The following is a 55,973-nucleotide window of genomic DNA, read 5'->3' as shown; positions in this document are numbered from 1 at the left end:
TTCTCCTCGACCGCGGCCGTCTACGGCGAGCCCGAGGCCTCGCCGGTTCCCGAGGACCTGCCGCTGAAGCCGATCAATCCCTACGGCCGCTCGAAGCTGATGAGCGAGTGGATGATCGCCGACGCCGCCGCGGCGCACGGCTTCTCCTACGTGGTCCTGCGCTACTTCAACGTCGCCGGCGCGGATCCGGAGGGGCGGTCCGGCCAGTCGACGCCCAACGCCACGCACCTGATCAAGGTGGCCACGCAGGCGGCGCTCGGCCAGCGCGCCCGGCTCGACGTCTTCGGGACCGACTACCCGACCCCGGACGGGTCGTGCCTGCGCGACTACATCCAGGTCTCGGACCTCGCGGAAGCGCATCGCCTCGCCCTCGACCATCTGCGCTCCGGCGGCGAGAGCCTGACGCTGAACTGCGGCTACGGGCGCGGCTACTCGGTCCTCGAGGTCGTCGAGGTCGTGAAGCGGATCTCGGGGCGCGACTTCGAGGTGCGGCTGTGCCCGCGCCGGGCCGGCGATCCGGCCCAGATCGTCGCCGAAGCGGCGCGCATCCGCGATCGCCTGGGCTGGCAGCCCCGGCACGACGACCTCGACGCCATCGTCGGCCAGGCCTTCGCCTGGGAAGAGCGCCTGGAGAAGCGCAATCGGATCTGACCGGATGCATTCCCGTCGATGGATCCTGGCCGCGGCGGCGTGCCTCGCTGCCGGGCCGGCCCGCGCCGAGGACGCCTTCCGGGCGTTCGTCGAGGCCCTGCGTCCGGACGCGGCGGCGCGGGGCGTCTCCGCCGCGACCTTCGACGCGGCGTTCCGCGGGATCACGGGTCCCGATCCCGGCATCCTGGCGCGGACCCGCCGCCAGAGCGAGTTCAGCCGGCCTGTCTGGCAGTACCTCGTCGGAGCGGTCTCGGCCGGCCGCATCGCGCGGGGCCGCGCCCGCGCCGCCGCCCTCGCATCGACCCTGACGGCGATCGAGGGCCGCTACGGCGTTCCGGGTCCGGTGGTGACGGCGTTCTGGGGCGTCGAATCGGATTTCGGAGCGAGCGCGGGCAGCGTCCCGACCGTCCGGGCGCTGGCGACGCTCGCCGAGGCGCGGCACCGCGGCAGCCTGTTCCGCGACGAGCTCCTCGCCGCCCTCACGATCCTGCAGCGCGGCGACATCGCGCCCGACCGGATGAGCGGCAGCTGGGCCGGGGCGATGGGTCAGGTGCAGTTCCTGCCCTCCACCTTCCTGGCCCACGCGGTCGACTTCGACGGCGACGGCCGCCGCGACATCTGGACCAGCGCGGCGGACTCGCTGGCCTCGATCGCCGCCTATCTCAAGGATCTCGGCTGGAATCCGACCCTCTCATGGGGCTACGAGGTGCGCCTGCCGAAGGAGTTCGACCTGAGTCGCTACGCGGGCGATCTCGCGAGCTTCGCCGAGCGCGGCGTTCGCCGCACCGACGGGCGGCCGCTGCCGGGGGCCGGGCGCGCCAGCCTGTTCCTGCCCGGGGGCCTCGGCGCCCCGGTCTTCCTGATCACCGACAATTTCGAGGTGATCCGCGGCTACAACACCGCGGATTCCTACGCGCTGGCGGTGGGGCACCTCGCCGACCGGCTCGCCGGCGGTCCGCCGCTGGCCGCGCCGTGGCCCGCCGCCGGGGCCCGCCTCGACGGGCCGGGCCTCCGCGCCCTCCAGACCGGCCTCGCGGCGGCAGGCTTCTACGACGGGCCGACGGATGGGCGCGCCGGCCCGAAGCTGCGTGAGGCGGTGCGGCGCTATCAGATCAGCGTCGGATTGCCCGCCGACGGCTACGCGACGCCGGCCCTGCTCGACCGTGTGACCGGGAAAGAGGCGCCGCGACGCTGAGCCCGGTGAGAGGTTTAGACCCGCGCCCGGCTTCGACCTATAATGGCCGCGGTCCGAACGGGCCCGGTTCGGCGTGAAGCGTACGGGATGCGCATGGTCCTCGCTCGTCGGCGTCCTCCGGGACGCCCCCTCCTCCTCGGGCTCGCGGCCCTGCTGGGGCTCGCGGGACTGTCGACCGTCGGGAGCGGTCCGGCCCGCGCGCAATGGGGCGACAGCTACCAGCAGCAGCAGGGCGGCACCTATTACGAGGCGCCGCCGCGCCGGCGGCCGCGGGACGCCTATTACCGCGATGACGGGACGTCCGGGCGCCAGCCCCGCTACGCGCCGCAGCAGGAGGCGCCGCGCCAGTTCTACTGGCCCTGGGAGGACAGGCCGCAGCCGGTGGCGCCGCAACCGGAGCGCACCTACCGGGCACCGCGCCAGCGCACCAATCCCTACGCGACCGGAGAGGCGCAGCGCCCGCCCCCCGCGGTGAAGCGGCGGGTCCGTCCGGCCCGGGCGCCGACACCGCCGAAGCCCGCGGTCGCCAAGACCGAGCCGAACGTCCAGATCGCCGTCTTCGGCGATTCTCTCGCCGACCATCTCGCCAAGGGCCTCGACGACGTGTTCGAGGACAATGCCGACGTCGCCGTGATCGATCGCGCGAAGGGTGACAGCGGTCTGGTGCGCAAGGACGTGGTCGACTGGCCGAAGGTCGCGCAGGACTACCTCCAGAGCAACGCGAAGGTGCGCTACGCCCTGGTGATGTTGGGCGCCAACGACCGGCAACCGATCCGCGAGGGCGACGAGACGGCCGATCCCCTCACGGACCGCTGGCGCGCCCTCTACCGCGCCCGGGTGGAGGCGCTGGCGAAAGTCTTCACCGACCGCAAGATCCCGCTGATCTGGGTCGGGCTGCCGCCGGTCCAGAGCGAGTCCCTGAGCCGGGACCTCGCTTCCCTGAACGACATTGTCCGGGACACCGTCACCAAGGCCGGCGGGACCTACGTCGATATCTGGCCGGGCTTCGTCGACGACCGGGACCGGTACGCTGCGTCGGGCCCGGATCCGGAAGGCCAGATCGCCAAGCTCCGCACCGCGGACGGTGTCCATTTCACCAAGGCGGGCGACCGGAAGCTCGCCCACTTCGCCGATGTCGAGCTGAAGCGGCTGATGGGCGCGGTGCCGGGCACGGCCGAGCCGTCGCCGACCGCGACCGTGGCGCCGACCGCATCGCCCGCGACACCCGGGCCGAGCCTCGACGGGACCGCGGCGGCCACCGATACCGCGGCGATCGATCGTCAGATCACCGCGATGTTGCCGAGCCTGCCGGAGCCGCCCGGCGTGCCGGCGCTCCCGGTGAAGCCCGCGGCCGGCCCCGTGGTACCGTTGAGCCGGAGCGAGGTGTCGCCCGGCGGCGCGCTGCTCAACGGCCGTCCGCGCGATCCGGACAATTCCGGGACCGTGGAGCGGACGCTGCTGCGCGGCAACGCGCCGATGCCGCAGCCCGGCCGAGCCGACGATTTCCGCTGGCCGCCCGGCTGAGCCGGGCGGACCCTTCGCACGCTCTCAGCGCGCCGTCAGCGCGGCAGGACGCTGGCGCCCATCAGCATCTCGTCGATGGCGCGCGCCGCCTGACGTCCCTCGCGGATCGCCCAGACCACCAGGGACTGGCCGCGCCGCATGTCGCCGGCGGCCCAGATCTTCGCGTCCGACGTGCGGTAGTCGTCCTCGTTCGCCTCGACATTGCCGCGCTTGTCGACGCCGACCCCGGACTGCTCCAGCAGACCCTTCTGGACCGAGCCCGCGAAGCCGATCGCCATGAAGACGAGGTCGGCCGGCAGCACGAACTCGGTGCCGGGGATCGGCTGGCGCTTGGCATCGACGCGGGCGCAGACGACGCCGGTGAGCTGGCCCTTCTTGTTCCCCTCGAGCCGCAGGGTCGCGGCCTGGAACTCGCGCTCCGCGCCCTCCGCCTGGCTGGACGAGGTCCGCATCTTGGTCGGCCAGTAGGGCCACACGGTGAGCTTGTCCTCCCGCTCCGGCGGGCGCGGGCGGATGTCGAGCTGCGTCACCGACAGGGCTCCCTGGCGGAACGCGGTGCCGACGCAGTCGGAGGCGGTGTCGCCGCCGCCGATGACCACCACGTTCTTGCCCGCGGCCAGGATCGGCTGCTCGCCGTTGCCGCGCATCGGCTCGGCGCTCACGCGCCGGTTCGACTGGACGAGGTAGGGCATCGCGTAGTGGACGCCCTCGAGGTCCTGGCCGGGGAGCTGCGGGTTACGCGGATCCTCGGCGCCGCCGCAGAACATCACGGCGTCGAACTCGGCCTTGAGCTCGTCGACCGACTTCGTCACACCGATGTTCTGGTTGTAGTGGAAGACGACGCCTTCGGCCTCCATCTGGCGCACGCGCCGGTCGATGTGGCGCTTCTCCATCTTGAAGTCCGGGATGCCGTAGCGGAGCAGGCCACCGGCCTTCGGCTCGCGCTCGAACACGTGGACGTCGTGCCCGACGCGGGCGAGCTGCTGGGCCGCCGCCATACCGGCCGGGCCGGAGCCCACGATCGCGACGCGCTTGCCGGTGCGGGTCTGCGCCGGCTCGGGCTTCACCCAGCCCATGTTCCAGGCGCGGTCGGCGATCGCCTGCTCGATCGTCTTGATGGCGACCGGCTGGTTCTCGAGGTTCAGCGTGCACGCCTCCTCGCAGGGCGCGGGGCAGACGCGGCCGGTAAACTCCGGGAAGTTGTTCGTGGAGTGGAGGTTGCGGGACGCCTCCTCCCAATCCGACTGGAAGACGAGGTCGTTCCAGTCCGGGATCTGGTTGTGGACCGGGCAGCCCGTCGGCCCGTGACAGAACGGGATGCCGCAATCCATGCAGCGCGCGGCCTGTTTCGTCAGGTCATGCTCGTCGAGCGGGAGCGTGAACTCGCGGAAGTGCCGGACCCGGTCGGCGGCGAGCTGGTACTTCTGCTCCTGCCGGTCGAACTCGAGGAAGCCTGTGATCTTGCCCATTGGTCAGCCCCTGGGCCGGCCAGTCTCTGACTGCGCTGCCCGCGTCGTCGTCTCGTGTGGGTGCGTGACCGGGCGGGAGCCCGCCCGGCCTCAGGAAGCCGCCTACTCGGCGGCCACCGGCATCCGCGCCATCTCCATCTCGCGCAGCGCCCGGCGGTACTCCACCGGCATCACCTTCACGAACTTGGTGCGGTAGCCGCTCCAGTCGTCGAGGATCGCCTTGGCGCGGGGGCTGCCCGTGTACTTGAGATGGTTGGTGATGAGCTGCGTCAGCCGCTCCTCGTCGTGCCCGGACATGTCGGCCAGGATGTCGACCCGCCCCTTGGTCTCTAGGTCGCCGTCCTGGTGGAAGCGACGCATCAGGTCGTCCTCCTCCTCGACCGGCTCCAGGTCGACCATCGACAGGTTGCAGCGCGCCGAGAACGAGCCGTCCTCGTCGAGCACGTAGGCGATGCCGCCCGACATGCCGGCCGCGAAGTTGCGCCCGGTCTCGCCGATCGACACGACCACGCCGCCGGTCATGTACTCGCAGCCGTGGTCGCCCATGCCCTCGACCACCGTGATCGCGCCGGAGTTCCTGACCGCGAAGCGCTCGCCCGCGGAGCCGCGGATGTAGCACTCGCCCGCGATCGCCCCGTACAGCACGGTGTTGCCGACCATGATCGTCCGGTCCTGCGGCGACTTCAGCGCGTCGCTCGGCCGGATGATCAGCTTGCCGCCCGACAGGCCCTTGCCGACGTAGTCGTTGCCGTGGCCGGTCAGCTCGACGGTCACGCCGGCCGCCACCCAGGCGCCGAAGCTCTGGCCCGCCGTGCCAGCGAGCTTCACCACGATCGTGTCGTCGGGCAGGCCCTCGTGGCCGTGCGCCTTGGCGACCATGCCGGAGAGCATCGCGCCCGCCGCCCGGTCCGAGTTCCGGATGGTGTCGGTGATGACCACCGGCTCCCCGGTCTCGATCGCGTGCTGCGCCTTCTCGATGAGGCGCCGGTCGAGCACCGTGTCGATCGGGTGGTGCTGCACCTCCACGTGGCGGATCGCCGTGCCCTCGGCCACCTTCGGCCGGTGGAACAGCTTGGTGAAGTCGAGCCCGCGCGCCTTCCAGTGGGCGATAGCCTCGACCTTGTCGAGCACGTCGGAGCGGCCGACCGCCTCCTCCAGCTTCGTGAAGCCGAGCGAGGCGAGGATCTCCCGCACCTCCTCGGCCACGAAGAAGAAGTAGTTCACCACGTGCTCGGGCGTGCCCTTGAAGCGCTTGCGCAGCACCGGATCCTGGGTGGCGACCCCCACCGGGCAGGTGTTCAGGTGGCACTTGCGCATCATGATGCAGCCGGCGGCGATCAGCGGGGCCGTCGAGAAGCCCATCTGGTCGGCGCCGAGCAGCGCCGCGATCATCACGTCGCGCCCGGTCCGGATGCCGCCGTCGGCCTGGAGGGCGACGCGGCCGCGCAGGCCGTTCAGCACCAGCGTCTGCTGGGTCTCGGCCAGCCCGGTCTCCCAGGGTCCGCCCGCGTGCTTGAGCGAGGTCAGCGGCGCCGCGCCGGTGCCGCCGTCGAAGCCCGAGATCGTGATGTGGTCGGCCCGCGCCTTGGCGACGCCGGCCGCGACCGTGCCGACACCGACCTCGGAGACGAGCTTCACCGACACATCCGCCGACGGGTTCACGTTCTTCAGGTCGAAGATCAGCTGGGCCAGATCCTCGATCGAGTAGATGTCGTGGTGGGGCGGCGGCGAGATCAGGCCCACGCCCGGGGTGGCGTAGCGGACCTTGGCGATCTTGGCGTCGACCTTGTGGCCGGGCAGCTGGCCGCCCTCGCCGGGCTTGGCGCCCTGCGCGACCTTGATCTGCATCATGTCGGAATTGACGAGGTACTCCGTCGTGACGCCGAAGCGGCCGGAGGCGACCTGCTTGATCGCGGACCGGCGCGAGCGGCCGTCCGGCAGCGGCTTGAACCGCTCGACCTCCTCGCCGCCCTCACCCGAGTTCGACCGCCCGCCGAACGAGTTCAGCGCGATGGCGAGCGTCTCGTGCGCCTCCTTGGAGATGGAGCCGTACGACATGGCGCCCGTGGCGAAGCGCTTGACGATCTCGGAGGCCGGCTCGACCGAGTCCAGCGGGACCGGCGCGCGGCCGAGCTCGGCGGCGGACTTGATGCGGAACAGGCCGCGGAGCGTCTTCAGCTGGTGCTCCTGGCGGTTCACCAGCTCGGCGTATTCGCGGTAGCGCTCCGGCACGTTGAGGCGCACCGCGTGCTGCAGCGTCGCCACCGTGTCGGGCGTCCAGGTGTGGGTCTCGCCGCGCAGGCGGTAGGCGTACTCGCCACCGACATCCAGGGCGTTCCGGTAGACCGGCGCGTCGCCGAAGGCGTCGCGGTGCCGGCGCGCGGTCTCCTCGGCGATCTCCGCCATGCCGACGCCCTCGATGGTCGTCGCCGTGCCGAAGAAGTCGCGGCCCACGAAGGTCGAGTTCAGGCCGACCGCGTCGAAGATCTGCGCGCCGCAATAGGACTGGTAGGTGGAGATGCCCATCTTGGACATCACCTTCAGCAGACCCTTATCGATCGCCTTGATGTAGCGGTAGATGATCTCGTCGTCGGTGAGGTCCGGCGGGAACTCGTCCTTCATGTCGAGCAGCGTCTCGAAGGCGAGGTACGGGTTCACCGCCTCGGCGCCGTAGCCGGCGAGGCACGCGAAGTGATGCACCTCGCGCGGCTCGCCCGACTCGACCACGAGGCCGACCGAGGTCCGCAGGCCCTTGCGGATCAGGTAATTGTGCACGGAGGCCGTGGCGAGCAGCGCCGGGATCGGGATCCGGTCCGGCCCGACCGCCCGGTCGGTGAGCACGATGATGTTGTAGCCGCCGCGCACCGCCGCCTCGGCGCGGTCGCAGAGGCGGTCGAGCGCCCCGTCCATGGCCGCCGCGCCGGTCTCGGCCGGGTAGGTCATGTCGAGAGTCTTGGTGTCGAACCGGTCCTCGAAATGGCCGATCGAGCGGATCTTCTCCAGATCGGCGTTGGTGAGGATCGGCTGGCGGACCTCCAGGCGCTTGCGCCGGGACGCACCCTCCATGTCGAGCAGGTTCGGCCGCGGCCCGATGAACGAGACGAGGCTCATCACGGCCTCCTCGCGGATCGGGTCGATCGGCGGGTTCGTGACCTGCGCGAAGTTCTGCTTGAAGTAGGTGTAGAGCAGCTTCGACTTCTCGGAGAGAGCCGAGAGCGGCGTGTCCGTGCCCATGGAGCCGACCGCCTCCTGGCCGGTGACGGCCATGGGCTGCATCAGCAGCTTGAGGTCCTCCTGCGTGTAGCCGAAGGCCTGCTGGCGATCGAGCAGGCTGACGTCGCCGCGGGCCTCGCGCGGCTGCACCGGGCGCAGGTCCTCCAGGACGATCTGGGTGTTCTTGACCCAGTCGGCGTAGGGGTGCGCGGCGGCGAGCTCGCCCTTGATCTCCTCGTCGGAGACGATGCGGCCCTTCTGCAGGTCGATCAGCAGCATGCGGCCCGGCTGCAGGCGCCAGGACTGCACGATCTTCTCGTCCGGGATCGGCAGGGTGCCCATCTCGGAAGCGAGCACCACGAGGCCGTCGTCGGTGACGATGTAGCGCGCCGGGCGCAGGCCGTTGCGGTCGAGGGTCGCGCCGATCTGGCGGCCGTCGGTGAAGGCCACGGCGGCGGGACCGTCCCACGGCTCCATCAGGGCGGCGTGGTACTCGTAGAAGGCGCGCCGCTCCTCGCTCATCAGCGGGTTGCCGGCCCAGGCCTCCGGGATGAGCATCATCATCGCGTGGGCGAGCGGGTAGCCGCCCTGCACGAGGAACTCGAGGGCGTTGTCGAAGCAGGCGGTGTCGGACTGGCCCTCGTAGGAGATCGGCCACAGCTTCGAGATGTCGTTGCCGAACAGGTCGGAATCGACGCTCGCCTGGCGGGCCGCCATCCAGTTGACGTTGCCGCGCAGCGTGTTGATCTCGCCGTTATGCGCGACCATCCGGTAGGGGTGCGAGAGCCGCCAGGTCGGGAAGGTGTTGGTGGCGAAGCGCTGGTGGACGAGGGCGATCGCCGAGACGAACCGGTCGTCCTTCAGGTCGAGGAAGTAGCCGCCGAGCTGCGTGACCAGCACCATGCCCTTGTAGACGATGGTCCGGGTCGACACGGAGACCGGGTAGAACTCCTTCACCCGCGGGTCGTCGAGGCCGTAGACCTTGTTGGAGATCACCTTGCGGGCGACGTAGACCCGGCGCTCGAACGCGTCCTGGTCGGTGACCGAGGCGGGCCGGCCGATGAAGACCTGACGGTGGTGCGGCTCGGTCGCCTTCACCGCGTCGCCGAGATCCTCCGGATCCACCGGCACGTCGCGCCAGCCGAGGAGCGGCAGGCCCTCGGCGGCCAGGGACGATTCGACGATCTCCTGGATGATCGCCCGCGGCTCCTCCGCCTTCGGCATGAAGAACTGTCCGATGGCGTACGAGCCCGCCGGCGGCAGCTCGAAGCCGAGGCGCGAGCACTCCTCGGCGAAGAAGCCGTGCGGGATCTGCGTGAGGATGCCGCAGCCGTCGCCCATCTTGGGATCGGCGCCCACCGCGCCGCGATGATCGAGGTTCTCCAGGATCTTCAGGCCCTGCTCGACGATCGCGTGGGTCCGGCGGTCGTGCATGTCGGCGATGAAGCCGACGCCGCAGGCGTCGCGCTCGCGGGCCGGATCGTAGGAACCCTGGGCTTTCGGAAGGGCGGGGTCGCGCACGATGAGCGGCATCGCGCCGCCGCGGGGGGCGGCAGCCTGGGCCGTGGACGCAGCAAACTCTTCGGCGGGTCTGCGTTGTGACATGCTTCGTCTCGTCCTTCCCTCGAACCCGTCCGCAGCCAAGAACCCGCGAGCATGTTTCATGCCCGCAAGCCGTCGGCGCCACGCGCCCGGCCTCTTGCCGCAGGCCATCCGGCCGGTCCGGGAGGACACGTCCGTCTGCCTGCGTTCATCGAGGACCCGGACCGCTCGGAGAGCGGTGCGCTGGCGCGCCCGTGTCCGTCTGCCGAAACTTCTCGCCCGCGCGCGAGACGGCGACGGCCGGGATGCACGGCCGATGGGACAGTTGTGCTGTCCTAAGTCGCGAAACTGCCAGATTGAAATGTTTTCAGCAAGAGACTGCGGGCCGCGACGGTGTCGCCGCTCTGGATGACGGGCCGGGACCCGCTCCGCGCCTCCGCAATCTCGCCCGAATCGCGGGTTCTACGGGTCTTGCCGAGCACAAGCGGCATGCGGGGCAACGACCTCGCCGGCATGGTCGAGGTCCGGGTCTACCGGCCCGGACCATGCCGGAACCGGGCACGAACCGGACACTCTGCCGGGTCTCCAAACCCAGAACGCACAAGAGTGACGATGACGAGCAGAGCCGCTGCGCGCTTCCCACGCCCCATGAGCCGGACGCTTCGCGCCGCGTGCCTGTCGGCGCTCGCTCTCCTGGGTGCTTCCGGGGCCGCCCGCGCGCAATTCGCCTTCGAGGAAGAGGTCCTTCCGCCTCGCGTCGTCGCCTGGCGCCTCGCAGATCGCGGGTTCAGCGGCCTGAGCCGCCCGCGCTTCGACGGGCGGGTCTACGTGGTCGACGCCGTCGGTCCCGCCGGCGCACCCGTCCGGCTGTTCGTCGATCCCATGACGGGCGCGATCGTGGGCCGCCGGCCGATCGGTGCGCCCGAGACCGTCGCTCGGCTGGAGCGACCCGCACCGGGCTTCGGCTGGACCGAGGACGAGGTCGTGCCCCGCCGCGCGATGCGGCCCGTCCCGTCCGAGGACGGTCCGGTGGCGCGGCCCCAGCGCCGGCCGGGCACCGAAGCCCTGCGGCCCGAGGCCAATCCCGAAGGCGTGAATCCCGACAGCGTCGGCCGGACCGCTCCGCCCAACGCTCCGCCCAAGCGGGTCGCGCGCGGGGCGCTCGCCCGGACACCGGAGCTGAAGCCGCCGCCCCGCACGTCCCCGGAGGCACCGGCCCCCAAGCTCCCGCCGGCCGATACGGCCAAGGCGGATCCGAACGCCGGTCCCGCGCCCGAGATCAAGGCGGCGGCGATCGAGAAGGCCCCCGCCCCGGTTCCTGCTGCGCGACCCGCCGCCCCGTCGAAGCCGGCCGACGCCGCCGTGGCCGAGACGGCCAAGCCGGCCGCAAAGGATTGGAAGGATCCGCCCACCGACAAGAAGCCGGTCCGGGTGATCGGCGGCGCGACCATTGTCCCGGGCCAGGCCGAGTAAATTCGGCGGACGGGACCGGCGCGTCACGCGCCGTCCGTCAGCCGCTCGGCTCCAGTGAACACCGTCACCGTGTCGGCCCGCGCGATGGCGCAGAGCGTCATGCCGTAGGACCGGGCCCTGTCGAGGGCCAGCGACGTCGGCGCCGAGATGGCGACGATCACGGCCGCGCCGAGCCGCGCGGCCTTCTCGACCATCTCGAACGAGCAGCGGCTGGTGATGACCAGGAAGCCCGAGTCCGCGGGCGTCCCGGTCCGCATCAGGGTGCCGATCAGCTTGTCCAGAGCGTTGTGGCGGCCGACATCCTCGCGCACCGCCGCGAGGCCGCCGTCGAGGCGCGCCCAGGCCGCGGCGTGGACCGCGCGCGTCTCCGCGCCGAGGCGCTGGGCGCTGTCGAGATTCGACAGGGCGCGGGCGATGGCGGGCAGCCCGAACCGGACTTCGGAGTCCGCACGCTCCCCGGCCCGTGGCAGTTGCGCCAGGTCCTCGATGCCGCAGACCCCGCAGCCGGTGCGGCCGCTGATCGCGCGCTTGCGCGCCAGGTGCTCGCGGAGCCGTCCCGGCGCGAGATCGACGTGGAGGCGCAGGCCGTCCGGCGCCGTCTCCACGCGGGTCGCGCGGATCTCCTCCGCGCTGTCGACGATGCCCTCCGTCAGGCTGAAGCCGTAGGCGAAATCCTCGAGGTCGGCAGGCGTCGCCATCATGACGGCGTGCGGCACGCTGCCGTAGACGAGGTTGACCGGCGCCTCGACGGCCAGCGCCCGCGTGTCCGGCCTCGGCGCCGAGCCCGTATAGGTCATCACCTGCATTGGCGCCGGCACCGCGCAGGGCAGAGGACCGGAGGTGGGGCTGCCGGTTTGGGTGGACATCTCGAACTCCGCAGGCGTGGCACGAACGCGTCGCGACGCTTCATCCCCGGCGCGATGCGACGGGGAACGATTTCGCCGACCCCTAGTGCGCCGACGCCACGAGGCGCCGTCAACTGGCGGGAAAGCGCGCGATGCGACGCTTGTGCGGTTGCACGTGGCCGGCCCTTGTGGTCTGAAGCGCCGGTCGGATAATGCCGGGTGACACAACCGGTACTCCGTCACGTCGGTACAATCCCGCACGCGTTCAAGACGGGGAGGTCCGGCGGCAGCCAGACAGTTTCAGGGGAGCCACGAGAGGCAGATGCGGACGGTGCGGACGATCAACCGGTCACTCTGGAGCCTCGCCGCTCTCGGCGCCCTGCTCTTCCCGATATCCGGCGCGCAGGCCGCGGGCTTTGGTCAGCCCGTGCCGTGGGAGATGGATCGGCAGATCCCGGTCACCGAGAACGCGCGCGACATCCTGAACTTCGAGATCGGCCTGCACTGGCTGTCCCTCGTCATCTCGGTGTTCGTCCTCGGGCTCATCCTGTGGTGCGTCTACCGCTTCGGCGAGAAGCGGAACCCGACCCCGTCGCGCACCACGCACAACACCGCCATCGAGGTCGCCTGGACGATCGTGCCGGTGCTGATCCTGGTAGCCGTGGCGATCCCGTCGTTCCGCCTGCTGCGCACGCAGCTCTCGGACCCGAAGGCCGACATGATCGTCAAGGTCGTCGGCCACGCCTGGTACTGGTCATACGAGTACCCGCAGACCGAGGCCGGCGGCGGCTTCACGTTCGATGCCAACATCGACGAGGACAAGCAGCCGCGCCTGCTCCAGACCGACAACGAGATGGTCGTTCCGGTCAACAAGATCGTGAAGATCCAGGTCACCGCCGCCGACGTGCTGCATTCCTGGGCGATGCCGGCCTTCGGCTTCAAGATCGACGCCGTCCCCGGCCGCCTGAACCAGATGTGGTTCAAGGCCGACAAGGAGGGCACCTTCCACGGCCAGTGCTCCGAGCTGTGCGGCCAGCGCCACGCCTACATGCCCATCGTGGTCCGCGTGGTCAGCGAGCAGGCCTACGCCGACTGGCTGAAGGAGGCGAAGACCAAGTACGCCCGCATCGACAACGGCACGAGCTTCGCCGAGGCCCGCTGAGCCCCGGCTGATCGAACAGACCCCATCAGATCCACAAGGCATTCGAATCCATGGCTACAGCCGCAGCCCATGCCGGGGCCCATGAGGTCCACGACCACAAGCCGTCGTTCTTCGCCCGCTGGTTCCTGTCGACGAACCACAAGGACATCGGCACCCTCTACCTGCTGTTCGCCTTCTGCGCCGGCATGATCGGCGCGTTCCTCTCCTTCGGCATCCGGATGGAGATGGAGGCGCCCGGCCTGCAGTATTTCTCGAACCCCGCGACCTACAACGTGTTCGTCACGGGCCACGGGCTCATCATGGTGTTCTTCATGGTGATGCCGGCGCTGATCGGCGGCTTCGGCAACTGGTTCGTGCCCCTCATGATCGGCGCGCCGGACATGGCGTTCCCGCGCATGAACAACATCTCGTTCTGGCTGACGGTGGCGGGCTTCTGCTCCCTGCTCTGCTCGCTGTTCGTCGAGGGCGCGCCCGGCGCGTCCGGCGCCGGCACCGGCTGGACCGTCTACCCGCCGCTCTCGACCGCCGGCCATCCCGGCCCGGCCGTCGACTTCGCGATCTTCGCCCTGCACCTCTCGGGCGCGGGCTCGATCCTCGGCGCCATCAACTTCATCACCACCATCCTGAACATGCGCGCCCCCGGCATGACGCTGCACAAGATGCCGCTCTTCGCCTGGGCCGAGCTGGTGACCGCGTTCCTGCTGCTGCTCTCGCTGCCGGTGCTCGCGGGCGCCATCACGATGCTGCTGACCGACCGCAACTTCGGCACGACCTTCTTCGACCCGGCCGGCGGCGGTGACCCGATCCTGTACCAGCACCTGTTCTGGTTCTTCGGTCACCCCGAAGTGTACATCATGATCCTGCCGGCCTTCGGCATCGTGTCGCACATCATCGCCACCTTCTCGCGCAAGCCGGTATTCGGCTACCTCGCGATGGCCTACGCCATGGTGGCGATCGGCGTCGTCGGCTTCGTCGTGTGGGCGCACCACATGTACACGGTCGGCCTGTCGCTGCAGACGCAATCCTACTTCGTGTTCGCCACGATGGTGATCGCGGTCCCGACCGGCGTGAAGATCTTCTCGTGGATCGCCACCATGTGGGGCGGCTCCATCCGCTTCACCGCCGCGATGCACTGGGCGGTGGGCTTCATCTTCCTCTTCACCGTCGGCGGCGTCACCGGCGTCGTGCTCGCCAACTCGGCGGTCGATAAGTACCTGCACGACACCTACTACGTGGTCGCGCACTTCCACTACGTGCTGTCCCTCGGCGCCGTGTTCATCATCTTCGCCGGTGTCTACTACTGGTTCCCGAAGATGACCGGCCACATCATCCCCGAATGGGCCGGCAAGCTGCACTTCTGGCTGGCCTTCATCGGCGCGAACGTCCTGTTCTTCCCGATGCACTTCCTCGGGCTGGCCGGCATGCCGCGCCGCTACGCCGACTACCCGGACGCGTTCGCCCAGTGGCACAAGGTGTCGACCTACGGCGGCCACATCTTCGGTCTCGGCATGTTCGTGTTCGTGATCGGCGTCGTCCTGGCCTTCCGCTCGAAGGAGCGGGCCGCGGACAACCCGTGGGGCGAAGGCGCCACCACCCTCGAGTGGACGCTCTCCTCCCCGCCCCCGTTCCACCAGTTCGAGACGCTGCCCCGCATCGTCGACGAGCCAGGCGCGCACTGATAGACACCCCGCGAGGGCCGCGTCCGCGGCCCTCGCCCTTCCCCGGAGGCCGGTCGGCCGACCTCCCGGCAAGGGCGAGCGATGAGGGCGATCCGCACGGGCCGAGGGAGACTTCCTGGGCCCCGCTCACGCCGATCCTTGGAGCACGTCGAATTCGAGACACGACTCGGCCGTGACGCGCGCGGCCGGGCGCCGGTACAGCAGCGGCAGACGCGATGACGAGCCTGACGAACACGATCGGCCCGGACGTTCCGGCCCCCGCCCTCACGACCGCCGGCGGCGACGTTCCGGACTACTTCGCCCTGCTGAAGCCGCGGGTGATGGTCCTCGTGATCTTCACGGCGCTGGTCGGGATGGTGGTCTCGCAGGGCCACGTGCAGCCGGCCATTGGGGCGATCTCGCTCCTCGCCATCGCGGTCGGCGCCGGAGCCTCCGGCTGCCTCAACATGTGGTGGGACGCGGACATCGACGCGGTCATGAGCCGGACCGCCACCCGGCCGATCCCGTCGGGCCGGATCACCTCCGAGGAGGCGCTGGGCTTCGGGCTGTTCCTCTCGGTCGCCTCGGTGGTCGTGCTCGGGCTCGCCGCCAATCTCCTGGCCGCCGCGCTCCTCGCCTTCACCATCGTGTTCTACGCGGTGGTCTACTCGATGTGGCTGAAGCGGGCGACCGCGCAGAACATCGTCATCGGCGGCGCCGCCGGCGCCCTGCCGCCGGTCATCGGCCAGGCGGTGGTGACCGGGTCGATCGGGATCGAGTCGCTGATCCTGTTCGCCATCATCTTCATCTGGACGCCGCCGCACTTCTGGGCGCTCGCCCTGATCAAGGCCGACGAGTACGCCCGCGCCGGCATCCCGATGATGCCGAACGTCGCCGGCCCGGCCTCCACCCGCCGCCAGATCGTGTGGTACTCGCTGCTCCTCGCCCCCCTCGGCCTCGTTCCGGTGGCCCTGGGCTTCGGTGGCCTCGTCTACGCGGTGGTCGGCCTCCTCGGCGGCCTGGGCATGGTGGCCTTCAGCATCCGCGTGCTGCGGAACCCCGAGGGCGATGCCGAGCGGCGCGCTGCCATGGGCATGTTCGGCTTCTCGATCCTCTACCTGTTCGCGCTGTTCTCGGCGCTGCTGGCCGAGCAGAGCTTCGGCCTGTTCCGCCCGGTCCTGGGTTGAGCGCCATGGCGGATCCCGAGATCCAGTACCCGCCGCTCACGCCCGAGCAGGAGGCGCGGCGCCGCAAGCGCTCGATCGCGATCGCGCTGGCGCTGGGGGCCTGGGTCCTGCTGTTCTTCGTGCTGACGATCGTCAAGCTCGGCCCTCAGATCCTGACCCGGCCGCTCTGAGGCGCCCCCAATGACCATTCCGCCATCAGGATCGAACCGGGCCGCGACGCGCACCGCCCTCGCCTGCGCGGGTCTCGCCGTGGGCATGATCGGCCTCGCCTTCGCGTCGGTGCCGCTCTACGACGCCTTCTGCAAGGCGACCGGCTACGACGGCACGCCCCGGCAGGGACCGGCGCTCTCGGCCTCCGCGGCGCGGACCGATGACAGCATGGTCGTCCATTTCGACACGAACGTCGCTCCGGGGCTGCCCTGGAAGTTCATCCCGGAAGTGCGCAGCGTCGAGGCGAAGCTCGGCGAGACCAAGACGGTCTTCTTCCGCGTGCAGAACACCGGCAGCGCGCCCTCCGCGGGCGTGGCGACCTTCAACGTCCAGCCGGGTCTGATGGGCGGCTACTTCGTCAAGATCGCGTGCTTCTGCTTCAACGAGCAGACGCTCCAGCCGGGCGAGACGCTGGACGTGCCGGTGGTGTTCTACGTCGATCCGGCCGTTCGGGACGACTCGAACACCGCGCATCTCTCGGAGATGACGCTGTCCTACACCTACTTCGCCTCCAAGAACGGTGAACCCGTGAAGGCGACGGTGGCGAAATCGTCTTCCTCGGGAACGAAGGGCGATTTCTGATCGCGGACCCGTGACAACACGGGGCCGCAGCGACTAAAGCTGCCAGCAAGCTTGGGCGTGGTGCGTGCCGCGCCCGGCCTGGGGCAAGCAACGAACAGCGTAAGGCCGGGAACGGCGCAGGGCGCGAGGGTGAGGAGCGACGGGACGATGGCCGAGGCGCACGCCAAGAATCACGACTACCACATCCTGAATCCGAGCCCGTGGCCGTTGATCGGGGCCTTCTCGGGCTTCCTCATGGCGTTCGGCGCCGTGTTCTGGATGAAGAGCCTCACGATCGGCACCCTGGCCCCCGGTCCCTACATCTTCGGGGCCGGCACGATCGGCGTTCTCTACACCATGTACTCGTGGTGGAAGGACGTCGCGCACGAGGCCAATTCCGGGGACCATACCCGCGTCGTCCAGCTTCACCACCGCTACGGCATGATGATGTTCATCGCCTCCGAGGTGATGTTCTTCGTCGCGTGGTTCTGGGCCTACTTCGAGGCCGCCCTCTACACCGCCGACCCGATCCAGGTCTCGCGCGTGGAGTTCACCGGCGGTGTCTGGCCGCCGAAGGGCATCGAGGCGTTCGACCCCTGGCATCTGCCGCTCCTGAACACGCTGATCCTGCTGACCTCGGGCACCACCGTCACCTGGGCGCACCACGCGCTGATCGAGGGCGACCGCAAGGGCCTGAAGTACGGCCTGTGGCTGACGATCATCCTCGGCGTGCTGTTCACCGCCTGCCAGGCCTACGAGTACAGCCACGCCGAGTTCGGCTTCTCGGGCAGCATCTACTCGTCGACCTTCTTCATGGCGACGGGCTTCCACGGCGCCCACGTCATCATCGGCACGATCTTCCTGGCGGTGTGCCTGTTCCGCGTCTACGCGGGCCAGTTCACCCCGCGTCAGCACCTCGGCTTCGAGTTCGCCGCTTGGTACTGGCACTTCGTCGATGTCGTGTGGCTGTTCCTGTTCGCCGCCATCTACGTGTGGGGTTCGGGGGTCTTCCACGGCGGCGGCGCTCACTGAGCGGAACCATCCCGTCGCCGCAGGGCGGATCTGCGAAGGGCGGCTCAGGCCGCCCTTCTGCGTTTCCGACGCCGCGCGAACGCCGTATCGACGAGGACGGCCCGCGCGCGGGTCGATGGGGCCCCGCACGGAACAGGTCTGGAGTGTGCCCGTGAACAACCGAACCTACTCGCCGCCGCCACCGATCCCGACCGGCCTGCGCGGCCGGTGCCCGCGCTGCGGCGAGGGTCACCTGTTCAAAGGGTTCCTGAGCCTGCGCCCCTCCTGCGAGGCGTGCGGGCTCGACTACGCGCATTTCGACTCCGCGGACGGGCCGGCCTTCTTCGTCATGTCGATCGTCGGCCTGATCGTGGTCGGTCTCGCCCTCTGGCTGGAGATCACCTACGAGCCGCCGATCTGGGTCCACGCCCTGGTGGCCCTGACCCTCTCGGTCGGTCTCAGCCTGATTCTGGTGCGGCCCCTCAAGGGCCTGCTCATCGCCCTGCAGTTCAGCAACCGGGCGGAGCAAGGGCGCTTCGAGCCGTGACCGCGAGCGGACCGCACCGGGCTGGCTGGCGCGACCTGGTCGCGCCGGGACTCGCCTCGCTGGTTGCCCTGGCCATCCTGCTGGGGCTGGGGACCTGGCAGCTCGAGCGAAGGGCCTGGAAGGAAGACCTGATCGCCCGGATCGTGCGTCAGAGCCGCGCGGAGCCGGTGGCACCTCCGGCCGCAGCGGCCTGGGATCCGGCGCGCGACGAATTCCGGCACGTCCGGGTCAGCGGTCAGTTCCTCAACGACCGGGAAACGCTCGTGCACGGATTGGCGCCCGGCGAGACGCCGGGCCGCGCCCTGCAGGGCTACTACGTGCTCACGCCATTCCGCCGGGACGACGGGAGCATGGTGATCATCAACCGGGGCTTCGTTCCCACGGAGCTGAAGGCGCAGAGCGATCGCCGGGACGGCCTGACCGACGGGTCGACGACGGTCACCGGCATTCTCCGCGCGAGCGAGGCGCGAGGAATGTTCGTGCCGGAACCGGATCCCGCCCGCGGGGAGTGGTTCAACCGGGACATCGCCGGCATCGCGGCGGCGCGCGGTCTCGGAACGGTCGAGCCCTACTTGATCGAGGCCGACGCCGTTCCCGGGCAGACGACGTGGCCGCGCGGCGGCCAGCTCCGGGTCGACCTGCCGAACAACCACCTGCAGTACGCATTCACGTGGTTCGGCCTCGCCGCCTGCCTGATCGGCGTGTTCTCGGTCTTCGCGTGGCGCCGCCTGCACGATTCGCCCGCGGCCCGCGCCGCCTAGGATAAAGCCGCGCGCGCAGGATCTCGGCGAAGAAAAGTCTCGCCGAGATCGGCTGAAAAACGGTAACCCGTTCCTTTGACCGACGGCCGTCGCCCCGGAATACTTTCAGTGTTCTTGAGCGATCGGCCGCGTTCTGCATAGTGTATTCAGTTCGCGGCGATCATCCGAAGACGACACGGCGCCGGACCGCCGTGCAACTGAGGTAACGCCGGATGACCAGCCATCTCGCCGACGCGGCGGCGCGCGAGCCGATCCGCTTCGCCTACTGGGTGCCCAATGTCTCCGGGGGGCTTGTCATCAGCAAGATCCCCCAGCGCACGAGCTGGGACGCCGAGTACAATCGGAAGCTGGCGCAGATCGCCGAGGAGGCGGGGTTCGATTATGGGCTGACGCAGATCCGGTTCACCGCGGGCTACGGCGCCGAGTACCAGCACGAATCTGTCGCCTTCAGCCACGCACTGCTGGCCGCGACTACCAAGCTCAAGGTGATCGCCGCGCTCCTGCCCGGCCCGTGGCATCCCACCCTCGCCGCCAAGCAGATCGCCACGATCTCGCAGCTCACCGAAGGCCGCATCGCGGTGAACATCGTCTCGGGCTGGTTCTCGGGCGAGTTCCGGGCGATCGGCGAGCCCTGGCTCGACCACGACGAGCGCTACCGCCGGTCGGAGGAGTTCATCCGAAGCCTGCGCGGGATCTGGACGCAGGACAATTTCACCTTCCGCGGCGACTTCTACCGCTACAGCGACTACACGCTGAAGCCGAAGCCGGCCCAGCCGCTGCCCGAGATCTTCCAGGGCGGCTCGTCGCGCGCCGCGCGCGACATGGCGACCCGCGTGTCGGACTGGTACTTCACCAATGGCGGTACGCCGGAGACGATCCGCGCCCAGGTGGACGATATCCGCGCCAAGTCGGCCGAGACCCGCAATCATCCCCGGATCGGCGTCAACGCCTTCGTCATTGCCCGCGACACCGAGGAGGAGGCCCGCGCCGTCCTTCAGGACATCATCGACAGCGCCGACCCGGACGCCGTGAAGGCCTTCGGTCACGAGGTGAAGAACGCCGGCAAGGCCTCGCCGGAAGGGGAAGGCAACTGGGCGAAGTCGAGCTTCGAGGATCTCGTTCAGTACAACGACGGCTTCAAGACCAACCTGATCGGCACGCCCGACCAGATCGCCGAGCGGATCCTGGCGCTGAAGGATGCCGGAGCGGACCTCGCCCTGCTGGCCTTCCTGCATTTCCAGGAGGACGTCGCGTATTTCGGCGCGCACGTGATCCCGCGGGTCCGCGCCCTCGAGGCCGCCCGCGACCGGCGCGCCGAGGCGGCCTGAGCGCCGCCCGCCGAACCGTATCCCGACAGATCGGAGTGAGCCATGAACATCGCCGTCGATGCGCGCACGCTCGAGCCGGAACACCACCCGGGCGCTCCCGGCCCCGCGCGGCCGCCCTCACCCGCCCACGTGATCCGTGACGACGCCGAGGCGCTGGCCGTGGCTCACGGGCTCGCGGCCGCGTTCCGGGCCGGCGCGTCGGAGCGGGACCGCCAGGCCGTGCGGCCGCTGAAGGAGCTCGACGCCTTCTCGCAGAGCGGCCTCTGGTCGATCAACGTGCCGCGCGCCTATGGCGGCCCGGAACTCTCCTACCGGACCCTCGCGCAGGTCATCGCCATCGTGGCGGCCGCCGATCCCGCCATCGCGCAGATCGCCCAGAACCATCTCGGCATCCTGGCGGCGATCCGGACGGTGTCGGACGAGGCGCAGAAGCAGCTGCTGTTCGGCGAGGTCCTGCGCGGAACGCGGTTCGGCAACGCCTTCTCGGAGCGCGGCACCAAGCGGGCGGCCGATTTCGACACGCGCTTCACCGATCACGGCGACCACGTCGTGGTGAGCGGCCGGAAGTTCTACGCCACCGGCGCCCTCCTCGCGCATCTGGTGCCGATCGTCGCCCTCGATGCCGAGGGACGCGCCTGGTACGCCATCGCCGAGCGGGACGCGCCCGGACTCACGGTGATCGACGACTGGTCGAGCTTCGGCCAGCGCGGCACGGCGAGCGGGACCGTGCTGATCGACGACGTGCGCGTGCCCAAGACCCATCTGGTGCCGGCCTGGAAGGGCTACGCGGCGCCGACCGCCGACGGTGCCGTGTTCCAGATCATCCAGGCCGCGGTCGATGCCGGGATCGGCCGCGAGGCCCTCGACGACACCATCGGCTTCGTCCGCGAGAAGGCCCGCCCCTGGATCGACAGTGGGCTGGAGCGGGCGTCCGACGATCCCTACACGATCCAGGCGGTCGGCGACCTGACCATCCGGCAGCACGCCGCCGAGGCGCTGCTCGACCGGGCCGGCCTCGCCCTCGACGCGGCCGTCGCGCGGCCGGACGCCGAGACGGTCGCGGCGGCGCAGATCGCGGTCGCCGAGGCGAAGGTGCTGACCACCGAGGTTGCCCTGGCGGCGTCGAACAAGCTGTTCGAGCTGTCTGGGACCCGCTCGACTCTGGCCGCCGAGAATCTCGACCGTCACTGGCGGAACGCGCGCACGCACACCCTGCATGACCCGGTCCGCTGGAAATACGCGATCGTCGGCAACCACGCCCTCAACGGCGTGAACCCGCCGCTCCACGCCTGGAGCTGATCGGCGGCCTACAGCACCGGCAATCCCCGCGCCTTGGCCTCCTCGCCGGGCTCGACGTGGATGGTCACCACCGCCCCGGGGATCGTCGTCTCCAGGGCAGATTCCAGCCGGTCGCAGATCGCGTGCGAGTCCTCGACGGTCATCGCCCCGGGGACGACGAGGTGGAAGTCGATGAAGGTCGCCTGACCGGCGGAGCGCGTGCGCACGTCGTGCGCCTCCAGCGCGCCCTCGCCGTGCTGGGAGATGAGCGACCGGATCTGGCTCACCATCTCGGCCGGGGCGGCCCTGTCCATGAGGCCGTCCACCGATTCCCGGACCATGCGGAAGCCGGACCACAGGATGTTCATGGCGACCAGCCCGGCCACCACGGGGTCGAGGACCGGGTAGCCCGTCACCACCACGGCGCCGACGCCGGCCAGGACGCCGCAGGACGTGACCACGTCGGCGAAGACGTGGCGCGCGTCGGCGATCAGGGCCGGCGACCGCCACCGCCGGCCCCAGCGCATCAGCGCCGCCGCCCAGAGCGCGTTGACGACACCGGCCGCGAAGTTGATCGCGAGGCCGACCGCGGGCGCGTCGAGGGGCTTCGGAGCGAGCAGCCCGAAATAGGACTCGCGCAGGATCAGCAGCGCCGCCACCACGATCAGCGCGCCCTCGATCACCGCCGAGAAGAACTCGGCCTTGTGGTGACCGTAGGGATGGTCCTCGTCCGCCGGGCGCGCGGCGACCCGCAGGGCCACGAAGGCGCCGACCGCGGCGACCACGTTGATGATGCTCTCCAGCGCGTCGGAGTACAGGGCGAGGCTGCCGGTGAGCCACGCCGCGTAGAACTTCATCGCCGTGACGGCGAGGCCGATGCCCGCGCTGAAGAGGGCGGCTTTCTGGGTGCGGTCCATGGTTCGCGCCGTTGGGGTGACGCCGCGCCCATACGGCACAGGCCGCGGCCAAGGCCACGGCAAAGGTTCGACGCCGCCGAAAACGTGTTAGCCGCGGCTAAGTCTCCGACGCGCCGCCGTTGTCGCGGGCGGCCTCGCGCCGCCGGCTCGGCTCCGCCTTGGCGCGCGCGGCCTCCGCCTTCCGCAGGTAGCGACGGCGCTGCCAGGCGAAGCGCGCTCCGGCGGCGAGGGTCTCCAGCCGGGCGGCCTCGCGCTCCCAGTACCCGAGGAGTTGCCCGTCGAGGGTGACCCGCCGGGGGCGACCGCGGGGCGTCACGCGTCGCTCCCCCGCGGCGCCGGCGGCTCGCCCGTCTCGGCCACGACCAGGGCGTCCGGATCGCCGCGGAAGCTGCCGGCGCCGGTATTCGGCACCGGGATCCCGGGGCTGCCGAAGGGCTGGCTCGGGTAGGCCGATTCGAACTTCGCGCGGGCGGTGTCGGGATCCTCGGCCTTCAGCACGATCTCGGACGTGCCGGGGAGCGGCCAGCGGGGATCGGCGGCGTCACGGGGGCGAACGGCGTACCAGGGCATGGATCGGGGGCCTCGCGTCTCGGTGACGCTGGAAACGGACGCGCTCCCCGGCGGTTCCGCGGTTGAAACCGCGTGCCGTTCGGTGCAGGCAGCCGGCGATGCGCGTGGACCTCTTCGATTTCGAGCTGCCGGAGACCAGCATCGCCCTGCGCCCGGCCGAGCCGCGCGACGCCGGGCGGATGCTCGTGGTCCGCCCCGGCGCGCCGCTGGCCGACCGGACCGTGCGCGACCTGCCCGATGCCCTCCGGGCCGGCGACGCGCTGGTCTTCAACGACACGCGGGTGATCCCGGCCCGGCTGAACGGCGTGCGCACACGGCCCGGCGCCCCCGGCCAGCGCACCGAGGTGATGCTCCACCTGCGCGAGGCTCCCGACCGCTGGCGCGCCTTCGCGCGTCCGGCGAAGCGCCTCGCGGCGGGCGACGCGCTGCGCTTCGGCGATCTGGCGGCGACCGTTCTCGAGAAGGCCGAGGCCGGGGAGATCGTCCTCGCCTTCGACCGGGCCGGGCCCGACCTCGACGCGGCCATCGCCGCGGAGGGTGCCCTGCCGCTGCCCCCCTACATCGCGGGCAAGCGCGCCACGGATGACCGCGACGCCACCGATTACCAGACGGTCTACGCCCGCAATCCGGGGGCGGTCGCGGCTCCCACGGCCGGCCTTCACTTCTCCGACGCGCTGCTGGCCGATCTCGACGCCGCCGGTCTGCGGCGCCACCACGTCACGCTGCATGTCGGCGCCGGGACCTTCCTGCCGGTCAAGGCCGAGGACACCGAGGCCCACCGCATGCACGCGGAGATCGGCATCCTCGACGCCGCCACGGCCGAGGCCCTGAACGCCGCGCGGGCCGCGGGCGGCCGGATCGTCGCGGTCGGGACCACGGCGCTGCGGCTGCTGGAGAGCGCGGCCCGCCCGGACGGGACGCTCGCGCCCTTCTCGGGGCCCACCGAGATCTTCATCACGCCGGGCTACCGGTTCCGCGCCGTCGACGCCCTCGTGACCAACTTCCACCTGCCGCGCTCGACGCTGTTCATGCTGGTCTCAGCGTTCTCCGGCCTCGCGACGATGCGGGCGGCCTACGCGCACGCGATTGCCGCCGGGTACCGGTTCTACTCCTACGGCGACGCCAGCCTGCTCTTCCCGGGCCCGGGCGCGGACACCCCATGACCGACAGCGCTCCCTTCCGCTTCGACCTGCTGGCCCGGGACGGCACCGCCCGCACCGGCGTGATCGCGACCCCGCGCGGCGAGATCCGGACCCCGGCCTTCATGCCGGTGGGCACGGCCGCGACCGTCAAGGCCATGTATCCCGGCCAGGTCCGCGATCTCGGCGCCGACGTGGTTCTGGGCAACACCTACCACCTGATGCTGCGGCCCGGCCCGGAGCGCATGGCCCGGCTCGGCGGCCTGCACCGCTTCATGAACTGGGACCGGCCGATCCTGACGGATTCCGGCGGCTTCCAGGTGATGTCGCTCTCCGCCCTGCGGAAGATCGACGAGCAGGGCGTGACCTTCCGCTCGCACATCGACGGCACCGCGCATCACATGAGCCCGGAGCGCTCCATCGAGATCCAGGGGCTGCTCGGCTCCGACATCCAGATGCAGCTCGACGAGTGCGTCCGCCTGCCGGCGGACCACGCGGCCATCGAGAAGGCCATGCACCTGTCGCTGCGCTGGGCCGAGCGCTGCCGCGTCGCGTTCGGCGAGCAGCCCGGACGGGCCCTGTTCGGCATCGTCCAGGGCGGCGACGTGCCGGCCCTGCGCGTCGAGAGCGCCCGCGCGCTGACGGATCTCGATCTCAAGGGCTACGCGGTGGGCGGCCTCGCCGTGGGCGAGCCCCAGGCGGTCATGTTCGCCATGATCGAGACGGTCGAGCCGCACCTGCCCGCCGCCAAGCCCCGCTACCTGATGGGCGTCGGCACGCCGGACGACATCCTCGGCGCGGTCGCCCGCGGCATCGACATGTTCGACTGCGTGATGCCGACCCGCGCCGGCCGGCACGGCCTCGCCTACACGCGCCACGGACGGGTCAACCTGCGCAACGCCCGCCACGCGGAGGACACCGCGCCGCTCGACGAGGCCTCGACCTGTCCGGCCGCGCGGGACTATTCCCGCGCCTACCTGCATCACCTCGTGCGCTCGAACGAGATCCTCGGGATGATGCTGCTGACCTGGAACAACCTCGCCTACTACCAGGATCTGATGGCCGGCGCGCGCGCGGCGATCCGGGACGGCCGCTACGCGGATTACTGCGCCGAGACCCGCGCGGGCTGGGCGAGCGCCGAGCGCGCCGCCGCCTGACCGGGCGTCACGGGTGCGCGAGCACCCGGTAGATTCCGTCCGGATCGTCGCGGCCGGTGGCGACGGCGCGCGCGAGATCCGAGACGACGCGCGCCGCCACGGGCAGGCGGTAATGCAGCGCGTCCCAGTAATTCGCGTCCCGGGTCGTCAGCGGCGAGATCCGGCGAAAATCCACCACGACCGCGCCCCGGCGCTTCCCGATGGCCGCGGCGCGCGCCTTGCAGGCTTCCTCGCGAAGGCCCGCCGCCGATCCCGGTGAGCCCTGCGCCCCCGCGTGGACCGGCATGAAGGCCACGATCTTCAGGGCCTCGGCGGGCACGCGACCGAGGAGATCGTCCAGGCGGTCGAGGGCCGGCATCGGCAGCTCGGGGGCGTCCGCCGCCGCCGAGTCCACGCGGCCGGCGCGGATATGGGCCTGGGCGCGCGCGAGGTCGTAGCGCGCCTCCGGGGGGGTGAAGACCGCGTAGCCGTCGCCGCGGATCCGCGCCCGGGCCAGCCCGAGATCGGCGAGCCCGGCCCGGACGGCCGTCGTGACCGAGCGCAGGCTGACCTGACGCAGGACATCGCCGGGCGCGCGGTCCGCGTAGAGCCAGTCGGGAAAGGCATGGGCGGTCCGGGCCGGCGGCGCGGCGGCGCACCACGGGGCGTCGAGGCCGAACAGGACCGCGCGGACCGGCCGGCGGGCCAGGAACAGCGCGGCGAGCCGGCCCTGCTCGTCGGGCGTCGCGGCATTCACCGCCAGATTGGCGAACCGGAGGCCGAAGGCCGCGTCGAGGGCCTGCGGGTCGAGCAGCCGCGCCGTCGAGGTGCCGAAGACCGCCGCGTCGAACGGCCCCCCGCGGGCGATCTGCGGATAGGAGAGCCGCTGATTGGCGTCCATGATCGGCCCCGGCGGATGCCCGGGCGCGGCCCGCAGCCCGTAGGGATCGACCGCGGCCACGAAGCCGATCAGCGCCAAGCCCATGAGGGTGGCGCAGACGAGGAAGCTGCGCGCGAAGCCGACCCATTCAGCGGGTCGCCGGCCGGCTCGGCGGTGAGAGGACGGATCCATCGGGCGGCTACATACGCCGTTCGGCAGGCTGCGTCGCGGCCACACCTGCGGGCGCGCGCCGAGCGCGTCTTGCAACCCGCGGACACAACGGGTGGGTGTATTACCTGCGACAAAACGACATGCGAGATATGTTGTTGCGGCGAGACAGCGCTCCTTCACTTCTGCTGCTATGTATATGAGTAAGGGTCGATCGATCGCGCGTGACGATTTGATTTTGATGAACCTGATCATTCCCACCGCGCGCGGCCAGCACAACTACCTCGGCAACAGGACTCGGTGACACGGTAGCGATGTCGAAGACGCCGTCGATTCTCCTGTGCGGGAAAAATAAGATATGCGCCGACGCGCTCGAGATCGTCCGACGTGAATTACCCGATCACACGATCGTGTACGTCTACGCCGAGAAGGACAAGACTTCCGCGCACGTCGCTCGCGAAGCGGCACACCGTCTCGGTATCGAGAGCCGCGGCGTCAGCAATGCCGAATCTTTCGCCCGCACGTATTTCGAGATTGAGCCCACTCTACTTCTGTCGGTTCAGTTCTCGCTCATCTTGAGAAAAGATGTCATCGAGCACGGAAAGGACCGGCTCATCAATCTCCACTTCTCGCCGCTTCCGCGCTACCGCGGGATGGCTCCGATCACGCTCGCCATCCTCAACGGCGACCCGACCTTCGGCGTGTCACTTCACATCATCGATGCCGGAATCGACACCGGCGCCCTCGTCGATCAGGAAACATTCCCGATCGAGGGCCGCTCCAATCGCGAGGTCTACAGCCTGTGTGAACAGGCGGGCGTACGGCTGATCGAGCGGAACGCGGCCAAGTTCGGGGCGGTCACGGCGGAACGCGGCCTGTCGGGGGTCGCCGTGGTTCAGGACGACACGGCGGCGACCTATTTCGGCAAGGCGGATATCGACTACGCGCAAACCGAGATCGACTTCCACCGCACGGCGGCTCAGATTGGCCAGCATGTGCGCGCCTACCTTTTTCCGCCTAGCCTTTACGCGCGAGTCACGATCGGCGACCGGCGCCTTCGGATCCTGCAGCCCCCGGAGATCGGCGCGCGCTGCACAGATCGAAAACCCGGCCTGGTGGTGCAGAACGATCCGCTCACCGTGACGAGCCGCGACCGGCTCCTGATTTTCAGACAGACGGAAGAAGACGCCTGAGCGAATGTCGACGGCTACACTGTTGTTGATGGATGTCTTCGGCATCCTCGATGCGAGCCGCAGCGGGCTCATCGACGCCTTCGCGGCGGCCGGATGCGACGTCATCGTCGCGAACTTCGCCTACACACACCTCAGTCAGTCGGAGGAACTCGCCGAGACCCTGCTGGCCGTCTTGGAAGCCGACGGCATCGCGATCGACGGCGCCCTCAGCATCAACGCTGTCGGCCTGTGCGCGCCGATCTATGACAGCCTCGCGCGGCGCGGCGTGCCGCACGCGGCGTGGTTCGTAGACAGTCCCTTCTACTTCTCCGGCCTCACCATCCCGGACAGCGTGTTGCTGAGCGTCGCGTGCAGCAACTTCGCCGAACATCCGCAGGCTGGCCGCGCCGACTGGCTGCCCTTCGCGGGCTTCGATCCCCGGCCGCCGCAGAACCGGGATGCCGCCTCGATCGGCTTCCTCGGATCACTGCATCACGTCGCGCTGTACGCGGCGCGCTCACAGGACGGTCTTGTCGGATCCCGCAGCGGCCCGATGCCGGTGGGGGTCGAACTCCGCGACCGGATGCGATCGCCGTTCTTCATGATCGACGAGGCGTGGACTCTTCCCGACGGCTCGCCGATCAACGCGATGGAGTATTTCAATTTCCAGTCATCGATGCACCGGCTGGAACTCCTCTCTTACTTCGCGGCGACCGATCTGGAGATCCAGGGGCCGCCGAGCTGGCACAAGGAACTCTGGACCGCAGCCCCCCACCTCCTCGACAAATTCACCGTCAATAGCGTCGTTGGCGAACGTCAGATGCGCGACTACATGGCGCGATACCGCATCTGCCTGAACATCTTTCACATTCAGAACATGAATGGCGGCCCGAATTTTCGAAGCTTCGACGCCGCTTCACACGGCGTCCCGTGCCTTTCCCAGTACAACCGCGATTGCGCCGCCCTCTTCCCGCACGGCGAGTCTGCCCTGTACTTCAACAACGCCGCCGAAGCGCTTCACCTTCACTGCGAGCTCGACGGCAACGGTCGGTTGAGACAGAAGCTCGCGACGGCGGCCGCGCGGGTTGTTCGCGACGGCAACACATTCGCCCATCGCGTGACCCGGTTCCTCGAGATTCTGGCGCTCCGGCAACGGACCGGAGCCACCAGGGGCACCGTCCGGCATCTGCGCTGGCAGGATGGATGGACTGCCGAACCGGAGGATGCGGCAGTGTCGGCAGCGGGGTATCCCGAACCTCAGCCGGTCCGACAGGACGTTCCCGCCGTCGGTCCGATCCGCCGCTTCTTCCAGCGCAGCCGCCGCTGAAGCGAACCGCGGCGCCTGCAAGCCGACCCTCTGGCCAGTTGTTCGATACGGGTGGATCGACAAAGCGCGTGAACCGATCGGCCGCCGCCCGTATAGACGGACCACGGCGTTGCCCGGCACGGGTGGGCGGCGTGGGGAGGCGGCATGACGTTCACGGCACACAACATCCGCCTCGCGGACGGGTCCGAGACCTTGCCGGAGGCGGGCTGGCTGATCGCCGACAGCCCCTGGACTCAGGCGGCCCTGCGCTCGCTCCGGCTGTTCTACGGGCACAGGCTGGCCGGCCGGTCGATCGTCGATCTGGGCTGCCTCGAGGGCGGCTACACGCTCGAATTCGCCCGCGCCGGGATGCGCGCCACCGGTGTCGAGGTGCGCCGCTCCAACTTCGAGAACTGCCTGCGGGTCAAGGATGGGACGGGCGTCCCCGACCTCGCCTTCGTCAACGACGACGTGTGGAACCTGGCGGCCCACGGCCCCTTCGACGCCGCCTTCTGCTGCGGACTGCTCTACCACCTCGACAGGCCGGCCGCCTTCATCCGCCTCATGGCCGAATGCGTCCGCGACGTGGTCATCCTGCACACGCATTTCGCGACCGAAACCAACGAGGCCCTGTTCCAGCTCTCGCCGCCCGCAGAGAACGAAGGTCTGCCGGGTCGCTGGATGCACGAGCACGATCTCGACGACACGAGCCAGCTCGAGGCGCACAAATGGACCTCGTGGAGCAACAAGCGCTCCTTCTGGCCCACCAAGCCGGCCCTGATCCAGCTTCTCAAGGAGTGCGGCTTCGACATGGTCTACGAGCAGTACGACATGCTGGGACGCGACATCCGCGGCTCGATGGAGAGCGGCTACTACCACCAGCAGGGCCGGAGCATGTTCGTGGCCATGCGGACCTGAGCGTCAGCTGGGCGGACATAAATTTAGAATTCACCATCTCCAAAGACTTGCACTGAGCAGTTCAGCACGCATGTAATCGGCAATGTCCGCTTAATTCCTGAGGCGGATAAATGGCGGCATCGGCCTTATTTCGCAAAGTCCCGCCGCCATGTTCGCGACGAGCCTCGCCCTGTGGGTGATAGCCATCCTGCTTCTGCTCGCTTGGCTGCATCTGCAGGAGCGGGTCACCGAGCGGTGTCGCCGCGCGATCCGACCGCAGATCGAGCGCCTGATCATCGAGAACCGGTGGATGGAGCACCACGCGCGCGACGCGGCCGCGTTCGAGGCGCTCTGGGACCGGGAACTCGGCAGGCTGCACCGCGCCCATATCGCGCGCCCGCTCCGGGCCGTCGTCCGGTTCCGCGCCTTCAGGCGTCTGGTCAGAGCGGAATTCGCGTCGATCCTACCGGCCGAGGTCGCGTCGTGGACCTTCGTCGACCGCGCGAGCACCTCGCAGGCGCATTACGAGGGGCTGATGCTACGGTGCCTGAAGGCAGCCGGCTGGCGCCTGGATTACCAGGATCAGGACCACTTCGTGCTCCTCCGGGCCCGGACGCGCGTCGTCGTTTGCCTGCATTGGGCGGAACGCGACGTCGCGTGTCTCCCGATCTCGGACGTCGCGGCGGCGGCGGAGCGCGCCGGGTCGACCACGGCGTGCGTGATGACCAACGGCCGGTTCAGCGGCGCGGCGCGTGCCATGGCGGAGGAGCAGAACGTCCTGGCGCTGCACTGCTCGCAGATCGACCTGCTGCTGCCCCGGGACAAGGCGATGGTCGCGCCCCGCGCAGTCCGCGGAACCGGCATCCGGCTCGCCGCCTGACTACACTCATAATTTGCGTCGGGCGACGAGGAGCCACGAGGACGACGACACCCCGATCGACCGCGCGCCAGGGTCCATTCCTCGACGCGCCTCCCTCTGTCCCGCCGAGGGACTGACCGGCGCGCACGCTTTCGTCGGGGAGAGGCGCGTGCTCCTCTACGCACCGAGCCCCCCGGGGCCTCGCCCGCCGGTCCGCCGTTGCGGGCCTCGTCTTCCGCGATCGGATCAACGCTCGCTTCACCATCCCGGGCGGACGCTGAGGCCGAATCGTGGTCCGAGCCGTTGAGGCGCATGGATCAGTCCGCAGCCCCCAGAACGGACCACCCCGCGACCGAACAGGACGCCCTCGCCGAGTTGCCGGCGGGCGATTTCGTCAGGCGATGGCGGCAGATCACCGGCGAGCCGCCGGCCATTCTCCTGAACTCCCGGTCCGAGATGATCGCGCTGCTCGTGGAGAGCGTGCCCATGGCGCCCCTCACCCCGCAGGGCGAGAGCCACGGCACGGCGGGGTCCGGGGAGACGTCATCCCAGGATCGCGGCTCGGACGGGCCCGACGGGGCGGTCTCGGGATACTCCGCGCGCAGTGCTCAGCAGTGATCGGCGGGGCGAGAGCCAGGGACCGGCCTGAAGCGCGGCCGGGAAGGCTCGACGCCTTCGGTCCGATCGAGGTGGCCACTCTCGCGAGAGCCTGGGAATCCGCGAACGCTGATCGCCGAAGCCACGCGTCATCCGTCCGCGAGGTCCCTCGCGAAGGGTGACCGTCTGTTCTCGCTGAATTTGAGATCGCGGGAATTTTGGTCGGAGTGGCAGGATTTGAACCTGCGACCCCCACGTCCCGAACGTGGTGCGCTACCAGACTGCGCTACACTCCGAAGGCCGTCCCGCGTGTCCGCCAGGGCCGGCGAGCGGGTGTATAGCCGCGCCTTTCCCCCACCGCAAGCGCGGTGTTGCGCCTTTTCAGCCGAGATGATCGGGCCAGTCGTCCGGGAGACGGTGGCAGGTGATCTCCGCCTCCGCGGATCGGCACGCCACCGTGGCGACGTGATCGCGCCCGCAGTCGACCTCGGCCAGGCTCCACGGACCGTCCAGGTTCCAGGACGCGTCGCCGGCGGCCCGGAGAAGGCGCGGCGCTTCGGGCGGAACGCTGACGCTGAACCGGTCGAGGGGCAGCGACAGGCCGCTGCCGAGCGCCTTCACCACCGCCTCCTTGCGGGTCCACAGACCGAAGAAGCGCCGCTCGACCGCGCTCCGCGGGGCCCCGGCCAGGGCCGACACCTCGTCGGCGGCGAAATGGGCCGCCGCGATCCGCAGCGCGTCCGCGATCGGCCGCACGGCCTCGACATCGACGCCGATCGCCGCGCCGCGGGTGAGCCCGATCAGCGCGCGCGCCCCGGAATGGGAGAGGTTGAAGTCGGCGGCGCCCCGTGCCGTGCCCGCGAGCTCCGGCTTGCCGCCGGCTCCGGCGGCGAGCTCGACGTCGGCCGGCGCGAGACCGAGCGCGTCGCCGAGGACCAGCCGCAGCGCGGCGTGGCTGGCGCGGAACCGGGCCCGATCCTCCGGGCGCAGGAAACGGTCAGCCCGCGCGCGCTCCGCGGCGTCGAGGACGGCATCGCACCGGTCGACCTGGCTCGGAGACAGGGCCAGGTCGACGATCCAGACCTGCACCGCGCTCACGCGACACCTCGCGAGGCGGGAGCTGGGGCGCTAGCGTCGGGAGAGCGAGACGGCACGGGCGACGATCCTATGGGGCGGGCATGAGCAGCATCGGATCGCGGGCCGTCTCCTGCAAGAAGCGCCGCGCGCGGTGACGCGGTCCAGCGCGGATCTCCGCGTCGGCCTCCTGGGCAGACCGAGCCTCGGCCGGCGGTCCGTCCGCTACGGCGTCTTCTTCGCCACCTACGTCTACCAGGGCCTCGTCGCGGGTTTCTCGCTGACGGCGCTCGCCAACCACCTCGCGGCCAGGGGCGTCCCGGCGACCGAGGTCGGGCTGCACTTCGCCCTGGCCGGCCTGCCCTGGACGCTGCAGCCCCTGCTCTGGGGCCCCTGGGTGGACCGGGCCGGAGACACGCGGATGGGACGGCGCCGGCCCTTCGCGATCGCCGCGCTGGTCGGATGCCACGCGACGCTGGCGCTGCTCCTCGTCGCCGGGGGCGACGCCGTCGGCGCGCTCGGTCCGGTCTTCCTCGTCCACAGCCTGTTCGCGTCGCTCCTCGATACCGCCTGCGACCGGATGATCATGGACCACGTCCCCACCCGGGAACTCGGCCGGGTCAGCGCCTGCACCCGCGCGGGCTTCGTGGCCGGAACGAGCCTCAGCGCCGCCGTCTTCGGATGGACGCTGGCGAACTGGGGTTTCGCCGCGAGCGCCCGCTGGCTGCTCGTCGCCGCGATCGTCGCGAGCCTGCCGATGCTGCTGGTCCGCGAGGCGCCGGCCGACCCGATCTGGTCGCTCGAGCGCCGCGGGCCGGCGCCGCGGCGCCTCCCGTTCCGCCGCTTCCTGCGCCGCACCGTGATCGCCCTGCGCCGGCCGCGCGCCCTGCGGCTGCTCGCCCTGTGCTTCGGCCTCGACGCGGCGCTCGGCCTGTTCGAGCTGCCGTTCTCGATCGACCTCCTCCAGCGTCAGGGCTGGGAGGCCGCGAGCCTGTCGCGCCTCCAGGCTTTCCTGACCCTGGTGAGCGGCACGGCCGGCGCCGTCGCGGTGGGACTCTGGTCGGACCGCGACGGCGCGGCGTCGCCGCTGCGCGCCCTGCTCCTGGGCAGTGCCGTCACCTTCGTGCTCGCCGGGATCCTGATCGGCGCCGGCCTCGTCGGGGCCGCGGCGCCGGCGATCCTGGCGCTCACCAGCGTGCTGCCCGGGCTGCTGATCGTCGCCCTGATGCCGGCCCTGCTCGCGGCGAGCCGAGGCCGCCCGGGCGCGGCCACGCAGTTCGAGGTCTACATGGCGGCCATGAATCTCGGCTCGGTCGCCGGGACCGCGGTCGCGGGCTGGCTGGTGCCGGTCTTGCCCCTCCAGGCGGTCGCCGCCCTCGTCGCCGCGACGTTCTTCGCGGCCTTCCGGATGGCGGGGCGCGGCGATCTGCTCGGCGCCCGCCGGTGAGGGAATCGGGGATCGCGCGACGCGGCCGGCTCCCCGCCGGCCGCCGATGCGTTAGAACCCCGGCATGGCCGTCACGAAATCCGAACCGCTCGATCTCGACCTCACCGCCGAGGAAGCGCGCGCCGAGTACGCGCGCCTGTCGGACGCGATCCTGGAGGCCGACCGCCTCTACTACCAGGAGGACGCGCCCGAGATATCGGACGCCGAGTACGACCGGCTGCGCCGCCGCCTGGAGGACATCGAGGCCCGCTTCCCCGACCTCGCCGGCACCGGCGCCGCCAGCACGTCGGTCGGCGCCAAGCCCTCGGAGAAGTTCGCCAAGGTGCGGCACGCCGTGCCGATGCTCTCGCTGGGCAACGCCTTCGACGACGCGGAGGTGGCCGAGTTCGTCGCGCGCGTGCGCCGCTTCCTCGGCTGGCCGGACGACGCCCCCCTCGCCTTCACGGCCGAGCCGAAGATCGACGGCCTGTCCCTGTCGCTGCGGTACGTGAACGGCCGGCTCGACACCGCCGCCACCCGCGGCGACGGCGAGGTCGGCGAGAACGTCACGGCCAACGCCCGCACGGTGCAGGACATCCCGGCGGTGCTCGCGGGGTCCGGCTGGCCGGAGATCTGCGAGGTGCGCGGGGAGGTCTACCTGTCCCACGCCGACTTCGCTGCCATCAACGCCCGGCAGGAGGCGGCCGGCAAGCCGCTCTTCGCCAACCCGCGCAACGCCGCCGCCGGCAGCCTGCGCCAGCTCGATCCCGCGATCACCGCGTCCCGGCCCCTGCGATTCTTCGCCTATGCCTGGGGCGAGCTGTCGGCGCCGATCGCCGACACGCAGACCGGCGTGCTGGAGCGCTTCGCGGCCTGGGGCCTGCCGGTGAACCCGCGGACCCAGACCTTCACCGACACGGAGGCGATGATCGCCCATTACCGCGGCATCGAGGCCGACCGGGCCGGGCTCGGCTACGACATCGACGGTGTCGTCTACAAGGTCGACGACCTCGCGCTCCAGAAGCGGCTGGGCTTCGTCTCGCGCTCGCCCCGCTGGGCGCTCGCCCACAAATTCGCCGCCCAGGAAGCCACCACGGTCGTCGAGGACATCGTCATCAATGTCGGCCGCACCGGCTCGCTGAACCCGCTCGCCAAGCTCCGTCCCGTGACGGTCGGCGGCGTCGTCGTGTCGAACGCCACCCTGCACAACGAGGGCTACGTGAAGGGCGTCGGCGCCGACGGCGAGCCGATCCGCGACGGCCGCGACATCCGCGTCGGCGACACGGTGACGGTGGTCCGGGCCGGCGACGTCATCCCGAAGGTCATGGATGTCGACCTGACGAAGCGCCCGGCCGACTCGCGGCCCTACGCCTTCCCGGAGACCTGCCCGGCCTGCGGCAGCCGCGCCGTCCGCGCCGTCAATCCCCGCACCGGCCGGCCCGACGCGGTGCGACGCTGCACCGGCGGGCTGATCTGCCCGGCGCAGGGCGTCGAGCGGATGAAGCACTTCGTGTCGCGCAACGGCTTCGACATCGAGGGCTTCGGCGAGACCTATATCGAGGTCCTGTTCGAGGCCGGGCTCGTGCGCCAGCCCGCCGACCTGTTCGGCCTCGACTTCGAGGAACTCAAGGCCGCCATCGTGGCACGGCGCGAGGCGCTGTCGGCCGAGCGGCGCGCGGATTCGGGGACGGCCGAGCCGCCGAAGAAGGCCGCCAAGAAGAAGGGCGACGAGGACGACAAGGCGATCCGGAACCTGCTCGCCGCCGTCGAGGCGCGACGCGCCGTGCCGATGAACCGCCTGCTCTTCGCCCTCGGCATCCCGCAGATCGGCGAGGCGACCGCCAAGGCGCTGGCGAAGCGCTTCGCCGACATGCCGACGCTGATCGCGGCGATCCGCGAGGCCGCGGCGGCGCAGCCCGGTCCCGACTGGGTCGAGCTCACCGCGGTGCCGCGGGTCGGGGGCACGACCCGGGACCGGCTCCTCGACCTCGGCTTCCCGGAGGACGACGCGGCGCCGGCCAAGGAGCGGGCGCGCCTGAGCGCCGTCCAGCGCGAGAACCTCCTCGCCCATTACGGCGACGTCGACGCGGTGCGCGCGGCGATCGCGCGGGCTGCGGCGCAGCGTCCCGGCGATGCCTACCGGGTCTTCGCCGACGACGGGGAGATCGGCCCGGTGGCGACCGACGCGCTGCTCCTGTTCTTCTCCGAGCCGCACAATGCCGACGCCGTGGCGGCCCTGCTCGAAGCGGTCGCGGTGCAGCCGATGGAGCGGGCCGCCGCGGCCTCAGCGTTCGCGGGGAAGACCGTGGTCTTCACCGGCACTCTGGAGAAGATGACCCGCAACGAAGCCAAGGCGGTGGCCGAGCGCCTGGGCGCGAAGGTCTCGGGCTCGGTCTCGGCCAAGACCGACCTGGTCGTGGCCGGCCCCGGTGCGGGCTCGAAACTGAAGGACGCGCAGAAGCACGGCGTCCGGGTCGTCTCGGAGGACGACTGGCTGGCGATAGTGACGCAGGGTTGAAGCCCGAGTCCGGGCGGCCTAGACCTCTCGGGGAACACCCCGAGAACTTCCACCCGGCATGGTTGAGCCTCGATGACGGTCCTGGCCCTCGACTTCGAGACGGCCAACGAGCGGCGTGACAGCGCCTGCGCGGTGGGTCTGGCCTGGATCGCCGACGGCCGGGTGGTGCGCCGCGCGAGCCACCTGATCCGGCCGCCCGAGATGCGCTTCGCACCGGGCAACATCCGCGTCCACGGGATCCTGCCGGCCGACGTCGCCGACAAGCCCGACTTCGCCGCCGTCATGGCGCCCTATCTCGGCGATCTCGGGCGGGGGCTGATCCTGGCGCATAACGCGAGCTTCGATATCGGCGTCCTGCGCGCCGGGCTGACGCGGGCCGGCCTGCCGGTCCCCGACCTCGCCTATCTCTGCACGGTTCAGGTGGCGCGCCGGGTCTTCCCGGCGCCGGAGGGCTGCGGGCTCGGCAAGGTCGCGCGGCGGCTCGGCATCCGCTTCGAGCACCACGATGCCGGCGAGGATGCCTATGCCTGCGCGGAGATCGCGCTCGCCGCGATGCGCGAGCGGGCGGTCGCGGACGTCCACGCCCTCGCGGCGGTACTCGGCCTGCCGGTCGCGCGGGCAATCGGCGGCCCCGCCGTGCCGCGCCGCGCGCCGGGTGCGATCAGCGGCCGGGCCCTGGCGGCCTTCCCCGACGCGCCGGCGGCCCTGCGGTTCGCCATGCGCGGCTCGACCGGCAACCGCTACCACGTCAGCCTGGAGGAGCGGCCGGGGGGCCCGGAGCTGCGCTGCACCTGCACGGCCGGCCGCTACGGCATGCGTTGCCGCCACGTGAAGGCGCTGGAGGTCGGCGACATCACCGACCTGCTCTCGGACAATGCCGGCGACGTCGTGCTCCTCGCCCGCATGCTCGGCGCGAAGACCCGGATCGCGGGCGCGGCCTGACCGGGCTCAGGCCGCGTCGAGGCAGGCGCGGAAGGCCGAGACGGCGCGGTCGATGTCGGCCGCCGCGATGTGCCGGTGCGTGACGAGCCGCAGCCGCCGCGCGCCGAGCGGGCGCGTGCGGATGCCGGCCGCGTCGAGATCGGCGACCCAGCGCGCGCTGTCCCGCCCGGTCCGAGAGAGGTCGACCTGCACGATGTTGGTCTGCGGCAGGTTCGCCGCGAGGCGCGGCAGGGCGTTCAGCCCGGCGCTCAGCTGCCGGGCCCGGTCGTGGTCCTCGGCGAGACGCGCGCCCATGACGGTGATCGCCTCGAGGCCGGCGGCGGCCACGATGCCTACCTGCCGCTGCGTCCCGCCGATCATCTTCCGCAGGCGCCGCGCCGCCGCGATCACCGGCCCGTCGCCGGCGAGCACGGCGCCGACCGGGGCGCTGAGGCCCTTCGAGAGGCACAGCGACACGGTGTCGACGTGGGCCGCGAGGTCCGCCGGCGCGACCCCGAGATGGGTCGCGGCATTGAACAGGCGGGCCCCGTCGAGATGGACCCTTATGCCGCGCGCGCGGGCGATCTCCGCCACCGCGGCCATATGGTCCGGCGGCAGCACGGTGCCGCCGGCGGCGTTGTGCGAGGTCTCCAGCGCGATCATGGCCGTCGGCAGCGGGCTCGCGCCCGGCCGGAGGGCGTCCTCCAGCCGGTCGAGATCCATTGCACCGTCGGTCCCGGCGATCCCGTCCAGGAACGCTCCGGTCAGGGTGGCGGCCCCGCGCTCGGTGTGGAGCATGTGGGCCTGGGTCTCGAGCAGGACCTGCTCGCTGCGCTGAACCTGGGCCAGGATCGCCAGCAGGTTGCCCATCGTGCAGCTCGGCACGAACAGGGCCGCCGCCTTGCCGAGCATCGCGGCGGCGGTCTCCTCCAGCGCGCGGGCGGTCGGGTCGGCGTCGAGCCCGTCGTCGCCCAGGGGCGCCGACCGCATCCGGGCGTACATCGCCTCGGTCGGCCGGGTGACCGTGTCGCTCCGCAGGTCGACCTCGGACGGCGCGTCCGTGGCTTCGCCGTGATCGTCTCGCATGTCGGTCTCGCCGCCCTACCGGTAAGCCGCCTCGTCGCCGGAATCGGTCGGGTTGGCGAGGGCCCGCTTGAGCACGTCGCTCATCGGCAACTCCAAGTTGATGCCCTTCGGCGGGATCGGCTGCTCGAAATACTTGCCGTAGAGCCGCGCCACGGTCCCGTCCTGGATCAGCTCGACCACCGCCTTGTCGACAGCCGCCTTGAAGGCCGCGTCGTCCTTCGGCTCCAGGATCCCGTAGGGGGCGAATTCGAGGCCCTTGGTGCCGATCTTGTAGTCCGCCGGCCGCTTGGCCCCCGCCACCGTGGCGTGGGCCAGGGCGTCGTCGTTGATGGCGCCCGCCGCGCGGCCGGTCTCCACGAGCAGGAACACCTCGGCGGTGTCCTTGGCCGGCATCACCTGGATGTCGAGCTTGTCGCGGACGTTGATCCGGGTGGCGACGCGCTGGGTCTCGCCGCCGGCCTGCGCCGAGATGGCCTTGCCGCGGAACGAGGCGATGTCGTCGACATCCACCGGCGTGTCCTTCTTGGCCACCAGCACCACCTGCGCCACGAAGGTGGTCGGCGCGAAGGAGACCAGCTTGTGCCGCTCGGGCAGGTTGCTGGCGGTGCCGCATTCCAGGTCGATCGTGCCGTTGTTGATCAGCGGGATCCGGGTCGCCGACATCACCGGCACGTGGCGCACCTCGAGCCTGGGCAGGCCGAGCGCGGCCTTGAGCTTCTGCGCGACGTGCTCGCATATCTCCAGCGAATAGCCGACTGGCTTGGCGTTCTGGTCGAGGAAGCCGAAGGGCGGCGAGGCGTCCGGGAAGCCGAGGCTGATCTGTCCGGTCGCGCGGATCTTGTCGAGGCGCCCCTCGGCGACCGACGGCGCGGCGAGGCCGGCCCAGCACAGAGTGGCCAACAGAAGCGGCAGCGTCCTCGACACGATCCGAACCCCCTCGCTATGTCTGAACCGGCGAAGCGCCCGGCCGCCCCGACGGGGAGTCGGTCCGAAGCTTTGCCGACTGATCCTAGGAGCGGCCGCGCGCGGGCGTCCAATGCCGATTCACCTGCCGAGCATACGGATCTGATATGGCCGAGCGGCGCATGACCTTCCGGCACATCGAGGCCTTCCGGGCCGTGGTGGCCACCGGGTCGATGACCGAGGCGAGCCGCCGGCTCCACACCTCGCAGCCGCAGGTCAGCCGGCTGATCGCGCAGCTGGAGGCGATCACCGGCCTGCCCCTGTTCGACCGGAGCGGGAGCCGGGTCGTGCCCTCCCTCGACGGGACGCGGTTCCACGCGGAGGTCGAGCGCGCCTTCGTCGGCCTCACGAACCTGGAATCGGCGGCCGCGCGCATCCGCGCCTTCGGTGCGGAGCGGCTGCGGGTGGCGGCGATGCCGCGACTGGCGGGCGGGCTCCTCGCGCGCGCGGTCGTCCGCTTCCGGGCCGCGCATCCGGACGTGATCGTGGCGATCCATTCCGGCGACGACGAGACCGTGAACCACTGGCTCGCCACCGGCTCCTGCGACGCCGCGCTGACGATGCTGTACGGCGACGCCCCGGAGGCGCGCGCCGAGCACGTCGAGACGCGCGCCTGCGTCGCCGTCCTGCCGCGAGACCACGCCCTCGCCGCGCGGGAATCGCTCGCGCCCGCGGATTTCCAGGGCGTGCCCTTCGTCGCCGCGTCGCTCGGGAGCGCCCTGCGCGACCGGACCGAGGCCGTCTTCGAGGCCGCCGGCATCGGCCTGACCATCACCGCCGAGGCCGGCCTCGGCGCCTCGATCTGCACCCTCGTCTCGGCCGGGCTCGGGGTCAGCGTGATGAACCCGCTCGCCGCCCACGAGGAGGCGAAGGTCTCGCCGATCGCGATCCGGCCCTTCGCCCCCGCCCTCCCGGTGCATTTCGCGCTGCTGTTCCCCCCGGACCACGCCCGGGGGCGGCTGATGCGGGCCTTCGGCGCCTGCGCGCGGACGGTCCTGCTGGAGGAGCTCGCCCAGCTGCCGGACGCCGCGGGCGGGCGTCCGGCCGACTTCGCTCAGGCGGCGCGCTTCTCGGCGCCGGCGTAGAAGGTACCCCCGCGCTCGGCCATCGCGGCCAGGTTGTCGGGCACGTGGAACCGGGGCCCGTGCTTGGCCTCGAGCGCCCGCGCGAGGTCGACGAAGGCCGCCGCGCCCATGAAGTCGATGTACGACAGGGTCCCGCCGGTGAACGGCGCGAAGCCGAAGCCGAGGATCGAGCCGACATCGGCCTCGCGGGGATCGGTGACCACGCCCTCGCCGACCGTGCGGGCGGCCTCCAGCGCCTGCACCACCAGGAGCCGCTGCTTCAGCTCGGTGAAGTCGACGGCGTCGGGGTCGAGGCGGTTCGGCTGCAGGTCCTTCAGGCCGGCCCACAGACGCTTCGGCGCGCCCTCGGGATAGTCGTAGAAGCCCTTGCGGTTCTTGCGGCCGAGGCGGCCCTGGTTCTCGACCATCTCGGCGAGGATCGCCTTCTGCGCCGGGTCGACGGCGCCCTGCCCGACCTGCGCCTCGGTGGCCTTGGCGATCTTGAGCACCAGGTCGAGGGCGACCTCGTCGTTGAGCGACAGCGGCCCGACCGGCATGCCCGCCTGGCGGCCGGCGCTCTCGATCATCGCCGGCGGCACGCCTTCGAAGAGCATCTTGTGGCCTTCGAGGATGTAGGCGCCGACGCAGCGGTTGGCGAAGAAGCCGCGGGCGTCGTTGACGACGATCGGGGTCTTCTTGATCAGCCGCACGTAGTCGAGGGCGGTGGCGAGCGCCGCGTCCCCGGTCGCCTCGCCCTTGATGATCTCGACGAGCATCATCTTCTCCACGGGCGAGAAGAAGTGGATGCCGACGAACTGCGCGGGCCGCTGCGACGCCTTGGCTAGGCCGGTGATCGGCAGCGTCGAGGTGTTGGACGCGAAGATCGCGTCGGGGCGGATCACCGCCTCGACCTTCTGGATCACCTCGGCCTTCACCCGCGGATCCTCGAAGACGGCCTCGATCACCAGATCGCATTCCGCGAGCGCGCCGTAATCCGCCGTGGCCTGGATCCGGCCGAGCAGCGCCTCCCGGTCGGCGGTCTTGGCGCGGCCCTTGTTGATCTGGCCGGTGATGAGCGTGTGGGCGTAGGCCTTGCCCTTCTCGGCCGCCTCGACCGTCTGGTCGACCAGAACCACCTCGATCCCGGCCTGGGCGGTGACGTAGGCGACGCCCGCGCCCATGAAGCCGGCGCCGATCACGCCGACCTTGCGCAGGTTCGTGGCCGGCACGTCCTTCGGGCGGCGCGCGCCCTTGTTCAGCTCGCCCATGGAGATGAACAGCGTGCGGATCATCGCCGCCGCCTCGGTCGAGCGCAGGATATGCGCGAAGTAGCGGCTCTCCACCCGCAGGGCGAGGTCCATCGGGAGCTGCAGGCCCTCGTAGACGGAGGCCAGGATCGCCTTGGCGGCCGGGTAATTGTCGTGCGTCTCGCGGCGGTAGATGGCGTTGGCCGGCGGCCAGATCATCATGCCGGCGGGCGAGTAGACCTTGCCGGACGGCGCCTTGAACTTCGGCACGTCCCAGGGTGCCACGGCCGAGCCGCCCTCGCGGATCCAGGCCTTGGCGCGCTCCACGATCTCGGCCTGCGGCGCCACCGCGTGGATCAGCCCCATGCCCTTGGCCATGGGCGCGCGGATCTGCTCGCCCTTGAACAGCATCTGCAGGGCGTCGCCGGTCTGCATGAGGCGCGCGACGCGCTGCGTGCCGCCGCCGCCCGGGAACAGGCCGACCTTGATCTCCGGCAGGCCGACCCGGGTCTTCCCGTCGTCGGAGGCGACCCGGTGGTGGCACGACAGCGCCAGCTCGAAGGCGCCGCCCAGGCACAGGCCCTGGATCGCCGCCGCGAAGGGCTTGCCGCAGGTCTCCAGCCGCCGGAACAGCAGCGACAGGCGTCGGGAGGCCTCGAAGAAGTGGCGCATCGCCACTTCTTCGCCCTGCTCGGCCTTCAGCTGCTCGTAGGCCCGGCCCAGGCCCTGGAGCATGGTGAGATCGGCGCCGCCGGAGAAATTGTCCTTGCCGGTGGCGATGACGCAGCCCTTGATCGCCGGGTCGGACGCGACCTGCTCGATGATCTGCTCGAGCTGGTCCATCACGCCTTCGGTGATCACGTTCATCGAGCGGCCGGGCATGTCCCAGGTCGTCAGAGCGATGCCGTCGGAATCGGTCTCGAAGCGGAAATCGGTCAGCGTCACGGTGCCGTCCTCCCAGGGTTCCACCGACGATCCGCCGGCGCACTTGCGTTAAGGTTGTGTTGAGCGCGTCCGGCCATTGTCTGCCGGCCGGGGTCACTCACCGAAAGCCGCACATGACGAAGGATTCCGGCTGCCGCGCCTGTCGCGCCGGCACCAAGCTCGACTTCGACTTCACGATGGCGTTCCAGCCGATCCTCGACCTCGCGGACGGCAGCGTCTGGGCCTACGAGGCGCTGGTGCGCGGCCCGAAGGGTGAGCCGGCCTACACGATCCTCGACCGGGTGACCGACGAGACCCGGTACCAGTTCGACCAGGCCGCCCGCGTCAAGGCGATCGAGCTCGCCGGCACGCTGTTTCCCCGCGACAGCGCCACGCGGCTGTCGATCAACTTCATGCCCAACGCGGTCTACGAGCCGAATGCCTGCATCCGCGCCTCGCTCGAGGCGGCGCGGCGCATCGACTTCGCCCACCGGCGGATCATGTTCGAGTTCACCGAGCAGGAGCGCTTCCGGGACATCGAGCACGTCAAGGGCATCGTGGCGGCCTACCGGAAGCAGGGCTTCCTGACGGCGCTCGACGATTTCGGCGCCGGCTTCGCGGGCCTGAGCCTGCTCGCGAATTTCCGCCCCGACCTGATCAAGATCGACATGGACGTGCTGCGCGGCCTCGACAGCGACGCCGGGCGCTACGCCATCGTCTCGGGCGTGGTCGCCATCGCCCGCGCCCTCGGCGTGACGGTGCTGGCCGAGGGCGTAGAGACCGCGGCGGAACTCGACGCCCTGCGGAGTATCGGGATCACGCTCGTGCAGGGCTACCACTTCGCCAAGCCCCTCCTGGAGGGGCTGCCCCCGGTCGCGGGCTTCGCCCCCATGGTGGCCGCGCGCGCAGCCTGACACCGGACCGACGCGCGCGGCGCTCATCGCCTACTTCGGCGCCGGGGTCGGAGCCGCGGCCGGCGGCACCGGCGGGGTGCCGGGCTTCGGTCCGTTGTCGGTCGCCGCGGCCACCGCCAGCATGTTGAGCAGCTTGGTGACGGAGTTCTGCGAGATCGCCGTCACCGACGAGTTCGGATCCGCGTTCATCGTCTGGAACTTGAGATAGGTCGGGTCCGAGTAGATCTCGTCGAGATGCTTGAGCTCGGCGAGGCTGAACTTCTCGGCGTAGTCCTTCGAGAGCCCCTGGACCATGAGGGTCCGCTGCTTCTCGAACTCGTCCAGCAGCTCCTTGCGCACGGCCTCGGCGCGGGCCTCCGGCATCGGCGCCACGGTCTTCTCCAGGGCGACGTTGAACCCGGTCTGGAGGTTCTTGATCAGGGTCTTGTTGACGAGGTTGGTGGCCGCGGCGACGCGGTCCGCCGCGTCATCGGCGCGGGCGGCCATCGGCAGGCTCAGGGTGACGCCCAGACAGAGCGTCGCAATCAGGCGGTTCAAGGGCTTGTCTCCCGTTGTTTTATCGTCCGGACCGCGAAAGGGCCGAGCGTCGCCCGCGCCTCTAGCAGCGTTCCCGGACTTTGGGGAGCGGCGCGGCGCCGCTCCCGGGCGCGCGGGGGTTCACACCCGCTCGATGATGGTCGCGGTGCCCATACCGGCGCCGATGCACAGCGTGACCAGCGCGCGCTCCTTGCCGGTCCGCTCCAGCTCGTCGAGCGCGGTTCCGAGGATCATCGCGCCGGTGGCGCCGAGCGGGTGGCCGAGGGCGATGGCGCCGCCGTTCACGTTGACCGCCTCCGGATCGAGGTCGAAGGCCTGGCAGAAGCGCAGGACCACGGCCGCGAAGGCCTCGTTGACCTCGAACAGATCGATGTCCGACAGGCTCAGGCCCGACTTCGCCAGGACCTTGCGGGTGACGTCCACCGGTCCGGTCAGCATCAGGGCCGGGTCAGACCCGATATTGGCGAAGGCGCGGATCCGGCCGCGCGGGCGCAGGCCCGCGGCCTCGCCGGCGGCCCGGGAGCCGATCAGTACGGCGGCGGCCCCGTCGACGATCCCGGAGGAGTTGCCGGCGTGGTGGACGTGCTCGACGCTCTCCACGTCCGGATGTGCGTCCGTCGCGACGGCGTCGAAGCCGCCCATCTGGCCCATCTGCACGAACGAGGCCTTCAGCGCGGCGAGCGACTGCATGTCGGTGCCGGGGCGCATGTGCTCGTCGCGGTCGAGCAGCGTGATGCCGTTCACGTCGCGGACCGGGACCACCGAGCGGTCGAACAGCCCCTCACCCCAGGATTTCGCGGCGCGCTCCTGGGAGCGGACCGCGTAGGCGTCGCAATCGTCCCGCGAGAAGCCGTACTTGGTGGCGATCAGGTCGGCCGAGACGCCCTGCGGCATGAAGTAGGACTTGATGGCGATCGCCGGGTCGACCGGCCAGGCGCCGCCCGAGGCGCCGATGCCGATGCGGCTCATCGATTCGACGCCGCCGCCCACCGCCATCTCGTGCTGGCCGCTCATGACCTGCGCGGCCGCGAAGTTCACCGCGTCGAGGCCGGAGGCACAGAAGCGGTTGATCTGCACGCCCGGGACGTGCGCGCCGTAATCCGCCACGAGGGCGGCGGCGCGGGCGATGTCGCCCCCCGCCTCGCCCACCGGATCGACGCAGCCCAGGACCACGTCGTCGACGAGGCCGGTATCGAGTCCGTTGCGGTCCTTGAGGGCGCGGAGCGCCGTCTCGGCGAGCCGCAGGGCCGTGACCTCGTGGAGGGAGCCGTCCGCCTTGCCGCGCCCGCGCGGCGTGCGAACGTGGTCGTAGATGAAGGCGTCCGTCATCAGCACTCCCCCGGGGCGTCGATCTTCGCCGGTCGGCGACGCGGCCTTACAGGGCCGTCTCGGTTCGCGCCAGTCTGCCACGGCGCGCGCGCCCTCGGCCAGCCCCGAAAGCGGGGAGCGGGCGAAGGGCGCGTGACAGCGGGGGTCGTTTGGTCGTGCTCGTCCGGGCTCGGCCAGATCAGCCGGGTGCCCGGCCGTCCCCGCACCTGCCCGGATCGAACCTGCTGCTGAAAGAGCAAACTCATCCCGGGCGCGATGCGGCAAATCTCGCGCGTTCGACTAGTCCTGAAGCATCCGCTTCAGCAGCTCGACCTCGTCGCCGAGCACCGAATCTTCGCCGATCTGCTTCTCGATCTTGCGCACGGCGTGCAGCACCGTGGTGTGGTCGCGGCCTCCGAAGCGGCGGCCGATCTCCGGCAGCGAGCGCAGCGTCAGGACCTTCGACAGGTACATGGCGATCTGGCGCGGCTTGACCACCGCAGCGGTGCGCCGTTCCGACAGGATGTCGGACCGCGAGACGTTGTAGCGCGAGGCGACCAGCTTCTGGATGTCCTCGATCTTGATCCGCTTCGGCTCGCGGTTCTTCACGAGGTCGCGGATCGCGCTCTCGGCCGTCTCCATCGTCACGGCGGTGCCGGTGAGGGTGGCGTGGGCCAGCAGGCGGTTGACCGCGCCCTCGAGGTCGCGGCCGTTGGCGGTGATCGCCCGGGCCACGTAGGCCGCCACCTGCGGCGAGACGTCGAAGCCGGGATGCGCGGCCCGCACCGCGGCGAGCCGCGCCGACAGGATCGAGACGCGCAGGGCCTCGTCGAGGGCCGTGATCTCGACGACGAGGCCGCCGCCGAGGCGCGAGCGGACGCGCTCGTCCAGGGCCTCGAGCTCTGTCGGCGGCCGGTCGGAGGCGACCACGACCTGACGGCCGGCATCGATGAGTGCGTTGATCGTGTGGCCGAACTCGGCCTGGATCGACTTGCCCTGGATGAACTGGACGTCGTCGAGGATCAGCAGGTCGATGCCCCGCAGCCGCTCCTTGTAGGCGAGCGCCGACTGGGTCTTCAGGGCGTTGACGAAGCCGTACATGAAGCGGTCGGCGGTCAGGTAGATCACCCGGCGGCCAGCCTCGCGGGCGGCGTGGCCGATCCCGTGCAGCAGGTGGGTCTTGCCCAGCCCGACGCCCGCGTGGAGGTAGAGCGGGTTGTAGAGTGCGCCCTCCCCCTGGTGGTTGGCGACCCGCTCGGCGGCGGCGTGCGCCAGGGCGTTCGAGCGCCCGATCACGAAGCTCGCGAAGGTCAGCCGCGCGTCGAGCGGCGTGCCGCTCAGATCACCGCCGGCCTCGGCGCCACGCGCCTCGGGCGTCGGCGCGACCGCGGCGACCGGCATCGGCGCGCTGGTCGCGTGGAGGCGGGCGAGCGGGCCGCTGGCAGGGCCGGCCTTGGCGACTCCGGCGGCGACCGGACGGACCGGCGCCCCGGTCCCGCGCACACCGACCTCGATCCGCGCGATCTCCTCGACCTCGGCCTTGAAGGTGTTGAGCACGCGGTCGAGGTAGTGCGACTCGATCCAGCTCTTCAGGAAGCGGGTCGGGACCGTCAGGCGGGCCGTTCCGCCGGCCACGGCCTCCAGCTCCAGCCGGGCGAACCAGCTGGCGAACACGTCCTCGCCGAGTTCGGCCCGCAGCCGGCGCTTCACCCGGGCCCAGGCAGACCCGTAATCCGTGTTGCCGCCGCCGTTGCGGCCCCCGTCGTCGTCGCTCGCCACCGTTCCGTCGACACGCATCACTGGCTCTCCCGACGCTGCCCACGGAATCCCGCAGGCAGCGCGTACGCACGAATTACGCCCTCAGCGTCCCGCAAAAACGGGCGGGACAGAGTCCTCTGGACGGAGTCAACCCCACCGCGAGGAACTTTTGCCGATTGGGAGAGCCTATCAACAATTACCTACGGTTCCTTTAACAGTGGGACTTGTGGGGACGGCGCGGATTCCCATTCGTAAGTGTTCCCGAGGGAGCTGAACACGGCGGCTAGAGTCTTGGCGAATCAGATCGATTCGCTCGAGTCCCGAAATCGTCGTGTTTTGCTTATTCGGTGTCAGTTTCTGTTAAGCTACACGCCGTTTCCAGACTCCGCAATCGTGCTGATTCTTGGATAGGGTTAACGCTTTCGACTCAGGGTGCCGTCGGCAGCGCGCGGCCCGGCCCGGACAGCGCGCACGAAAAAGCCCGGCGCGAAGGCCGGGCTCGAGACCGTCTCGGTGGTGCGTGGCGTCTTAGGCGGCGAGCGCCTTCACGCGGGCGGCGAGGCGCGAGACCTTCCGCGAGGCGTTGTTCTTGTGAACGATGCCGTGCTGAGCGGCGCGCATCATCTCGGGCTCGGCGGCGCGGAGGGCGGCCAGCGCGTCCTGCTGGTTACCGGTGGCGATGGCCTCCTCGACCTTGCGGACGAAGGTCCGCATGCGCGAGCGGCGCGAGCGGTTGATCGCCGTGCGCTTGGCGATCTTGCGGGTCATCTTCTTGGCCGAAGCGGTGTTGGCCATGTACGTCCTCGTGTTTCTCGTCGGGCGATGCCGACGGGCCGGCTGTGCCGGAAATCGGTCGTCGCGTCAGGTTGTCTGGCGATGGCCGAGACGCAGCGCGCGCGAAAGCGCGGCCCCTCGGCGAAGCGGCTTCTATAGTCAGGGGGGCGCCGCGCGTCAACGCGTTCGGAGGCGAAACCGGATCGCGGGCCTCGGCCTTAGCTCCGGGCGCCGGCACGCATCCGGCAGGCTTCACCGAAGACGTCGGATCGCGGGAGGCCGCGTCGCCGCGACGATGACGGGCGCCGGCCGGCTCTCCCAGGAGCGCTCCGGCTATTCGGGCCAGCGGAGGGCCGCCGCCGCCGCCAGCGTCCCGACCACGGCGGCGATCAGCGTCAGCGCCGCCAGCACCGCCAGCGGCACGAGGAACGGCACCGTGCCGCCGCTCGCCGCCTGCGCGGCCGAGACGCCGAAGATCAGCGTCGGGATCATCAGCGGCAGGACCAGCACGGCGAGGATCAGGCCGCCCCGGCGAATCGAGGCGGTGAGCGCCGCGCCCACCGCGCCGATGAAGCTCAGGGCCGGCGTGCCGGCCAGCAGCGTCAGGGACGTCGCGCCCATGGCGGTGCCGTCGAGGGCCACCAGCAGGCCGAAGAGCGGCGCGGCCAGGGCGAGCGGCAGGCCCGTGGTCAGCCAGTGCGCCGCGACCTTGCCGAGCACCACCAGCTCGAGGGGCACCGGCGCGGCGGTCATCAGGTCGAGGGAGCCGTCCTCCTCGTCGGCCTGGAACAGGCGGTCGAGGCCGATCAGCGTCGCCAGCACGGCGGCGAGCCACAGGATCGCCGGGCCGATCCGTGACAAGAGGTTGAGATCGGGCCCGAGGGCGAAGGGCACCAGCGCGACGATCATCAGGAAGAAGACCAGCGATAGGGCGCCGGAACCGCCGACCCGGCCGGCGAGGCGCAGGTCGCGGGCGACGAGGGCGAGGACCGCGCGAATCACGCCCACTCCTCCAGCACGTCCGCGACCGGCGCCGCGGCCGCGGACGCGGTCTCGATGCGCAGCTCCGCCGCGCCGGCGAGGCCGAGGGACTGGTGGGTGGCGGCGATCACGAGACCGCCGCCGGCCCGATGGCCCTCCATCAACTCGGCGAGCACCGCCTGCGAGGCTGTGTCGAGGGCGGCGGTCGGCTCGTCCAGGAGCCAGAGCGGGCGGGCGCAGACGAGGAGCCGCGCCAGGGCCACGCGCCGTCGCTGGCCCGCCGACAGATAGGCCACCGGCAAGTCGTGCGCGTGGCCGAGGCCGAGCCGCTCCAGCGCGGCGCGCGGGTCCAGGCGCGGCGCGCCCAGGAGCCGCTGGGCGAACAGGAGGTTCTCGCCCGCCGTGAGCGAGCTCTTCAGCCCGTCGCGGTGGCCGACCGCGTGGAGGCACTCGGGCAGGCTCGCCTCGCCGACGTCGGAGACGTCGACCCGCCCGGCATCGGCCCGCAGCCGGCCCGACAGGATGGCGAGGAGGCTCGACTTGCCCGCGCCGTTCCGCCCGGTGATCGCCAGGGCGTCGCCGGGTCCGAGGGCGAAGGACAGGTTGGCGAAGATGCGGCGGCCGGAGCGGCGGCAGGCCAGATTGTCCACGCTGAGCCGCACCCGATACCCCGCCCTCGTCCCGCCACCGCGCGGCCGCTCGGCCAATCGCCGACTCCATGCCCGATTGCGCCGCGGAACGGAACCGCACGGCCCAGCTGCGCTTTCGTTCTGCAACGGAGGATTGCCCATGGCCGAGGCGAGGAACCCGAGCGAGACCGAGGTCGCCGCGACGCCCGACGCGGTGGCCGGACGCGCCAAGGTCGAGGCGCGCATGGCGCAGTGCACCCCCGAGGAGCAGACGGCGTTCTGGGAGGCGGTCGGCCGCTGCTTCGGCGGCGGCAAGCCCCCGGAGATGGAGCCGGCCTCCGGCTGATCAGTCGCCCTTCCGCGCCAGGGCCCGCAGCGCCCCGCGAAACGTCCGCACATCCTGCTCGGTCAGGCTCATGCGGTGGAGCATGTCGCGCATGTTGCGGGCGATGATCTCCTTCTTCTCCGGTGGGTAGAAGCCGGCCCCGTCGAGCGCCGCCTCCAGGCTTCCGAACAGCGCGATCAGCGCCTCGCGGGTCGCCGGCGGCGACAGGAGTTCGCCCGTGAAGGGCAGGCGCGCCCGGCCGCTCGCCTGCCGCCACGCGTAGCCGACCAGCAGCACCGCCTGGGCGAGGTTGAGCGAGGGAAAGTCCGGGGAGACCGGGAAGGTGACGATCGCGTCGGCGAGCGACACCTCGTCGTTGGTGAGGCCGACCCGCTCGCGGCCGAACATCACCGCGGTGCGCTGGCCTTCCCGGGCCACGAGCTCGCCCATGGCCTCCTCGGGCGCGAAGACCCGCTTCATCTGCCCGCGCTCCCGCGCCGTGGTCGCCAGCACGTACCGGCAGTCGGCGATGGCCTCGGCGACGCTGCCGTAGATCGTGGCCGCGTCCAGGACGTGCGTCGCGCCCGAGGCCGCCTCGCGCACGCCCTTCTTGGGCCAGCCGTTCTTCGGGTTGACGAGGCGCAGCTCCGACAGGCCGAAATTCGCCATGGCGCGGGCGGTCATACCGATATTCTCGGCGAGTTGCGGCTCCACCAGGATCACCGCGGGAGCGATCCCGGGCGGCAGCTCGGTGACCTTCCTGGGAGAAACCTCGGGGGCGTCGCCCTGTGCGTCTCGGCTCGTCATGGCGGCCGTCTGGCACGGCGGGCCCGCACCCGTCGAGGGCCGAGTGACGATGCCGCCCGGATGACAGCGCGCGCCTTCCGTCGCCGGAAGGGCCGCGCTATGTCGCGGGGCGATTCCGGCCCGGGGCGCCCGTCAGGCCACCCGGGACAACGACCGCACGGCCCTTGCATGCCGTGCGCGGGGACAACGCGGGAAGGCATCGGTCCATGGCGAAGATCAAGGTAGCGAACCCCGTCGTCGAGCTCGACGGCGACGAGATGACCCGGATCATCTGGGCCGAGATCAAGAACAAGCTCATCCACCCCTATCTCGACGTTGACCTCGAGTACTACGACCTCGGCGTCGAGCACCGCGACGCCACCAACGACAAGGTCACGGTGGACGCCGCCGAGGCGATCAAGCGCCACGGCGTCGGCGTGAAGTGCGCGACCATCACCCCCGACGAGCAGCGGGTGCAGGAATTCGGCCTCAAGGAGATGTGGCGCTCGCCCAACGGCACGATCCGCAACATCCTCGGCGGCGTGATCTTCCGCGAGCCGATCATCTGCAAGAACGTGCCTCGCCTCGTGCCCGGCTGGACCCAGCCCTTCGTGATCGGCCGCCACGCCTACGGCGACCAGTACCGCGCCACGGACTTCAAGGTGCCCGGCAAGGGCCGCCTGACCATCAAGTTCGAGGGCGATGACGGCACGGTCATCGAGAAGGAGGTGTTCAAGTTCCCCGAGGCCGGCGTCGCCATGTCGATGTACAACCTCGACCAGTCGATCATCGACTTCGCCCGGGCCTCGATGAATTACGGCCTCGCGCGCAAGTACCCGGTCTACCTGTCGACCAAGAACACGATCCTCAAGGCCTATGACGGCCGGTTCAAGGACCTGTTCCAGAAGGTCTACGAGGAAGAGTTCGAGGCCAAGTTCAAGCCGCTCGGCATCACCTACGAGCACCGCCTGATCGACGACATGGTCGCCTCGTGCCTGAAGTGGTCGGGCGGCTACGTCTGGGCCTGCAAGAACTACGACGGCGACGTGCAGTCCGACACGGCCGCGCAGGGCTTCGGCTCCCTCGGCCTGATGACCTCCGTGCTGATGACGCCGGACGGCCGGACCGTGGAGGCCGAGGCCGCGCACGGCACCGTCACCCGCCACTACCGCGAGCACCAGAAGGGCCGCGAGACCTCGACCAACTCGATCGCATCGATCTTCGCCTGGACCCGGGGCCTGTCGCACCGCGCCAAGCTCGACGGCAACGACGATCTGGCGAAGTTCTCCGCCACCCTCGAGAAGGTCTGCGTCGACACGGTCGAGGCCGGTCACATGACCAAGGACCTCGCTCTCCTCGTCGGGCCGGACCAGAAGTGGCTCTCGACCACCGGCTTCCTCGACAAGGTCGACCAGAACCTGAAGACCGCCATGGGCGCCTGAGTCTTCAGCCTCGACGCGAAACGCGGCGGGTGTCCTCCGGGACGCCCGCCGTTTTCATATCCGCGTGCCGCCGGCGCCTCAGGCGCCGCTCGCCTGGTCCTGCGGACCCGTCTGGGCGAGGGCCCGAGCGACCTCGAGAAGCAGGAGGTCGATGGCGGCCCGCATCAACGGATCGCCGACCGAGTCGATGAGCTCGCGAACCCGCAGGCACTGCGCGGCGAGCGCGTCCAGCGCAGTATCCTTGCTATCGAAGATCATGTTCAGGCCACCAGGTAAGCGGGTTCGGAGACGAGGACCGAGCGACTGTCGCCGCGGACGGCGCGGAGCTTGGCCAGAGTGCGGGCGTCGAACCGGGCGGTCGCCGCCATGATCTCCTCGCCGGCAATCTGGACGGGCAGGCCGAGCGGCTGCGCGCGGAAATGCAGCTGGATGACGTGGATCATGTAGAGGGTCGGCATCTGCAGCAGCAGGCTGTTGACCCCGTGGGCGAGGCCCCACTCCACGATCCCGGTGAGCAGCGCGATCGAGACCGGATTGACGACGCGGCCCTTGGCCCGGTGCGAGCGGGCGACGCCCTGGCGGGTCCATTCCCAGATCTGGGGGCCGACCGGCCGCTCGCCCTCGCAGAGCTGCGGCAGGACGTCCGACAGGAGATGCGGGCGCGTGGTCGGCAGGAGCCGGCTGTAGCCGACGACGGTGTGGTCCTCCATGGCGAGGAAGTGGATCGCGTGCGGCGTGTCGAACTGGTCGATCTCGCGGCCGTCCGGCCTGGCAAGCTCGCTCCAGCCCTTCTCGGCGACGAAGATGTCGTGGCGCAGGCGCCAGGCCTGCTCCATCGCGTCGGCGTAGCGATCCGCGTTGGCGGGGGTGACGATGTGGATCACGAGCAAACCTCACGTTGGTCTGCCGTGAGTTTTCGTCGTTTCACCGGGGGCTGTGTACTACGAGAAACCGTAGGGTCAGCGAGCGCAGCCGACTGTCGCGGCAAGGACTTGCTGCGGTCCGAACCACGTTCGCCGGTGTCGGCGCGCGGCGTGTTCGGATCACGCGGCGCGTTCTCTAGGTTATCAAACCCGCTCGGAGCGCCTGCGCGACGGTGTGGGCGCGGTTGACGGTGTCGAGCTTCGCCCGGGCCGACCGCAGATGGTAGTCGACGCCGGCGGCGGTGATGCCCATGACGATGCCGATCTCGACGTCGGTCTTGCCCTCCGCCGCCCATTGCAGGGTCTCGCGCTCCCGCGGCGAGAGGCGCACCGGCGCGCGCGCGGCCGGCCGGCTGTTCATCAGCAGCAGCTGACCGACCGCGTAGGTCGCGACGAGGTTGAGGGCGACGCGCTCGGCCGGATCGATCTCGATCCGATCCCCCGAGACGCTGATCCCGCCCGGCTCGCCGTCGAGGGTCACGAACGGGATCGTGATGCCCGCGCGTATGCCGAAATCGCCGGCCTCGTTCATGACGCGCCCGGCCGTCGGGGTATCCGGCAGCACGGCGCTCCAGTCGAAGGGCGTCGCCGTGGTGCACAGCCGCCGGACCGTGGGGTCGTGGAGCGCGTAGCCCTGCATCACGTACCGGCGGGCCCAGCCCTCCGGCATGGTGCTCGCGAGCACGAACCCGGCATGCCGCCGCTTCGGCAGGCCGGGTTCCGGGACGATCCCGGCCATGATGTACGAGACCCCGTAGCGGGTGAAAGCGTCGACCAGGAGCCGCGCGATCTCGTCGGGCGAGGCGGCCCGTTCCAGATCGCGCAACACGCTGAAGGTCCTATCGAGGTGCTTCGAATGCGGCATGCCCTAGCTCGAGTTTGATGCACGCACTGCGACAAATGATGAGTCGAACGCAACCTGAGGATGGCATCGCCGCCACCGAAAGGCTAGGGTAGCCGCGGAAAGCTCTGCCGTTTGAATCGGTCCAGCGGGCGGAGTGCGAGTTTCAACGGTATGACTGACGACGTGACCCCGCCGACGACGCGCTGGCTACTGGAACGGATCGCAGCCACGCTGAATGTCTGTCCGACCTACTTCCTCCAGGCGGATCGGCCCGACGAGACCGCGGCGGATCAGGATGCGCGGGACTGCGCGGAGGTCGCCGCTCTGTTCCAGGCGATCAAGTCGCCGGCGCGGCGCACCGCCGTCCTGAACCTGCTGCGCGAGATGAGCCGCGAGACCTGACGGCGCGCGCCGCACGGCCGCCGCTCCGCGGTCAGGCCGCCACGAGGAGCGCGGCCCCGGCCACGCCCGAGAGGACCAGGCGCAGGCGGCCGAGCCAGAGGGGCGTGAGCCCGCGGCGGGGCAGATCCTGATCGATGAGGCCCCAGGCGAGCACGAGGCCGCCGAGGATGCGCAGGTCCCACGGTGCGGGCGCGGCCATCGCGGCCCAGGCCACCAGGGACGGCACGATGGCCACGAGATAATCGCCGTTGCCGGCATTGCGCGCCGCGGCGGCGCCCCAGCGGATCCCGCCGAGGAACGAGGCGATCACGGCGCCGTAGGCCGACAGGATGGTGCGCGGCGACAGACCGATGCTGCTCAGGCCGCCGTCCGTGCCCGACACCGCCAGCGCCGCGAAGCCCAGGAACGGGATGAGTCCGGCCACGCCGAGAACGATGGCGCCGATCGGGACAGAGTTCCGGTGCGCCATCCATCCTCCGGGCATCGGCAAGGGTTGGCGACCCGCGCGATCCGACCCCGGTCCGACGCCGCCCTTCCGCAGCGTTCCCGCATCGCGGCGTGGCGGTCAAGGTCGGACCCGCGGCCGGGCCGCGGGCCCGAAGCGGCGTCAGCTCCGGCGCGGCGGCGCCGTGAACGGGACAGCGCCGGGCATCGGTGCACCGAGGAGGGACATCGGCGCGCTGGCCGGCATCTTCGGCGCGGGCGGCTCGTTGACCGCCGCGTCGATCTTTCGCGGCTTGAAGTTCGCCGCGAGGCTCTTGGCGCTGGCGAGGTCCGCGGGGCTCAGCTTGTTGGCCACGTCGTCGCGCTTCTTTCCGGCATCGTCGTCGCCCTGGCTCGCGGCGGCGGAGAACCACGCGTAGGACTGGATCAGGTCCTGCGTCAGGCCGAGGCCGCGCGCGTAGAGGACGCCGAGATTGTACTGGCTGTCGCGGACGCCGAACTCGGCGCCCTGGCGGAACCACGAGGCCGCGGAGGCGAAGTCCGGCTTGCCGTTGGCTGCCGGATTCTCGGCGTAGAGCACCGCCAGATTGTGCATGGAGCGGGCGTGGCCCTGCTCGGCGGCGCGGCCGTACCAGAGCTTCGCCTTGTCGAGGTCGCGGACGACGCCCGAGCCCTTCTCGTAATGGCCCGCGACCTTGTACTGGGCGGGCGCGTAGCCGGCCGCGGCCAGCTTCTCGAAGAGCTTGGCGGCGATCGACAGGTCACGCGGCATGCCGCGGCCATCGGCCTCCCGCGTCGCGAGGTCCCAGATCGACGCGCCGTCGCCGTCGAGGGCGGCGAGCTTCACCTTCGCCAGCGCCGGCGGCAGGTTGCCGAACTCGGCCTGCAGGCTGTTCATCCCGGAGACCTGTGGCACCGCCGCCTTAACGTTGGGCCGGGCGTCCGAGGGAACGGAGTTGGGCAGAGCCTGGGTCGTCGTCGGATCAGCCGGCGCCGGCTTCGACTCCGCGCTCTCCTTGGCGGCGTCCTTCGAAGCGTCCTTGGAGACGTCCGCACTGTCCTTCTGGACCTCCGCGGCATCGCCGCGGGGTGGCGCGACCTGGCTCGTCGGAGCCGCCGGCCGCGGCTCGTCCGCACCGCGCATGGTGATCGCCTGGAGCGCCCCGAGAGCCAGCACGATGGCCGCTAGGCCGAGCAGCAGCGGGCGGCGCCGGCGATCGATCTCGGCGCGCAACCGTCCGAGGCGGCCGGTCGCCGCCCCTTGGAGGGCGGCAACCCGGTCACCGCGGGCTTCCCGGCGCTCGGCGGGCGCCTCGGCGGCCAGCTCCGCCTGGGCGGCCTGGGCCGCCCGGCGCGCGGCCGCGATGAAGCTGGTCTTGATGTCGGTCTCGGACTTGGGATCGGCCGCGGATCGCGCGGCGACGACG

At 70.8% G+C, this 55,973-nt stretch carries 52 protein-coding genes and 1 tRNA gene (1 of these 53 running past the window's edge); 29 read left to right on the top strand and 24 right to left on the bottom strand.

Annotated elements, in window-relative coordinates; translation table 11 throughout:
* The 3 genes from galE to ACLBYE_RS03530 all read left to right on the top strand — a co-directional run.
* Positions 1–651, top strand: the 3' portion of a protein-coding gene (gene galE, locus ACLBYE_RS03540; protein ID WP_447693064.1) for a UDP-glucose 4-epimerase GalE. It extends 342 nt beyond the left edge of the window; 651 of the gene's 993 nt are visible here — the last part of the coding sequence; its start codon lies beyond the left edge, outside the window; its stop codon occupies positions 649–651.
* 4 nt (positions 652–655) lie between these two features.
* Positions 656–1,846, top strand: coding sequence for a lytic murein transglycosylase (locus tag ACLBYE_RS03535; protein ID WP_447693063.1), 1,191 nt, complete (start codon positions 656–658; stop codon positions 1,844–1,846).
* Positions 1,847–1,939: 93 nt separating this feature from the next.
* On the top strand, positions 1,940–3,370 hold the full coding sequence (locus ACLBYE_RS03530; protein WP_447693062.1) for a DUF459 domain-containing protein: 1,431 nt from the start codon (positions 1,940–1,942) through the stop codon (positions 3,368–3,370).
* Positions 3,371–3,405: 35 nt separating this feature from the next.
* Here ACLBYE_RS03530 and ACLBYE_RS03525 read toward each other — a convergent pair whose 3' ends face one another.
* Both ACLBYE_RS03525 and gltB read right to left on the bottom strand, forming a co-directional pair.
* Positions 3,406–4,839: a glutamate synthase subunit beta gene (locus ACLBYE_RS03525; protein ID WP_447693061.1), complete on the bottom strand. Its 1,434-nt coding sequence runs from the start codon at positions 4,837–4,839 to the stop codon at positions 3,406–3,408.
* A gap of 102 nt (positions 4,840–4,941) precedes the next feature.
* On the bottom strand, positions 4,942–9,657 hold the full coding sequence (gene gltB / locus ACLBYE_RS03520; RefSeq protein WP_447693060.1) for a glutamate synthase large subunit: 4,716 nt from the start codon (positions 9,655–9,657) through the stop codon (positions 4,942–4,944).
* Between the two features lie 549 nt (positions 9,658–10,206).
* Between gltB and ACLBYE_RS03515 the strand changes: the two genes are divergently transcribed.
* Positions 10,207–11,067: a hypothetical protein gene (locus ACLBYE_RS03515; protein WP_447693059.1), complete on the top strand. Its 861-nt coding sequence runs from the start codon at positions 10,207–10,209 to the stop codon at positions 11,065–11,067.
* Positions 11,068–11,090: 23 nt separating this feature from the next.
* Here ACLBYE_RS03515 and fdhD read toward each other — a convergent pair whose 3' ends face one another.
* Positions 11,091–11,933, bottom strand: coding sequence for a formate dehydrogenase accessory sulfurtransferase FdhD (fdhD, locus tag ACLBYE_RS03510; RefSeq protein WP_447693058.1), 843 nt, complete (start codon positions 11,931–11,933; stop codon positions 11,091–11,093).
* Between the two features lie 301 nt (positions 11,934–12,234).
* Between fdhD and coxB the strand changes: the two genes are divergently transcribed.
* The 10 genes from coxB to ACLBYE_RS03460 all read left to right on the top strand — a co-directional run bounded on the left by coxB (position 12,235) and on the right by ACLBYE_RS03460 (position 21,636).
* On the top strand, positions 12,235–13,074 hold the full coding sequence (gene coxB, locus ACLBYE_RS03505) for a cytochrome c oxidase subunit II (RefSeq protein ID WP_447693057.1): 840 nt from the start codon (positions 12,235–12,237) through the stop codon (positions 13,072–13,074).
* Between the two features lie 50 nt (positions 13,075–13,124).
* Positions 13,125–14,753, top strand: a complete 1,629-nt coding sequence (gene ctaD / locus ACLBYE_RS03500; protein WP_043348481.1) for a cytochrome c oxidase subunit I — start codon at positions 13,125–13,127, stop codon at positions 14,751–14,753.
* 215 nt (positions 14,754–14,968) lie between these two features.
* Positions 14,969–15,919: a heme o synthase gene (locus tag ACLBYE_RS03495; RefSeq protein WP_447693056.1), complete on the top strand. Its 951-nt coding sequence runs from the start codon at positions 14,969–14,971 to the stop codon at positions 15,917–15,919.
* Between the two features lie 5 nt (positions 15,920–15,924).
* Entirely contained in the window at positions 15,925–16,089 is a 165-nt protein-coding gene (locus tag ACLBYE_RS03490; protein ID WP_056522038.1) for a hypothetical protein, read from the top strand.
* Between the two features lie 10 nt (positions 16,090–16,099).
* Positions 16,100–16,711, top strand: coding sequence for a cytochrome c oxidase assembly protein (locus tag ACLBYE_RS03485; RefSeq protein ID WP_427507564.1), 612 nt, complete (start codon positions 16,100–16,102; stop codon positions 16,709–16,711).
* Positions 16,712–16,858: 147 nt separating this feature from the next.
* Positions 16,859–17,722: a cytochrome c oxidase subunit 3 gene (locus tag ACLBYE_RS03480; protein WP_427507563.1), complete on the top strand. Its 864-nt coding sequence runs from the start codon at positions 16,859–16,861 to the stop codon at positions 17,720–17,722.
* A 115-nt stretch (positions 17,723–17,837) separates the two neighbouring features.
* Positions 17,838–18,248 carry a DUF983 domain-containing protein gene (locus ACLBYE_RS03475; RefSeq protein WP_447693055.1) on the top strand — a complete coding sequence of 137 codons (411 nt, stop codon included), beginning with the start codon at positions 17,838–17,840 and terminating at the stop codon, positions 18,246–18,248.
* Positions 18,245–19,009 (top strand): SURF1 family protein, encoded by a 765-nt coding sequence (locus ACLBYE_RS03470; protein WP_447693054.1) that lies wholly within the window; start codon positions 18,245–18,247, stop codon positions 19,007–19,009. Before ACLBYE_RS03475 ends, ACLBYE_RS03470 begins: the two co-directional genes overlap by 4 nt.
* A gap of 212 nt (positions 19,010–19,221) precedes the next feature.
* The gene (gene sfnG / locus ACLBYE_RS03465; protein WP_447693053.1) at positions 19,222–20,337 is read left to right on the top strand and encodes a dimethylsulfone monooxygenase SfnG; all 1,116 of its coding nucleotides are present in this window, start codon (positions 19,222–19,224) and stop codon (positions 20,335–20,337) included.
* Positions 20,338–20,379: 42 nt separating this feature from the next.
* Positions 20,380–21,636 (top strand): SfnB family sulfur acquisition oxidoreductase, encoded by a 1,257-nt coding sequence (locus ACLBYE_RS03460; RefSeq protein WP_447693052.1) that lies wholly within the window; start codon positions 20,380–20,382, stop codon positions 21,634–21,636.
* 8 nt (positions 21,637–21,644) lie between these two features.
* Here ACLBYE_RS03460 and ACLBYE_RS03455 read toward each other — a convergent pair whose 3' ends face one another.
* The 3 genes from ACLBYE_RS03455 to ACLBYE_RS03445 all read right to left on the bottom strand — a co-directional run bounded on the left by ACLBYE_RS03455 (position 21,645) and on the right by ACLBYE_RS03445 (position 23,102).
* The gene (locus ACLBYE_RS03455; protein WP_447693051.1) at positions 21,645–22,532 is read right to left on the bottom strand and encodes a cation diffusion facilitator family transporter; all 888 of its coding nucleotides are present in this window, start codon (positions 22,530–22,532) and stop codon (positions 21,645–21,647) included.
* Positions 22,533–22,629: 97 nt separating this feature from the next.
* A complete protein-coding gene (locus ACLBYE_RS03450) occupies positions 22,630–22,848 on the bottom strand; it encodes a hypothetical protein (protein WP_091924294.1) in 219 nt (72 codons plus the stop codon).
* Complete coding sequence (locus tag ACLBYE_RS03445) at positions 22,845–23,102, bottom strand: hypothetical protein (protein WP_020091400.1); 258 nt, start codon at positions 23,100–23,102, stop codon at positions 22,845–22,847. Before ACLBYE_RS03445 ends, ACLBYE_RS03450 begins: the two co-directional genes overlap by 4 nt.
* Before the next feature lie 98 nt (positions 23,103–23,200).
* On the opposite strand from ACLBYE_RS03445, the gene queA reads away from it, so the two are divergent.
* Together queA and tgt are read left to right on the top strand one after the other, a co-directional pair.
* Positions 23,201–24,265 (top strand): tRNA preQ1(34) S-adenosylmethionine ribosyltransferase-isomerase QueA, encoded by a 1,065-nt coding sequence (queA, locus tag ACLBYE_RS03440; RefSeq protein ID WP_091924288.1) that lies wholly within the window; start codon positions 23,201–23,203, stop codon positions 24,263–24,265.
* On the top strand, positions 24,262–25,398 hold the full coding sequence (gene tgt, locus ACLBYE_RS03435; RefSeq protein ID WP_447693050.1) for a tRNA guanosine(34) transglycosylase Tgt: 1,137 nt from the start codon (positions 24,262–24,264) through the stop codon (positions 25,396–25,398). The genes queA and tgt overlap by 4 nt, the downstream gene beginning before the upstream one ends.
* A gap of 7 nt (positions 25,399–25,405) precedes the next feature.
* Here tgt and ACLBYE_RS03430 read toward each other — a convergent pair whose 3' ends face one another.
* Positions 25,406–26,449, bottom strand: coding sequence for a hypothetical protein (locus ACLBYE_RS03430; RefSeq protein WP_447693049.1), 1,044 nt, complete (start codon positions 26,447–26,449; stop codon positions 25,406–25,408).
* A 290-nt stretch (positions 26,450–26,739) separates the two neighbouring features.
* Between ACLBYE_RS03430 and ACLBYE_RS03425 the strand changes: the two genes are divergently transcribed.
* The 5 genes from ACLBYE_RS03425 to ACLBYE_RS03405 all read left to right on the top strand — a co-directional run bounded on the left by ACLBYE_RS03425 (position 26,740) and on the right by ACLBYE_RS03405 (position 31,277).
* Positions 26,740–27,618, top strand: a complete 879-nt coding sequence (locus ACLBYE_RS03425) for a methionyl-tRNA formyltransferase (protein WP_447693048.1) — start codon at positions 26,740–26,742, stop codon at positions 27,616–27,618.
* A gap of 4 nt (positions 27,619–27,622) precedes the next feature.
* A complete protein-coding gene (locus ACLBYE_RS03420; RefSeq protein ID WP_447693047.1) occupies positions 27,623–28,924 on the top strand; it encodes a glycosyltransferase family protein in 1,302 nt (433 codons plus the stop codon).
* A gap of 144 nt (positions 28,925–29,068) precedes the next feature.
* Positions 29,069–29,821, top strand: a complete 753-nt coding sequence (locus tag ACLBYE_RS03415) for a class I SAM-dependent methyltransferase (RefSeq protein WP_447693046.1) — start codon at positions 29,069–29,071, stop codon at positions 29,819–29,821.
* A 148-nt stretch (positions 29,822–29,969) separates the two neighbouring features.
* Positions 29,970–30,680, top strand: coding sequence for a restriction endonuclease (locus tag ACLBYE_RS03410; RefSeq protein ID WP_447693045.1), 711 nt, complete (start codon positions 29,970–29,972; stop codon positions 30,678–30,680).
* Positions 30,681–30,971: 291 nt separating this feature from the next.
* On the top strand, positions 30,972–31,277 hold the full coding sequence (locus ACLBYE_RS03405; RefSeq protein ID WP_447693044.1) for a hypothetical protein: 306 nt from the start codon (positions 30,972–30,974) through the stop codon (positions 31,275–31,277).
* 198 nt (positions 31,278–31,475) lie between these two features.
* On the opposite strand, the gene ACLBYE_RS03400 is transcribed toward ACLBYE_RS03405, so the two are convergent.
* Positions 31,476–31,552: transfer RNA gene (locus tag ACLBYE_RS03400), tRNA-Pro, on the bottom strand.
* An 85-nt stretch (positions 31,553–31,637) separates the two neighbouring features.
* Positions 31,638–32,354 (bottom strand): 4'-phosphopantetheinyl transferase family protein, encoded by a 717-nt coding sequence (locus tag ACLBYE_RS03395; RefSeq protein ID WP_447693043.1) that lies wholly within the window; start codon positions 32,352–32,354, stop codon positions 31,638–31,640.
* Between the two features lie 130 nt (positions 32,355–32,484).
* On the opposite strand from ACLBYE_RS03395, the gene ACLBYE_RS03390 reads away from it, so the two are divergent.
* The 3 genes from ACLBYE_RS03390 (at position 32,485) to ACLBYE_RS03380 (ending at position 37,216) form a co-directional block, all read left to right on the top strand.
* The gene (locus tag ACLBYE_RS03390) at positions 32,485–33,777 is read left to right on the top strand and encodes an MFS transporter (protein ID WP_447693042.1); all 1,293 of its coding nucleotides are present in this window, start codon (positions 32,485–32,487) and stop codon (positions 33,775–33,777) included.
* Positions 33,778–33,841: 64 nt separating this feature from the next.
* Complete coding sequence (gene ligA / locus ACLBYE_RS03385; protein ID WP_447693041.1) at positions 33,842–36,274, top strand: NAD-dependent DNA ligase LigA; 2,433 nt, start codon at positions 33,842–33,844, stop codon at positions 36,272–36,274.
* 72 nt (positions 36,275–36,346) lie between these two features.
* Positions 36,347–37,216 carry a 3'-5' exonuclease gene (locus ACLBYE_RS03380; protein ID WP_447693040.1) on the top strand — a complete coding sequence of 290 codons (870 nt, stop codon included), beginning with the start codon at positions 36,347–36,349 and terminating at the stop codon, positions 37,214–37,216.
* Between the two features lie 6 nt (positions 37,217–37,222).
* Here ACLBYE_RS03380 and ACLBYE_RS03375 read toward each other — a convergent pair whose 3' ends face one another.
* Positions 37,223–38,281 (bottom strand): GntG family PLP-dependent aldolase, encoded by a 1,059-nt coding sequence (locus ACLBYE_RS03375; protein WP_447693039.1) that lies wholly within the window; start codon positions 38,279–38,281, stop codon positions 37,223–37,225.
* Positions 38,282–38,296: 15 nt separating this feature from the next.
* Entirely contained in the window at positions 38,297–39,181 is an 885-nt protein-coding gene (locus ACLBYE_RS03370; RefSeq protein WP_020091388.1) for an amino acid ABC transporter substrate-binding protein, read from the bottom strand.
* 185 nt (positions 39,182–39,366) lie between these two features.
* Here ACLBYE_RS03370 and ACLBYE_RS03365 point away from each other — a divergent pair, with 185 nt between their 5' ends.
* The gene (locus ACLBYE_RS03365; RefSeq protein WP_447693038.1) at positions 39,367–40,329 is read left to right on the top strand and encodes a LysR substrate-binding domain-containing protein; all 963 of its coding nucleotides are present in this window, start codon (positions 39,367–39,369) and stop codon (positions 40,327–40,329) included.
* Here the strand turns inward: ACLBYE_RS03365 and ACLBYE_RS03360 are convergent.
* Complete coding sequence (locus ACLBYE_RS03360) at positions 40,299–42,500, bottom strand: 3-hydroxyacyl-CoA dehydrogenase NAD-binding domain-containing protein (RefSeq protein WP_447693081.1); 2,202 nt, start codon at positions 42,498–42,500, stop codon at positions 40,299–40,301. The genes ACLBYE_RS03365 and ACLBYE_RS03360 overlap by 31 nt on opposite strands.
* 113 nt (positions 42,501–42,613) lie before the next feature.
* On the opposite strand from ACLBYE_RS03360, the gene ACLBYE_RS03355 reads away from it, so the two are divergent.
* Positions 42,614–43,393 carry an EAL domain-containing protein gene (locus ACLBYE_RS03355; protein WP_447693037.1) on the top strand — a complete coding sequence of 260 codons (780 nt, stop codon included), beginning with the start codon at positions 42,614–42,616 and terminating at the stop codon, positions 43,391–43,393.
* 30 nt (positions 43,394–43,423) lie between these two features.
* Here the strand turns inward: ACLBYE_RS03355 and ACLBYE_RS03350 are convergent, their stop codons facing one another.
* The 6 genes from ACLBYE_RS03350 to ccmA all read right to left on the bottom strand — a co-directional run bounded on the left by ACLBYE_RS03350 (position 43,424) and on the right by ccmA (position 49,413).
* Positions 43,424–43,930: a hypothetical protein gene (locus tag ACLBYE_RS03350; RefSeq protein ID WP_447693036.1), complete on the bottom strand. Its 507-nt coding sequence runs from the start codon at positions 43,928–43,930 to the stop codon at positions 43,424–43,426.
* A gap of 120 nt (positions 43,931–44,050) precedes the next feature.
* Positions 44,051–45,259: an acetyl-CoA C-acetyltransferase gene (locus tag ACLBYE_RS03345; RefSeq protein WP_447693035.1), complete on the bottom strand. Its 1,209-nt coding sequence runs from the start codon at positions 45,257–45,259 to the stop codon at positions 44,051–44,053.
* A 279-nt stretch (positions 45,260–45,538) separates the two neighbouring features.
* A complete protein-coding gene (dnaA, locus tag ACLBYE_RS03340) occupies positions 45,539–47,035 on the bottom strand; it encodes a chromosomal replication initiator protein DnaA (RefSeq protein ID WP_447693034.1) in 1,497 nt (498 codons plus the stop codon).
* A gap of 489 nt (positions 47,036–47,524) precedes the next feature.
* A complete protein-coding gene (rpsT, locus tag ACLBYE_RS03335; protein ID WP_007561677.1) occupies positions 47,525–47,791 on the bottom strand; it encodes a 30S ribosomal protein S20 in 267 nt (88 codons plus the stop codon).
* A gap of 312 nt (positions 47,792–48,103) precedes the next feature.
* Complete coding sequence (gene ccmB / locus ACLBYE_RS03330; protein WP_056522298.1) at positions 48,104–48,772, bottom strand: heme exporter protein CcmB; 669 nt, start codon at positions 48,770–48,772, stop codon at positions 48,104–48,106.
* Positions 48,769–49,413 carry a heme ABC exporter ATP-binding protein CcmA gene (gene ccmA, locus ACLBYE_RS03325; protein WP_447693033.1) on the bottom strand — a complete coding sequence of 215 codons (645 nt, stop codon included), beginning with the start codon at positions 49,411–49,413 and terminating at the stop codon, positions 48,769–48,771. The genes ccmB and ccmA overlap by 4 nt, the downstream gene beginning before the upstream one ends.
* Before the next feature lie 127 nt (positions 49,414–49,540).
* Here ccmA and ACLBYE_RS03320 point away from each other — a divergent pair, with 127 nt between their 5' ends.
* Entirely contained in the window at positions 49,541–49,726 is a 186-nt protein-coding gene (locus ACLBYE_RS03320; RefSeq protein ID WP_447693032.1) for a hypothetical protein, read from the top strand.
* On the opposite strand, the gene ACLBYE_RS03315 is transcribed toward ACLBYE_RS03320, so the two are convergent.
* Positions 49,727–50,512, bottom strand: coding sequence for an RNA methyltransferase (locus tag ACLBYE_RS03315; RefSeq protein WP_447693031.1), 786 nt, complete (start codon positions 50,510–50,512; stop codon positions 49,727–49,729). It abuts the gene before it with no gap.
* A 206-nt stretch (positions 50,513–50,718) separates the two neighbouring features.
* Between ACLBYE_RS03315 and ACLBYE_RS03310 the strand changes: the two genes are divergently transcribed.
* Positions 50,719–51,933, top strand: coding sequence for an NADP-dependent isocitrate dehydrogenase (locus ACLBYE_RS03310; protein WP_447693030.1), 1,215 nt, complete (start codon positions 50,719–50,721; stop codon positions 51,931–51,933).
* A 78-nt stretch (positions 51,934–52,011) separates the two neighbouring features.
* Here the strand turns inward: ACLBYE_RS03310 and ACLBYE_RS03305 are convergent, their stop codons facing one another.
* The 3 genes from ACLBYE_RS03305 to ACLBYE_RS03295 all read right to left on the bottom strand — a co-directional run bounded on the left by ACLBYE_RS03305 (position 52,012) and on the right by ACLBYE_RS03295 (position 53,685).
* Positions 52,012–52,191, bottom strand: coding sequence for a hypothetical protein (locus ACLBYE_RS03305; protein ID WP_020091376.1), 180 nt, complete (start codon positions 52,189–52,191; stop codon positions 52,012–52,014).
* 2 nt (positions 52,192–52,193) lie between these two features.
* A complete protein-coding gene (locus tag ACLBYE_RS03300) occupies positions 52,194–52,817 on the bottom strand; it encodes an acyl-homoserine-lactone synthase (RefSeq protein WP_447693029.1) in 624 nt (207 codons plus the stop codon).
* Positions 52,818–52,992: 175 nt separating this feature from the next.
* Entirely contained in the window at positions 52,993–53,685 is a 693-nt protein-coding gene (locus ACLBYE_RS03295) for a helix-turn-helix transcriptional regulator (protein ID WP_447693028.1), read from the bottom strand.
* A 186-nt stretch (positions 53,686–53,871) separates the two neighbouring features.
* Between ACLBYE_RS03295 and ACLBYE_RS03290 the strand changes: the two genes are divergently transcribed.
* Positions 53,872–54,102, top strand: coding sequence for a hypothetical protein (locus ACLBYE_RS03290; protein ID WP_447693027.1), 231 nt, complete (start codon positions 53,872–53,874; stop codon positions 54,100–54,102).
* Positions 54,103–54,133: 31 nt separating this feature from the next.
* Here the strand turns inward: ACLBYE_RS03290 and ACLBYE_RS03285 are convergent, their stop codons facing one another.
* Positions 54,134–54,571: a DUF3429 domain-containing protein gene (locus tag ACLBYE_RS03285; RefSeq protein WP_447693026.1), complete on the bottom strand. Its 438-nt coding sequence runs from the start codon at positions 54,569–54,571 to the stop codon at positions 54,134–54,136.
* A gap of 138 nt (positions 54,572–54,709) precedes the next feature.
* Positions 54,710–55,973, bottom strand: a 1,264-nt coding sequence (locus ACLBYE_RS03280) for a tetratricopeptide repeat protein (protein ID WP_447693025.1), incomplete at its 5' end; no start/stop codon positions are given.

This window comes from Methylobacterium sp. A52T, from assembly GCF_053346095.1.
The sequence above is the reverse complement of the archived record's forward strand: the minus strand, read 5'-3'. Positions and strand labels throughout refer to the sequence as shown.

Coding starts and splice junctions, on each gene's coding strand:
- ACLBYE_RS03410 (WP_447693045.1), top strand. CDS start 29,970: ATGTTCGCGACGAGCCTCGCCCTGTGGGTGATAGCCATCCTGCTTCTG.
- ACLBYE_RS03420 (WP_447693047.1), top strand. CDS start 27,623: ATGTCGACGGCTACACTGTTGTTGATGGATGTCTTCGGCATCCTCGAT.
- ACLBYE_RS03525 (WP_447693061.1), bottom strand. CDS start 4,839: ATGGGCAAGATCACAGGCTTCCTCGAGTTCGACCGGCAGGAGCAGAAG.
- ACLBYE_RS03445 (WP_020091400.1), bottom strand. CDS start 23,102: ATGCCCTGGTACGCCGTTCGCCCCCGTGACGCCGCCGATCCCCGCTGG.
- ACLBYE_RS03485 (WP_427507564.1), top strand. CDS start 16,100: ATGACCATTCCGCCATCAGGATCGAACCGGGCCGCGACGCGCACCGCC.
- tgt (WP_447693050.1), top strand. CDS start 24,262: ATGACCGACAGCGCTCCCTTCCGCTTCGACCTGCTGGCCCGGGACGGC.
- coxB (WP_447693057.1), top strand. CDS start 12,235: ATGCGGACGGTGCGGACGATCAACCGGTCACTCTGGAGCCTCGCCGCT.
- rpsT (WP_007561677.1), bottom strand. CDS start 47,791: ATGGCCAACACCGCTTCGGCCAAGAAGATGACCCGCAAGATCGCCAAG.
- ACLBYE_RS03305 (WP_020091376.1), bottom strand. CDS start 52,191: ATGATCTTCGATAGCAAGGATACTGCGCTGGACGCGCTCGCCGCGCAG.
- ACLBYE_RS03345 (WP_447693035.1), bottom strand. CDS start 45,259: ATGACGGACGCCTTCATCTACGACCACGTTCGCACGCCGCGCGGGCGC.
- ACLBYE_RS03375 (WP_447693039.1), bottom strand. CDS start 38,281: ATGCGAGACGATCACGGCGAAGCCACGGACGCGCCGTCCGAGGTCGAC.
- ACLBYE_RS03285 (WP_447693026.1), bottom strand. CDS start 54,571: ATGGCGCACCGGAACTCTGTCCCGATCGGCGCCATCGTTCTCGGCGTG.
- fdhD (WP_447693058.1), bottom strand. CDS start 11,933: ATGTCCACCCAAACCGGCAGCCCCACCTCCGGTCCTCTGCCCTGCGCG.
- ACLBYE_RS03475 (WP_447693055.1), top strand. CDS start 17,838: ATGGGGCCCCGCACGGAACAGGTCTGGAGTGTGCCCGTGAACAACCGA.
- ctaD (WP_043348481.1), top strand. CDS start 13,125: ATGGCTACAGCCGCAGCCCATGCCGGGGCCCATGAGGTCCACGACCAC.
- ACLBYE_RS03290 (WP_447693027.1), top strand. CDS start 53,872: ATGACTGACGACGTGACCCCGCCGACGACGCGCTGGCTACTGGAACGG.
- ACLBYE_RS03355 (WP_447693037.1), top strand. CDS start 42,614: ATGACGAAGGATTCCGGCTGCCGCGCCTGTCGCGCCGGCACCAAGCTC.
- ACLBYE_RS03515 (WP_447693059.1), top strand. CDS start 10,207: ATGACGAGCAGAGCCGCTGCGCGCTTCCCACGCCCCATGAGCCGGACG.
- ACLBYE_RS03535 (WP_447693063.1), top strand. CDS start 656: ATGCATTCCCGTCGATGGATCCTGGCCGCGGCGGCGTGCCTCGCTGCC.
- ACLBYE_RS03310 (WP_447693030.1), top strand. CDS start 50,719: ATGGCGAAGATCAAGGTAGCGAACCCCGTCGTCGAGCTCGACGGCGAC.
- ACLBYE_RS03405 (WP_447693044.1), top strand. CDS start 30,972: ATGGATCAGTCCGCAGCCCCCAGAACGGACCACCCCGCGACCGAACAG.
- ACLBYE_RS03415 (WP_447693046.1), top strand. CDS start 29,069: ATGACGTTCACGGCACACAACATCCGCCTCGCGGACGGGTCCGAGACC.
- ACLBYE_RS03530 (WP_447693062.1), top strand. CDS start 1,940: ATGGTCCTCGCTCGTCGGCGTCCTCCGGGACGCCCCCTCCTCCTCGGG.
- gltB (WP_447693060.1), bottom strand. CDS start 9,657: ATGTCACAACGCAGACCCGCCGAAGAGTTTGCTGCGTCCACGGCCCAG.
- ligA (WP_447693041.1), top strand. CDS start 33,842: ATGGCCGTCACGAAATCCGAACCGCTCGATCTCGACCTCACCGCCGAG.
- queA (WP_091924288.1), top strand. CDS start 23,201: ATGCGCGTGGACCTCTTCGATTTCGAGCTGCCGGAGACCAGCATCGCC.
- ACLBYE_RS03380 (WP_447693040.1), top strand. CDS start 36,347: ATGACGGTCCTGGCCCTCGACTTCGAGACGGCCAACGAGCGGCGTGAC.
- ACLBYE_RS03495 (WP_447693056.1), top strand. CDS start 14,969: ATGACGAGCCTGACGAACACGATCGGCCCGGACGTTCCGGCCCCCGCC.
- ACLBYE_RS03455 (WP_447693051.1), bottom strand. CDS start 22,532: ATGGACCGCACCCAGAAAGCCGCCCTCTTCAGCGCGGGCATCGGCCTC.
- ACLBYE_RS03480 (WP_427507563.1), top strand. CDS start 16,859: ATGGCCGAGGCGCACGCCAAGAATCACGACTACCACATCCTGAATCCG.
- sfnG (WP_447693053.1), top strand. CDS start 19,222: ATGACCAGCCATCTCGCCGACGCGGCGGCGCGCGAGCCGATCCGCTTC.
- ACLBYE_RS03315 (WP_447693031.1), bottom strand. CDS start 50,512: ATGACGAGCCGAGACGCACAGGGCGACGCCCCCGAGGTTTCTCCCAGG.
- ACLBYE_RS03490 (WP_056522038.1), top strand. CDS start 15,925: ATGGCGGATCCCGAGATCCAGTACCCGCCGCTCACGCCCGAGCAGGAG.
- ACLBYE_RS03320 (WP_447693032.1), top strand. CDS start 49,541: ATGGCCGAGGCGAGGAACCCGAGCGAGACCGAGGTCGCCGCGACGCCC.
- ACLBYE_RS03430 (WP_447693049.1), bottom strand. CDS start 26,449: ATGGATCCGTCCTCTCACCGCCGAGCCGGCCGGCGACCCGCTGAATGG.
- ACLBYE_RS03365 (WP_447693038.1), top strand. CDS start 39,367: ATGACCTTCCGGCACATCGAGGCCTTCCGGGCCGTGGTGGCCACCGGG.
- ACLBYE_RS03425 (WP_447693048.1), top strand. CDS start 26,740: ATGTCGAAGACGCCGTCGATTCTCCTGTGCGGGAAAAATAAGATATGC.
- ACLBYE_RS03460 (WP_447693052.1), top strand. CDS start 20,380: ATGAACATCGCCGTCGATGCGCGCACGCTCGAGCCGGAACACCACCCG.
- dnaA (WP_447693034.1), bottom strand. CDS start 47,035: ATGCGTGTCGACGGAACGGTGGCGAGCGACGACGACGGGGGCCGCAAC.